Annotated in this window: 37 protein-coding genes (2 of these 37 cut by a window edge); 13 read left to right on the top strand and 24 right to left on the bottom strand. The window is 43.2% G+C overall.

Annotated features, from left to right (window positions below; genetic code table 11):
• On the top strand, positions 1–5,490 hold the 3' portion of the coding sequence (locus tag HF312_04705; protein ID MCU7519493.1) for a T9SS type A sorting domain-containing protein. Its footprint begins 597 nt before the window's first position; 5,490 of the gene's 6,087 nt are visible here — the last part of the coding sequence; its start codon lies beyond the left edge, outside the window; the stop codon is at positions 5,488–5,490.
• Between the two features lie 92 nt (positions 5,491–5,582).
• Here the strand turns inward: HF312_04705 and HF312_04710 are convergent, their stop codons facing one another.
• A complete protein-coding gene (locus tag HF312_04710; GenBank protein ID MCU7519494.1) occupies positions 5,583–7,073 on the bottom strand; it encodes an MFS transporter in 1,491 nt (496 codons plus the stop codon).
• A 427-nt stretch (positions 7,074–7,500) separates the two neighbouring features.
• Between HF312_04710 and HF312_04715 the strand changes: the two genes are divergently transcribed.
• Positions 7,501–8,595 (top strand): carbohydrate-binding family 9-like protein, encoded by a 1,095-nt coding sequence (locus HF312_04715; protein MCU7519495.1) that lies wholly within the window; start codon positions 7,501–7,503, stop codon positions 8,593–8,595.
• 248 nt (positions 8,596–8,843) lie between these two features.
• Entirely contained in the window at positions 8,844–9,728 is an 885-nt protein-coding gene (locus HF312_04720) for a hypothetical protein (GenBank protein MCU7519496.1), read from the top strand.
• A gap of 66 nt (positions 9,729–9,794) precedes the next feature.
• On the opposite strand, the gene HF312_04725 is transcribed toward HF312_04720, so the two are convergent.
• From HF312_04725 to HF312_04745, 5 genes are all read right to left on the bottom strand, one after another.
• Complete coding sequence (locus tag HF312_04725) at positions 9,795–10,547, bottom strand: DUF1573 domain-containing protein (GenBank protein MCU7519497.1); 753 nt, start codon at positions 10,545–10,547, stop codon at positions 9,795–9,797.
• A 1-nt stretch (position 10,548) separates the two neighbouring features.
• Positions 10,549–10,995, bottom strand: a complete 447-nt coding sequence (locus HF312_04730) for a DoxX family membrane protein (protein MCU7519498.1) — start codon at positions 10,993–10,995, stop codon at positions 10,549–10,551.
• Positions 10,996–11,493 carry a rhodanese-like domain-containing protein gene (locus tag HF312_04735; protein MCU7519499.1) on the bottom strand — a complete coding sequence of 166 codons (498 nt, stop codon included), beginning with the start codon at positions 11,491–11,493 and terminating at the stop codon, positions 10,996–10,998. It lies immediately after the preceding gene.
• 174 nt (positions 11,494–11,667) lie between these two features.
• On the bottom strand, positions 11,668–12,555 hold the full coding sequence (gene bla / locus HF312_04740; GenBank protein MCU7519500.1) for a class A beta-lactamase: 888 nt from the start codon (positions 12,553–12,555) through the stop codon (positions 11,668–11,670).
• A gap of 60 nt (positions 12,556–12,615) precedes the next feature.
• Positions 12,616–13,845, bottom strand: a complete 1,230-nt coding sequence (locus tag HF312_04745; protein MCU7519501.1) for a hypothetical protein — start codon at positions 13,843–13,845, stop codon at positions 12,616–12,618.
• A gap of 323 nt (positions 13,846–14,168) precedes the next feature.
• On the opposite strand from HF312_04745, the gene HF312_04750 reads away from it, so the two are divergent.
• The gene (locus HF312_04750) at positions 14,169–15,455 is read left to right on the top strand and encodes a hypothetical protein (GenBank protein MCU7519502.1); all 1,287 of its coding nucleotides are present in this window, start codon (positions 14,169–14,171) and stop codon (positions 15,453–15,455) included.
• A 57-nt stretch (positions 15,456–15,512) separates the two neighbouring features.
• Here HF312_04750 and HF312_04755 read toward each other — a convergent pair whose 3' ends face one another.
• The 11 genes from HF312_04755 to HF312_04805 form a co-directional block, all read right to left on the bottom strand.
• Entirely contained in the window at positions 15,513–16,664 is a 1,152-nt protein-coding gene (locus HF312_04755; protein MCU7519503.1) for an MFS transporter, read from the bottom strand.
• A 342-nt stretch (positions 16,665–17,006) separates the two neighbouring features.
• Entirely contained in the window at positions 17,007–20,147 is a 3,141-nt protein-coding gene (locus tag HF312_04760; protein ID MCU7519504.1) for an efflux RND transporter permease subunit, read from the bottom strand.
• A gap of 8 nt (positions 20,148–20,155) precedes the next feature.
• Positions 20,156–21,214, bottom strand: coding sequence for an efflux RND transporter periplasmic adaptor subunit (locus HF312_04765; GenBank protein ID MCU7519505.1), 1,059 nt, complete (start codon positions 21,212–21,214; stop codon positions 20,156–20,158).
• A 60-nt stretch (positions 21,215–21,274) separates the two neighbouring features.
• Positions 21,275–21,850 (bottom strand): TetR/AcrR family transcriptional regulator, encoded by a 576-nt coding sequence (locus tag HF312_04770; protein MCU7519506.1) that lies wholly within the window; start codon positions 21,848–21,850, stop codon positions 21,275–21,277.
• 195 nt (positions 21,851–22,045) lie between these two features.
• Positions 22,046–23,923 carry a hypothetical protein gene (locus HF312_04775; protein MCU7519507.1) on the bottom strand — a complete coding sequence of 626 codons (1,878 nt, stop codon included), beginning with the start codon at positions 23,921–23,923 and terminating at the stop codon, positions 22,046–22,048.
• Between the two features lie 195 nt (positions 23,924–24,118).
• Positions 24,119–27,220 (bottom strand): T9SS type A sorting domain-containing protein, encoded by a 3,102-nt coding sequence (locus tag HF312_04780; protein ID MCU7519508.1) that lies wholly within the window; start codon positions 27,218–27,220, stop codon positions 24,119–24,121.
• 331 nt (positions 27,221–27,551) lie between these two features.
• Positions 27,552–28,811, bottom strand: coding sequence for a T9SS type A sorting domain-containing protein (locus HF312_04785; GenBank protein ID MCU7519509.1), 1,260 nt, complete (start codon positions 28,809–28,811; stop codon positions 27,552–27,554).
• A gap of 23 nt (positions 28,812–28,834) precedes the next feature.
• Positions 28,835–30,967 (bottom strand): T9SS type A sorting domain-containing protein, encoded by a 2,133-nt coding sequence (locus HF312_04790; protein ID MCU7519510.1) that lies wholly within the window; start codon positions 30,965–30,967, stop codon positions 28,835–28,837.
• Positions 30,968–31,169: 202 nt separating this feature from the next.
• The gene (locus HF312_04795; GenBank protein MCU7519511.1) at positions 31,170–31,631 is read right to left on the bottom strand and encodes an SRPBCC family protein; all 462 of its coding nucleotides are present in this window, start codon (positions 31,629–31,631) and stop codon (positions 31,170–31,172) included.
• 57 nt (positions 31,632–31,688) lie between these two features.
• Positions 31,689–34,817 carry a T9SS type A sorting domain-containing protein gene (locus tag HF312_04800; protein MCU7519512.1) on the bottom strand — a complete coding sequence of 1,043 codons (3,129 nt, stop codon included), beginning with the start codon at positions 34,815–34,817 and terminating at the stop codon, positions 31,689–31,691.
• A 175-nt stretch (positions 34,818–34,992) separates the two neighbouring features.
• Positions 34,993–36,042 (bottom strand): hypothetical protein, encoded by a 1,050-nt coding sequence (locus tag HF312_04805; protein ID MCU7519513.1) that lies wholly within the window; start codon positions 36,040–36,042, stop codon positions 34,993–34,995.
• Between the two features lie 339 nt (positions 36,043–36,381).
• On the opposite strand from HF312_04805, the gene HF312_04810 reads away from it, so the two are divergent.
• Together HF312_04810 and HF312_04815 are read left to right on the top strand one after the other, a co-directional pair.
• On the top strand, positions 36,382–36,711 hold the full coding sequence (locus HF312_04810) for an ectoine synthase (protein MCU7519514.1): 330 nt from the start codon (positions 36,382–36,384) through the stop codon (positions 36,709–36,711).
• A 115-nt stretch (positions 36,712–36,826) separates the two neighbouring features.
• The gene (locus HF312_04815) at positions 36,827–37,591 is read left to right on the top strand and encodes a DUF169 domain-containing protein (GenBank protein ID MCU7519515.1); all 765 of its coding nucleotides are present in this window, start codon (positions 36,827–36,829) and stop codon (positions 37,589–37,591) included.
• Between the two features lie 101 nt (positions 37,592–37,692).
• Here the strand turns inward: HF312_04815 and HF312_04820 are convergent, their stop codons facing one another.
• From HF312_04820 to HF312_04830, 3 genes are all read right to left on the bottom strand, one after another.
• Positions 37,693–38,868 carry an acyltransferase gene (locus HF312_04820; GenBank protein MCU7519516.1) on the bottom strand — a complete coding sequence of 392 codons (1,176 nt, stop codon included), beginning with the start codon at positions 38,866–38,868 and terminating at the stop codon, positions 37,693–37,695.
• A gap of 262 nt (positions 38,869–39,130) precedes the next feature.
• The gene (locus HF312_04825) at positions 39,131–40,792 is read right to left on the bottom strand and encodes a putative transporter (protein ID MCU7519517.1); all 1,662 of its coding nucleotides are present in this window, start codon (positions 40,790–40,792) and stop codon (positions 39,131–39,133) included.
• Positions 40,793–41,168: 376 nt separating this feature from the next.
• Positions 41,169–41,669: an N-acetyltransferase gene (locus tag HF312_04830; GenBank protein ID MCU7519518.1), complete on the bottom strand. Its 501-nt coding sequence runs from the start codon at positions 41,667–41,669 to the stop codon at positions 41,169–41,171.
• 395 nt (positions 41,670–42,064) lie between these two features.
• On the opposite strand from HF312_04830, the gene HF312_04835 reads away from it, so the two are divergent.
• The 5 genes from HF312_04835 (at position 42,065) to HF312_04855 (ending at position 50,167) form a co-directional block, all read left to right on the top strand.
• On the top strand, positions 42,065–43,270 hold the full coding sequence (locus HF312_04835) for a ScyD/ScyE family protein (GenBank protein MCU7519519.1): 1,206 nt from the start codon (positions 42,065–42,067) through the stop codon (positions 43,268–43,270).
• A 403-nt stretch (positions 43,271–43,673) separates the two neighbouring features.
• Positions 43,674–46,427: a PAS domain S-box protein gene (locus tag HF312_04840; GenBank protein ID MCU7519520.1), complete on the top strand. Its 2,754-nt coding sequence runs from the start codon at positions 43,674–43,676 to the stop codon at positions 46,425–46,427.
• Positions 46,427–47,185: a response regulator transcription factor gene (locus HF312_04845; protein ID MCU7519521.1), complete on the top strand. Its 759-nt coding sequence runs from the start codon at positions 46,427–46,429 to the stop codon at positions 47,183–47,185. Before HF312_04840 ends, HF312_04845 begins: the two co-directional genes overlap by 1 nt.
• 115 nt (positions 47,186–47,300) lie before the next feature.
• Positions 47,301–48,386 (top strand): response regulator, encoded by a 1,086-nt coding sequence (locus HF312_04850; GenBank protein MCU7519522.1) that lies wholly within the window; start codon positions 47,301–47,303, stop codon positions 48,384–48,386.
• Positions 48,387–48,421: 35 nt separating this feature from the next.
• Positions 48,422–50,167, top strand: a complete 1,746-nt coding sequence (locus HF312_04855) for a HAMP domain-containing protein (protein MCU7519523.1) — start codon at positions 48,422–48,424, stop codon at positions 50,165–50,167.
• Positions 50,168–50,295: 128 nt separating this feature from the next.
• On the opposite strand, the gene HF312_04860 is transcribed toward HF312_04855, so the two are convergent.
• On the bottom strand, positions 50,296–52,365 hold the full coding sequence (locus HF312_04860) for a T9SS type A sorting domain-containing protein (protein ID MCU7519524.1): 2,070 nt from the start codon (positions 52,363–52,365) through the stop codon (positions 50,296–50,298).
• A gap of 284 nt (positions 52,366–52,649) precedes the next feature.
• Here HF312_04860 and HF312_04865 point away from each other — a divergent pair, with 284 nt between their 5' ends.
• On the top strand, positions 52,650–53,126 hold the full coding sequence (locus HF312_04865; protein ID MCU7519525.1) for a hypothetical protein: 477 nt from the start codon (positions 52,650–52,652) through the stop codon (positions 53,124–53,126).
• Between the two features lie 46 nt (positions 53,127–53,172).
• A complete protein-coding gene (locus HF312_04870) occupies positions 53,173–54,552 on the top strand; it encodes a hypothetical protein (protein ID MCU7519526.1) in 1,380 nt (459 codons plus the stop codon).
• A gap of 197 nt (positions 54,553–54,749) precedes the next feature.
• On the opposite strand, the gene HF312_04875 is transcribed toward HF312_04870, so the two are convergent.
• From HF312_04875 to HF312_04885, 3 genes are all read right to left on the bottom strand, one after another.
• Positions 54,750–55,280 (bottom strand): hypothetical protein, encoded by a 531-nt coding sequence (locus HF312_04875; GenBank protein MCU7519527.1) that lies wholly within the window; start codon positions 55,278–55,280, stop codon positions 54,750–54,752.
• A gap of 197 nt (positions 55,281–55,477) precedes the next feature.
• On the bottom strand, positions 55,478–56,638 hold the full coding sequence (locus tag HF312_04880) for a TIGR03118 family protein (GenBank protein MCU7519528.1): 1,161 nt from the start codon (positions 56,636–56,638) through the stop codon (positions 55,478–55,480).
• Between the two features lie 506 nt (positions 56,639–57,144).
• On the bottom strand, positions 57,145–57,671 hold the final stretch of the coding sequence (locus HF312_04885) for a glycoside hydrolase family 65 protein (protein MCU7519529.1). It continues 1,654 nt past the right edge of the window; the window shows 527 of its 2,181 coding nt (coding positions 1,655–2,181); its start codon lies beyond the right edge, outside the window; it ends in the stop codon at positions 57,145–57,147.

A 57,671-nucleotide genomic window follows, 5' to 3' on the forward strand; every position in this document is an offset into this window, starting at 1 on the left:
GAATCCGGAGTGCATGCAGGCTATATCGGGGCAGGCTTCCAGGAGAACTTTTTTTATAAATCTTCAATTCCTGCTCAGGCAGATCTGACTGTCAAACCCGTGCAGGCAATCTTAAGCCTCAACAGCCCGGTGGTTAACTATGGGGAGGGTATAGAACTGAAGGCTGTACTGACTTTTTCAGGCACTCCGCTTACAGGCAAAACGGTCTTCTTTTCAGTAAACTATAACCCGGCCGGATCTGCGGTGACACAAAATGATGGCAGCGCAAGTCTTACTTTAACTCAGCCCCTTGATGCCGGACAATATAATATCAAGGCAGTCTTTGCTGAACAGGGCTTCGACACCACTTCAGCTGCCGGAACACTTACAATTAACCAGGCTGCTACAAGCACCACAGTCGAAAAGGTGGAAACGTCCTCTGGAAGCATAATCAGTCTTACAGCCAGGCTTACAGCAAATGGTAATGTCGTAAAAAATGCGGCAATTATATTTACAATCGATGGAAGTATTTCGGCAGGTACTGCCATAACCAACGACGAGGGAACGGCGACTCTCAGCGGCGTTAACCTGGGCACTCTTGGTATTGGTCCGGGAACACACGCTGTCAGTGCCGGTTTTGCAGGAAACACAAACTACAAGCCGTCATCAGCTTCTAATGAGCTCATTGTAAGCCAGGAAACTACAGAAATCAGCATTTCGGGTTTTGAAGCTGACTATGGAAGCACAATTATGCTTTCGGCTAAACTTACCTCAAAAACAACCGGACTTGGAATTAAAGGCGCCATAATAAATTTTGCAATTGAAGGGGGGCCTCAGATAGAACCGGCTGCTACGAATGAAAGCGGGGAGGCATCTAAAAGCGTTAACCTCGGGAATACCAGTCCGGGCACACATAACTTTACCGCAAGCTTTGCAGGAAACAGCAGCTATGGCCCAAGCCTGGCCTCGGCGGTAATCACAGTAAAACAACAGACTCCAGCAGCGACTAATATTCTGGTTGAAAAATCGGCAGGATCCTTTGGAGGCAAAACTACACTTACAGCTAAGCTTACCAATTCCTCCGGTACAGGCCTAAGCGGCATGAAACTCCATTTTAAACTTAATGGAGCAGATATAGGCGATACAGTAACAAATGCCGGCGGAGTAGCCCATCTGCATGGAGTCAGTATAGCCGGAATTGAGGCAGGCATGCATGAAAATTATATCGAGGCCAGTTTTTCACCCGCAAGTGGTGAATATGCTCCAAGCTCGGGCAAAGGGCCGCTGGAGGTTGCCCCTGCTGCAACAGGCATTAGTATCAATAATGTCGAAGCTGAATTTGGAAACACAATTACTCTTACGGCTAAACTCACGTCATCTGTTACCGGCAACGGCATTGCCAACGAAACAGTTAGTTTTGTAATTGATGGCGGTCCCGCAGTGGAGCCTGCTAAGACCAATTCAGACGGAGTGGCAGTAAGGAGCGTTAATCTCGGCGCTACCAGTCCCGGAAAGCATAATATTACAGTGAGCTTTGGTGGGAGTGCAAACTATGCCCCAAGCCAGAACGTAGCTTTGCTTACTGTTACTCAAACACAAACAGCAACAACCCTCAGTGTTTCCAATGTGGAGGCTGACGGAGGAGGCACGGTTACCCTTACGGCTAAGCTTACCTCAAGTGCCTCAAGCCTTGGAATACCGGGGGCGGCAATCAGCTTTTCATTTAATGATGGTCCCTCTGCAGGCACTAAAATTACGGATGAAAACGGCATCGCCAGCCTCTCCGGCGTTGCTGTGCCCGGTAATCTCGGCCCGGGCCTTCATAAAGGGGCCATCAGGGCCAGTTTCTCCGGAAACAGCCAGTACATGGCGAGCTCTGGTTCGGGTGATCTGAAAATTAATAAGGCCACGAGCAGCCTGACCGTTTCAAGCGCATCCGGTACATATGGCGGCAGCACAAAACTGAGCGCTGCGCTTAAATCGGGAAATTCAAACCTCTCAGGACAGACAATCAGATTTTATTTGAAAGAAGCGCTGGTAGGAGAGAATACAACAGGCAGTGACGGCGTTGCAAGCTATACTGCTCCTTTGGGCTCTATAGACGCCGGAACGTATCCTTCAGGCGTAAAGGCTGTATATGCGGGATCGGATACTTATTCCGCAAGCTCTGCTTCAAACAGCCTTATAGTTGCCCAGGCTTCAACTAACCTGAGTGCTGCAGATGCTGAGGCTGATTATGGAGGTAAAGTTACACTTTCATCTGTACTTACCTCAACTGTAACGCAGTCGGGCATTGCAGATAAGTCCGTAAGTTTTATTATCCAGGGCGGTCCTCAGATAACTGCCGTTACAAATGGCAGCGGGATTGCAGCCGTGAGCGTTGATCTTGGCGCAACCAGCGCAGGCACGCATGATATTACAGCCTCTTTCTCCCCCTCAGGCGGGAACTATACAGGAAGTACGGCAAAAGGGAAGCTGACTGTAAAAGGTTCTGTAACAAGCCTTGCTGTAACGGATCTTACCGGCTCCTACGGAGGTACTGTTACGCTGGAAGCCGTCTTGTCCTCTGCAGGAGCGGGCCTTCAGGGAAAGACAATTAAGTTTACATTCAACAATAAAACATATTCGGCAGAAACTAATAATAGCGGCATTGCAAAAGTTGCTGAGGTAAGTATTTCAGGCTTTGACGTCGGTACGCATTCCGGTGTAATTCTGGCGGAATTTGCCGGAACAGGTGGTTACAGCTACAGCTCAGCTTCCGGAAGCCTTACGGTCGGGAAAGCTTCTACTGCAATAGCAGTTGCAAGTGTGACCGGCACACCGGGCGGGAAGGTTGATCTATCGGCTGCACTGACATCAGGAGGCTCCAAACTGCAAGGATTGACAGTAAGATTTGAATTAAATAATAATCCTGTCGGGGAGGCTAAAACTAATGACCTCGGTGTGGCAACTATCTACGGCATTACCTTGCCGGGCAATTTGAGTGCAGGCCCGCATCCAGGCGCAATTGCTGCAGTCTTTGACGGAACCAATAACTATATGCCGGTCCAGGGCTCCGGCACACTTACAATAACACAGACTCCAACAGCTATTCAGGTTACCAAGGCCAAAGGATCCTACGGAGGCAAAGTTAACCTCGCGGCAAAGCTGACCAGCTCATCAGGTATCCCGTTAAACAGCATGAAGCTTCACTTCAAGCTTAACGGCATGGATATAAACGATGCATATACTGATGAAGGAGGCCTGGCTGTACTGAGCGGGGTCAGTATAGCGGGAATTGATGCAGGATTGCATGATAACTATATCCAGGTAAGCTTTTCGCCTGTAGACAATAGTTACGCTCCCAGTACCGGTTATGGCCCTCTGGAAGTTACTCCGGCAGCAACAACCATCAGCATCAGTGATATGGATGCGGACTTTGGAAGTACAGTTACTTTAACTGCCAGGCTTACCTCTGCTGTTACCGGAAATGGTGTTGAGAACAAAACAATTGTCTTCAGGGTTGATGGCGCTGAGGTTGGAAACGGAACAACCGGTGCGGATGGCAAAGCGGTCAAAAACTACTATCTGGGCAATACCACTCCTGGTTCTCATACAGTTGAGGCATTCTTCTCTCCTTCGGGCGGGAACTATTCGGGCTCAAGCGGCAAGGCCGCCCTCAATGTAAAAGCAGCCTCAACTGCCCTCGTTGTTACAAATGTTGCAGGTACATATGGCGGCAAAGTTACTCTTACTGCAACACTTACTTCACAGGGCGCTCCTTTAAGCGGAAAAGTAGTTGAGTTTTCACTTAATAATAAAACAGTTGGTACCGCAGTAACAGATGCCAATGGTATTGCAGTTAAGACTGATGTCGGTTTAACGGGTATTCCTGCGGGCAGTTATCCAGGCTACATCGGTGCAAGCTTTGCGGAATCGAGTCCTTTCAAAGGAAGTAGCAGCAAGGGGGACCTTGAAGTAAAAAAGGCCGCAACTGCTGTTGCAGTTTTGCCCGTTGAAGTGCAGTACTCCGATCAGGTTAGCCTTACTGCTGTTGCTATTTCGGCGGCACAGGACGTACTTAATGCATCCGGCGGAAGGATTGAGTTCAAGTACCAGGCGGGCAGTCAAACAGCAGTTTCTTTGGGTGTTGTAACATCCTACAGCGTTGTCAGTGGCAGGCTGAACTTTAGTTTTACATTTATCTGTACGCTTGCTCCTGATACCTATAAGATACTGGCAGTATTTACCCCATCGGATCAGGCAAACTTCGAGGTCTCATGCAATATATCTCCATGGGGCCCGCTTGTAGTTAAGCCCGAAGATGCTCTGGCTGAATATTCAGGCCTGAGATACTTTTCGGCTGCAGCTTTATCGGCTTACACCTCGCAGCTTACTTTTTCCTCAACTGTTGCAGATTACCCGGATGCTTCCCGCGGAAATATTTCAAATGCCAAGGCTGAGTTTAGAGAGGTACCAGCAGGGGAATTATACGATCAGGGGATCGTCCGCGGAACTAACCTTCCCGTGTCTTTACTTAATTCTTCAGATGAAACCCTCGGAATTGTAACTGCGCAGCCTTTTAACCGGAAACTGGGCGAGTCGGAAATAAATAACTGCGGCACAACATTCAGCGTATATACCCGCATATACGGCTACTATCACGCATTAAGTGATCCGGCTCTTGTTTCTGTCTGCATCCCCTCTACAGAAAATATCTCAGGCGGCGGATTTATCATCCCAAATTCACCATCAGGCAAGTACCGCTGCAAGGCAGGAAGCAAAGCCAGTTTCGGATTTTCAATGAAGTACAGCAAAACCGGCAAGGATGTCCAGGGCCAGGTAAATATAATAGTCCACGCCGAAGACAATAAAATCTATCAGATTACGGCAAACGCCATTAGTACACTTTCTGCATACCTGATTCAGAATTTGCCGGGTAAAGCTGCAAGCTTCACCACCAGGGCAGAACTCAGGGATATTACCGACCCTTCAAAACCGGTCTTTTTAGGCGGGGGGCTTACGCTTAACCTCGAGATATATGATGATGAAAAAGATAATCAAAACGATGCCATTGCCATTACACTTCAGGAGCCTGGTTCGGTGCTCCTGTTTTCAAGCAACTGGGACGGGACAAAGACAGTCTCACAAGCGCTCAAAGCCCCCAAAGGCGGCGGAACTATAAGGGTACTGAGCATAGATAATCCTGTGAGTGTAGAGGAAGAGGAAATAGTTCCTAAAGAATATGCCCTCTACCAGAATTATCCCAACCCGTTTAACCCGAGCACAAATATACAGTTCGACCTGCCTGAGGAAAGCAGGGTTAGTATAGTGATTTATAATATTCTGGGAAGGGAAGTCCTAAGGCTTGTTGACAAGGACTTCCCCGCAGGCAGACACCAGGCCGTATGGAACTCGCAGGATGGGCGCGGCACGTTTGCCTCAGGCATGTATATCCTGCGCATATCAGCTAAATCCTTAAGCAGCCAAAAGAGCCTTGTTTCCACAAAGAAAATGATGCTGGTAAAGTAATCTCAGGCTTGAACTGCCTTAACTAAGAAAAACAAAAGCCCCAAAACGGCAATGCCGTTTTGGGGCTTCAAAAGGTTTCTTTATTTGGGAAATTAAACTTCCTCTTCTACCAGCTCTTCCTTAGCCTTGGCCTTGTTTTCAACTTCGGCAATATATCTCTTTGTGGCCTCCGGAAGTTCCTTCCAGCCTCTTATGGCCAGAAACATTCCGATTAAGGCAAATGGCATCAGGAATATCGGCCACCAGTGCCAGCTTTGTGTTGTTAAATAACCAAGTCCTATTGACTGAATGCCGGAGCCCAGATATACAAAGCCGTCAACAATGCCCGAGCATGTTGCTGTGGCCTTCCTGCCGCCAAAGTCAGCTGCAGCCGTTCCCGACATCAGTGAGTGGCACCCTGTAACCGCCGTTACTATCAGTACTGCTGAAATTCCTACAATTACGGGGGAGGAGGTTAAAAATATAGCCATTACACCTGCAAGTACAAACATGGCGCCCGATAAGAATACAACCGGGGGAGTTCTTCTTGACTGGAAGAAATTATCTGAAATGAGGCCGCCAAGGAAACCGCCAATGATACCGAAAATGCAGAGCAGAAGTCCCCAGTTATCCATGAAGAATTCGCCGCCGGGCTGATGAACTTCCTTTGCAAAGATTGTGTACCATTGCATAATGCCGTTTCTCAGAGCACCAGAGGTCAGCTCAATAAAGGCGAATGTCAGCATGAGCGAGCTTCCGAAAACCATTTTGAGCAGGTCTTTGGTGGAATATTCAACGTCCATCTTGCCTGATGAGGCGTCATGTGTATCAAATTCAGGAAAACCGGCTTCTTCGGGCGTGTCCTTAATTAAAAACCAGTCCATTACTGCCCAGAAGAGCATTATAATGGCAGGGACAAAAAATACGGCCCATACTGCATCAACCGAGCCGGTCTTAAGTGCAAAAATGCCCTGAAGCAGTGAGCTTAACCAGTTCGACGGGCCTCCCGGGGTTACTTTTACCATGTCAACAATTGCCTGCCCCCAGTCGAATGCGAAATAAACTCCTATGGAAATTAAAGAACCGAAAATTGCGCCGAATACCCCGCGCTCTCTTACGTGGAACCAGTAAGCTTTAACCTTTATAATGGAAACAGCCCCGTAGCTCTGGAAATACATGTTTAATGCATAGAGGACCGAAAAGACTACTACGAGATTGCCCGTGTAACGCCCGGTTAATACAAGGTAGGTTATAACACCGAGTAAAATATTTGCAATTGAAGCGCCTACCGAGGAAATGATTATTCCTTTCTTACCGCCTATCTTGTCTACCAGAGGGCCGTTAATGAGAAAAGAACAGGCATAGACGATTGTTCCGGCTCCGAAAATTATTCCGAAATCCTCTTTCGACATCAGACTTCCAAGTGCATTCTTTGAAACATTCAGGTTGTAACGCCCCATGTAAAGAAATGCATACGACATGCCGAGAGGAAACCAGTTAATAAACCTGCGGATTAAAAACCACTTGCCGTGCTTTAGAGGATTGTTATAAAAATATAAAAATATTATAAGTACAATACTCAACGTAACAATAATGACGCCCATATCGATATCCGTCCTGTTGAATTTTTAGAGGAAAACTTGATGTAATAATGTGGCTCTAAATTGGCCAAGTAAAAATATGGCATTAAATAATTATTAGCAAGGTTTTCGCCCGATTAATAAATTCTCATGTTCTTAAAGTATTAAATCCACCGGAATTTATAGTGACAGGAAATATGAGGAAATGACTGATTCCCGTGCAAAAAAGCAGCAAAACAGGATGCCTTGCAGTGTGCGGGCTACCTGAAAAATGAAGAAGCCCGGGACTTGCATTAAATAGCTGTTTTTTAGGGCATAAAATTTTACACAGGGCTAAAATGCTATTTGAAGCCTGTTTTCATTTTAAATAACCTTGGAGAAATCGCGTTTTATTTTATAAATTTCAACTCTCATAATTTATTCTTTTATAGCGGATTTTTTTTCAATGCTGATGACGAAAACATTCCTTAAATATATCTTCCTGTGCGCCATTTTTTATGCTTTTTCTTATAACGTTTTATATTCACAGAAAATAGCTGAGCCTGAAATACCTTTTTCACCCAGGCACTACGTCTGCTTCAGGACGGACGTTAAAATGAATATTGACGGAAATCTGGATGAACAAAGCTGGCAGAAAGCACCTTGGACTGAAGCCTTTGTTGACGTTGAAGGGGGCGAAAAGCCCGCTCCGAAATTTAGGACCAGGGCTAAAATGCTGTGGGATGACAACTTCCTATACGTAGCTGCCGAACTGGAAGAACCCGACCTCTGGGCTACACTCACCAAGAGGGATACCACAATTTATAACGATAATAATTTTGAAATATTTATAGATCCCGACGGAGATACACAGAACTATTATGAGTTCGAGATTAATGCCCTTAACACATTCTGGGACCTCCTTATGACAAAACCCTACCGCACAGGGGGCTTTCCCATAAGCACATGGGATATCAGGGGAATTAAAACAGCAGTTGGAATTCAGGGGACATTAAATAACCCTGCGGATAAGGACCAAAGCTGGACGGTTGAAATTGCTTTCCCGCTGAAAGTCCTCTTGCAGTCTTCAGGACACAAGGGGCTTCCCCAAAACGGTGAGCAGTGGAGAGTTGACTTTACAAGGGTTGAGTGGGGAGTAACATCTTCCGGCGGCAGGTACAAAAGAAATGATGATGAGACCAGCTACTGGGCGTGGTCGCCAATCGGGCTTATAGATTATCATTATCCGGAGATGTATGGCTATGTCCAGTTCTCAGACAAAATTGCAGGAAACAGTGAAAGTTTCGTGCAAAAGCCCGAAGAATATGCCAAATGGGTCCTAAGGAAAATATTCTACAAGGAAAAGGTTTTCTTCCTGGAGCATGGCAGATACACAAACAGTTTAGGGGATCTTAAGACCGGGGATATAGATATTCCGGGTTACAAGTGGCCTCCTGTAATTGAAACAACTTCAGATTTCTTTGAAATCTCTGCAGTCAGTTCAGACGGCAAAAACAAAGTATACATTTTCAGCGACGGAAAAACAGGCCGGATTTCGCTTAAATAGCTATCTCCAACAAGGATTGTGAACCTTTATGCTGCCAACTTTATTATGTCCCAAAATTCAGCCTAAAATTGCTTGTAAAAAGTTAAATCAGTAAGTTTTACACGTGAATTTCTTAATTGTTGAGTTTTGAGCTGGAATAATAAAGCTCGGCTTCACAGAATTCCGGTTTCTTTGAGAAATTCAGGTTATGGGGGATAAAAAAAGTTAAATCAATTGCATGATTAGATAAAATTTTTAGGAGAACTAAAATGATCGGTTACCTTTATGGATCTTTGCTTGCAATCATCCAGTTAGTAGTTGTTATTGTAGCGTTATATCTGTTCGGATCCAGACTCCAGAAAACAGAAGGAGAAACCTTTAAGGCCCGCTTTAAGGCTGCAAAAAAGGGGATTTTAGTTGTACCGGCTTTATTGCTCGTACTCTTTTTTGCATTTGACGGATATTTAGCCGTGAAACTAGTTGAGCAGAAAGATGCCTCACAGATAATGGACTTCCTGCTTCTCGATAAAATGCACAGGAATACAGACGACCTGCTCAGTGATCTGTCCAAAGAAGTGAAAAACTTCTCTGACCATCACCCCGAATTTAATGTGCAGTATGAAGTTCAAAAGCAGTCGAAACCCGCTTCATCCTACGAAGATGCGGTGGTTGACCAGGCTTTCCAGGTTGTCCTTTATGCTGAACGCAAGGGCATAGGGAATGATCCGGAACTTCAGAAAATTAAACTGATGAAGGACGACGTCCAGGAAATGCGTAAGGAAATGGCCAGAATTGAAAGTTCACTGTCAAACCCTATAAAAGTACAGAAAGGCGAAACACACCGCACAATAGTTCAGCGCTACCTGAAGGACGAAATGAAGCTTGACGACAAGCAGATTAAATCCATTGTCAGCAGGACGGCACTTTTTAACAGCCTCGTCCCAAATTTCTACGTCTATAATCTCTATAAGGACGGCGTCTTTTTAACAACCGTTACACAGGGTGAAGCTAAGGTCTCACCGATGACAGTTGCAAGACTCTCACAGAAAAGAATGATGAGCGGCGTTATTAAGGAAAATAATGAGCTGAAACTTTCTCTGGATTCGCTTAGATCAGCTTATAAGCCAGACACTGAAACTCCTGAACAACAATAAAATTACATTATATTTTTAATTTAAGCCCGGGGAAGATTATCCCCGGGCTTTTTTTTATGATAGGACTCATTTTAATATATCTGCCGTAAGAATCAGTGTCTGTGTGGGTTCAGTGGGATCATTGCTCGAAACTTTTATGTTCCTGGCTATTTTGCCCTTCAGGTTTGAAGTGTCAATGTCAACCTTTAAGTATCCCTTTTTCCCCGGTTCAATTTTTCTGCCGCTCAGGCGTGTTGCAATGCCCGGGCCGGTTGTTACAACAAATCCTATGTCAAGAGGTGAACCGCCTGTATTTGTAAAATTAAAAGTGTACTGTGCAACCTTGCCTTCCTTTAATTTTCCCAAATCGTGCACTTTTTCCGTAAATGAAAGCTTCGGCGTTTTTAAGACTGACTTGTTGCTCCCAATGCCGGCGTTCGAAATAACATTAGTATTCGCTATACCGCCAGTTAAAACATTTGCTGTAAATGTAACCTTGGCTGTAGCGTGCGAGGGATCATTTGTTTCGATATACACGGTTTTATTCTGCTTGCCCTCTCTTCCCTCTGAATTAAAGGTTACCTCCAGCCCCGTGAATTCTCCGGGCCCTAATTTATTTTTTCCCGGTTTTGCAGCTGTGCAGCCGCATGAGGCCCTGACTTCCTTTATATCCAGAATTTCGCCTCCCACATTCTTTATTGTATAGATTTTAGTCACCTTTTCCCCTGCTTTTATATCTCCCATGTCATAGCTCGATGGTGTAATTGAGATCTGGGGAAACTGCTGTGCAAACGTAAAGCCTGAAATAAAAAGAATCATAAAAAAGTATCTTTTTAACATTTTATCCCTCCAGCTTTAATGACCTGTTTTCTGAATACATTGTGTAAAAGCCAAGCAATAAAAGACCCGAATTCTCCAGAATTTTCTGCCACCCGACCCTGCTTCCAGAAGCTGTTCCGAAGCATCCGCATTCAATATTAAGACCGCGGGAAATGCTGATGACTACGAGCATGCTAAACATTACTAATAAGAAGCTTATAATTGCGGCATTTTCCCTTGCCAGTATCCCGAATACCAAAAGAAGTCCCGAGACTACCTCAATCCAGGGGATTACTACGGCAAGAAAATTAACGAGCACTTCGGGGAAAATTCTATAATCATAAATAGCCTTTGCAAAGGCATTAGGCCCGGAAATCTTCTCCATTCCCGCAATTACAAATACTACTCCAAGCGCCACTCTTGCAAAGAGCAGAAGATATTCATTCTTTAAAATATTTTTCAGTTCCATCTATTTTGAAATGGGATATTCGGCTTCAGCCCAGGAATTCCAGCCGCCGAAAAAAATAAAAACTTTATTGTAGCCCATTAGTGCCAGCTTGTTACCAAGCAGAATGCTCAGTTCGCAGTCCGTTCCCCCGCAGTATGAAACCAGCGGCTCATCTTTGGGAATACGGCTAAGCACCTTTTGATATTCAGCCAGTTTGTTATAAGGAACATTTATAGCGTTTTCAATGTGCCCGCTCAGGAAATCTTCAGCGTCACGGGCATCAATAAAAATAACATTTGCTTCGTGGAGCCTGAGGGCTTCTTTTAGCGAGATGTGTTTTGGTTCACTAGAGACTTGTAAGTTCACGCTTTCACTTTTTAGCAGTTCACCGGATATGTAATTCTTAATGCTGAAGCCGAATAACGGCACTCCTCCCTGTGAGAAATAATTGTACGTTATCCCAAGGCAAAGACTGCTCATGATAATAATTACAACCTTATTGAAGTTAATTTTTACCATTGGATTTATTCATTTTGTGGGAGCTGCATTAACTTTAAGATAAGCTGCTGAAAAATAAGAAGCAAACGCGGTGTGATCTAACAGGCACGTCCCGGCAGGCAGGCCTTAGGTTTTATGGAAGATGGATAATGAGGTATCCATCTTCCTAAGGATATTAACCCTGAAAAGTGAGCTTTATTTTACGTATTTGTCCCAGCCCGTCTTTGCGATCCTGGCTATTACTCCTTCCCGCACGGCCTCCGGAGCCTTTGAATCTGAGACAAAAACCGCCACGAGGAGGTGTCTTCCGTCAGGCAGAGTTACAATTCCAATGTCATTGGTAGCTGCGGCAATTCCTTTTTCTGTGCCTGAGGTTCCGGTCTTGTGTGCCACTTTTGTGTCTTTGGGAAGTAAGCCCTTGATCCTTCTGGAACTGGTTAAAAGGTTAGTCATGTCATCTGAAAGGAGTTTTTCAGTCTCTTTCTTAAATAATCCGCCTTTATAAATTAAATAAAGCAGCCGGACTGCCTCACGCGGTGTAGAGGTGTTTTTGTATTGGACGGAGTAATCCAGCCCCATCTGCTTTTCAGTATTTTTTACATAGATGTCTTTAATTCCCAGGCCTGCAAGATACTTCATTATCTCCCCGGGCCCGCCGCAGAGCCTCATGAGCACATCACTTGCAGTTCCGTCGCTTTCTGAAACGGCATAACGGATCAGGTCAAGGACTTTCATGTGGAAGTTTCCCTTTGGGTTCTTGTCCCTTATCGGGCTATACTGTTTTTTACTGATGAAGTCGCTTTTTTTTACGAGTATCATGCTGTCCAGGCCGAAAAAGCCTTTGTCAACTTTTGAAAGCGCTGCCATTGCAATAGGCAGTTTATAAACGCTCTGCATCGGGAAATTCCCTTCGGCATTCAGCCATGAGGCCTCTCCTGTTTCTGCTAGCATCAGGCCCGCGCCCACGCGCCCCTGAGCATCATTTGCAATCTTTTCTATTTCCTTTTCAATACTTTGCGCATTAAGTGTACTGCATGTGAAAAAGATGAGTGCTGCCGATAAAAAAATATTCAGATGTTTCATAATTTCTTATAACCGGATAATAATTATTTGTTATTTGTTGAATTAAAAGAATTCAAAAAGCTACATCAGTCCCGAGGGAGTCTGCGGGGTGGACAATATCTTTGTGAAGATCTTCCAGCGCTTATCCTGATTATCCTCAGTGCCGGTATTCTTTTCCACATAATCTCTGATCATATCCTGCCCCAGCGTGTAATTTATTACATAGCTTCTGTATTGCTCAATAAACCTGAGCGACCTTTCAGCGCGTTCGCGTGACTGCATGTTATACTTCATTAGCCAATTGATTGTTTCTTCCTTTGTAAATTTCCCGTCCAGGTAATTGCGTGCAGCTTCAGTCATGGCATACTGAAGATTATTGATTAAAGCCCTTAACTTGTAATACTGTTCTGCTTTCGAGGTGTCAAGCCCGGCAAGAGGGTAGAGGACATTCTTCTCAAACTCAAGCCTCTCGTTCCCGGGGAAAATCATATCGACGCCGAAATTCGCGCTTCCTTCGGCTATGAGCGACTGAGGGCTGTAAAGAGGGTAAACTGTAAACTCAACCCAGCCTTTGCCCTTTGAAAGATCCTGCTCTAAGAGGGCGTTATAAACATGATGCCCCGGGTAGCCCTCGTGAGAGGCCAGGCCAAGTGGCGCGTCAATATAAGTCGGGAGCTCTGTGTTTACCTGGATAAGGCTGAATGCATTTCCCTTATACCAGTTGTAGGCGCCCCAAGGCTTATCCGTTACATATTCGACCTTAAAGTTTTCCCCTTTGGGGAGCTTTATGTGTTCAAGCGTTCTTCTCCGGCACTCCTGTATCGCTGCTGAAAAAACGGCATCCAGTTTGTCTTTTGGTATTATTAAATCTTTCCTGAAATTTTCATACCTATCCGAAAGGCTGCCATCCCCGGGCAACAACCTGTTAATTTCCTTTAACTGGTTTTCAAAGTATTCCTTCCCATGCACGGGGGCCACGGCATCGTAAAGAGCCTTCGACTCCTCATCAAACGTCATCTTTTTACCGTTCAGTATTTCAATCCTGGCCCTGACGGCCGAGATCTGATCTTTCAAAAACTTCTGGCGCAATTTTTCAATTTCGCTTAAAGCTTTCGCCGGGATTTTATTCAGACCGCTTAAGAGCCCTTCAGCCTCAGCGCGGAGCTTTTCATACGGGAAATTCTTTTTCTCATCCCCGCTTAATTCAGCAGGCTTCCACTTTTCAGGGCCGTAATATGCATCCACATAGCCGTCATCATATTGTCCTACGTTTAATACCAGCTTAACATATTTTTCGGCAATAGTATCCATCGGTTTATCCTTTGCATAGTATGTTGAAAAAAGAGCGAACAAAATTAAAGTAATTGATGCCAAAGTTGATTTGAGAACTTTCATTACCTGCCTCAATTTTGTAAACAATAACTGTAATATAACAACTGGCAGCCGACTTTGAAAAGACTCCCGGAGTAATAAATGGATACTCCGGAAAGAACGAAGCAACTATTGCGTGACAGGAACTGATGCCAGGGATCCCTGAAGTGATAGAGATCAACAATGCTTTTGTTTCTTAATGCCCGATGTCTTAATTTTCGTTGTGACTTTTGAGATAACATTCAATTATATAGAGGTCCCAAATGAAATTTCGCATCTCTCTCATAACTTTTCTTTTTATTTCAGCAGTTTCAGGGCCCTTGCTCGCCCAGGGCGGGCAAACAACATTACCATTTCTTCTGATGCCGACAAGCGCCGAAATGTATGGAATGGGCTACGCTTCTGTTGCTCTTCCCTCCAGCGACCCGATGATTCCTTTTTATAATCCTGCACAGCTTGGAATGCAGAGTTTTAATAATAACCTCTCAGTTGGTTATAATTCCATCGACTGGCTCCCAAGCTATCGCATGGGGTTGAAATTGACGAGCTTTGCTATTAACGGGGGAATAGACCTGGAAAGATACCTCAAAGAGATTCCCCCTGTCAGCATTGGATTTGGCTATTCAAATATGAAAATGAATTTTGGCAACTTTTTGTATGGTGATGATGGTCTTGGAAGCAGTGGATCTTATGATAAGACCGACAACTTTACGCTTAGCGCTGCAATCAATTACTATATAAAAGCCTCCCTGGGATTTACCTACAAGCATGTTTTTTCTAAACTCGGGGGAAAAATTAAAATTAATGGGGAGCTGAAAGAGGCTTCTGCAACCGCTGATCTATACGACTGGGGTGTTTTCATTCAGGCTCCCGTCTTCCCGATACTTGAAAAAACCATGAACCGCCCGTTTAAAATATATCAAAATATATCTCCTGTTTTTGACCTCACCTTTGGCTTTTCAAACAGCAACCTGGGACAGAATTCTCTCTTCTATATCTCAAAGGATCAGGCCGACCCTCTGCCAAGAATGGCCCGTACTGGAATTGGCCTCCTGGCGGGATTTAAGTATGAGGCCGGAGACGTCTCAATTATGCCTTTAACGGCTAAATGGACCATTGAGGCAAATGACGTTCTCGTAAGCTCCAAAAAAGCGGGAGGATGGGATTATCAGTCCGGATTTGGTGACATCAATTTCTTTAAAGAAGTAATTGCAGGTAAGACAAATTTCCAGACTAAAAAACTTAAGGGTTGGGAACTGAACTTGCTGGAAACAATAAGCCTGTATGGCGGGCGCTTTGAAGAGGACGTTGATATGGGTGGCCGCAGGTTTAACTCAAATGGATGGAGCCTAAGAACTGCTGGATTGTTTAAGGTCCTGAGAATAATGAGTCCAAACCTCTTCGGAAATAACCTTATAAGCTACGCTCTTAACCACCTGGACTTCCGCTACAGCACAGGTAAGGCGACGACAGATTACCCATCTTCTGCAAGCAACGATCAGAAGTTCAGCACGTTTAACGTGATATTTTACGGTCTCTTGAGGAACTGATAGGCTGCTCTAAAATAAATTCAAGCCCGCCGGGGTCATCTCCCGTCGGGCAATTCCTCAGGCTTCCTGCTGGACGGGTTCTTTGATAAGTACCCGTCCAGCAGGCTTTTCAATCCACCTGCGGAAGAACAGGGATATGAACAGACTCACAATGCTCACTGCACAAAGCGTGAATATAAATGACGCCCAGCCGTAATGGTGCATTATTACCCCCGTACTTGTCCCAAACAGGCTTGACCCGGCATAGTAAAACAACAAAAATAAGGATATGGAAACCGGCTTTCCTACAGGAGAATATTGCGCTACAATTTTACTGGCTATTGTGTGAGCCCCGAAGAAGCTTGCCGTAAAAATCCCAAGTCCCAGAATAACCAGAATTAGGCTTGGCGTAAGCATCAAAAGAAGTCCTACGAGTAAAAATGAAACTATTGCCGGGAGCGTTTTCTGTGAACTGAACCTGTCCGACAACACTCCTGCCGACATGGATCCTGCCGTCCCGGCTATGTACATGAGATAAAGTGAAGCCAGTATCTCGTGAGGCAGAAAGAACGGGGATGCCTGCATGCGGAAGGCCAGGTAATTATATATGCTGACAAAGCTCCCGAGGTAGAGCGCCGCAAGAATGTACATGGAAAGCAATAAAGGGTTACGCAGATGCATTCCCATGGTCTTCAGGCCCTTTATAGTATCAGTCTTGTACGGCTTGAAATGCCTGGAGGCCGGAGCCTCAATTACGAAAAGCATCCCGAAAATAAAACATATTGTGCCAATCATGCCTGCTGCCCAGCGCCATGAAAGCCACCCCGTAATGAGCGTTGCAACAATGCGCCCGCTCATGCCGCCGATTGCGTTACCTGTAATATAAAGGCTTGTAGCTTTACCAAGAGCCGAAGGATGGATTTCTTCTGCAATATAAGTCATTGCAACCGAGGCCGAACCTGAAAGGAAAAACCCCTTCAGCATATTGATGGTTATAAGGACAGGGAAAACCGGCACAAAAGAAGAAATTACAGTCAGTACCGATGAGCATATAAGTGCAAGCCCTATCAGCTTCTTGCGCGAAATTCTGTCTGCAAAGAGAGCTCCTGCAAACAGTCCGGCAGCGATCCCGATGGTTGAAAACGAGACCGTAAGGCTGCTTTCAGCGGGGTTGATTGAAAATTCTTTGCCTATTGCGGGAAGTATGGGCTGAAATAAGTAGAGCTGCATGAAACAGGAAAGTCCTGCTAAGAACATTCCTCGTGCAATTTTATTAAATTCTTTACTTTTTTTTGTTACTCTGTTGTCTTCTGGAAGAACAAATTCCTTCATTATCAAAACCAATCATTTAACCGAAATCAGAACTCAAGCAGCATAAATAGCATACTCAAAAATAAAAAACAAACCTACGCATTTTTTAATAAAATGACAATGCATTACGCTGAGGCGTGAGTGGTATTATTGAGGTTCTTTGTCTTAAAAAAGGCCGGATGAGCAAAAAAAATCCGGGAGAAATCAGAGGCCCTCTTTCTCCCGGATTATAGACTGAATCAGCAGTATCTGAAAAAAACTCTAGACTTCTTCCAATACTTCCACTTGAACGTCTTTAGCCGCAGCCTTTTTCTTTGCAAACCTGTGCTGGAATTTTACCTTCAGGTTTTCCATGACCATGTAAACCGAAGGTACAAGAATAAGCGTCAGCATAAGCGAGCTCGTAAGACCGCCGATGATTACCCAGGCAAGTCCGTTCTTGCTTTCAGAGGAAGCTCCCGATGAAATTGCAAGAGGGATCATACCGATAACCATTGCAATAGTAGTCATAAGGATAGGCCTTAATCTTTCCTTTCCTGCTTCTACTAATGCTTCTACTACCGTCCGCCCATCCTCTTTCAGCTTGTTTGTAAAGTCAACGAGCAGAATTGCGTTCTTGGCCACCAGACCCATAAGCATAATTATACCGATGAGCACAAACATTGAAATATTTTGTCCCGCGAGTGCAAGTGCAAGGAGCGCTCCTATTGTTGCTACAGGAAGAGAGAAGAGTACAACAAAGGGATAAAGATAAGAATTGTACAGTGCAACCATTACAAAATAAACCAGCAGAATAGCTGCAACAAGAGCAAAAAGCAGGCTGCTGAAAGCCTCGCTCTGGCGCTGGAGCTGCCCGATATATTCAATGCTGACGTTGTTATTATGTATGTTGGCGGCAACAATTTTCTTTATATCGTCACCTACTGTACCAACAGGGCGGCCGAATACCTGGCTCTGTACTTTAATGGATGACATTCTTCCGTAACGCTCCAGCTTGTTCGGACCAAGCGACTGATAGATGTTTGCAAACTGCCTCAACTCAATTATCTCGCCTTTAGAATTTACAAATGTGATTGAACCCAGGTCATCTATCTTTGTCCTGTCAAACTTATCCATCATTACATTTATGTCGTAGTCAGTTCCGTTTTCGGAATACTGCAGGTTCGTACTGCCTGCAAATGCAAGCTGAAGAGTTGTTCCCACGTCTGCTACTGAGAGTCCCAGCATAGACATCTTGTCGCGGTCGAGTGACACGTGAACCTCAGGCTTGCTTTTCTCAACAGAAAGATTGATGTCGTTAACACCGGGAACGTTCTTAATGAGACCCATTACCTGGTCTGCTGTCTTATATATTTCATTCATGTCAGAGCCTCTTAAGAGGATCTGTATCGGGGCCTCAGCCGTGCCGAACATACCCGCTGCCGCAGCAGTTACTTTCAGGCCCGGTATCTTGGCCAGTATTTCCTGCTTCGTTTTCTCTGCATACTGCTGAACTGAGTAGTTCCTTTCTTTCTTGTCGATAATGGTTACAGTCAGTTCCGACTTCTGCTGATCATTGCTTCCGCCCATGCCTGAGCTCGAATAGCCGACGTTGGCAAACACTTTTGTGACTTCAGGCTTGGAGAACAGGAGCTTTTCCACCTTCTCTGTAAGTATATTTGTCTGATGCAGATTGTTCTGCGCTTCACCTTCAAGCTGGATCAAAAACTCACCGCGGTCACTCTCGGGCATAAACTCACTTCCGATAAAGCCAAAGCCAAGAAGAAGGAATGACGCAATAAATAAAACAAATACCGTGGCTGATACAACGAGCTTATGATTAAGTCCCCAGCGCAGTGTTTTCTCGTAAAGAATAACGAGCTTTTTATAGAGATCTTCAAACCCTAAGGCAATCTTTCCCATCAGTGTACCGCGTGTCAGCCTTTCAATCTTGCTGAACCTTGAGGCAAGAAGGGGAGTAATGGTAAAAGATACAAAAAGGCTCATGAGTGTAGAGAATACTACAACCAGTGAGAACTCCCTTATGATGTTTCCGATCATGCCGGAGATGAGCGCCATAGGAACGAATACCACAACGTCCACCATGGTAATTGCAACTGCTGTAAACCCTATTTCATTTCTTCCGTCTAAAGCGGCTTTCTTCTTGTCCTTGCCCATGGCAAGGTGCCTGTAGATATTTTCAAGCACAACTATCGAGTCGTCAACCAGGATACCGATAACAAGCGAAAGAGCCATCAGCGTCATGATATTCAGCGAGAAGTTGAAAATATACATGCCTGTAAATACCGATATGATTGAAGTCGGAATTGAAACAAGCACAATAAGTGAGTTTCTGAATGAATGCAGGAATAAAAACATTACTATTGCAACAAGCAGAATTGCAAGGCCAAGATCCTCCATAACGGCGTCTGCAGATGCCAGCGTATAGACCGAATTGTCAGACGCAATATCGAACCTTACGCCGCTTGATTGATACTGCTGCTCTATTACCTTAAGCTCATTTTTTACAAGCTGGCTTACTTCAACCGAATTGGCATCTGACTGTTTTTGTATCATGATACCGATTGAGTTTTCGCCGTTGATTCTGTTGAGTGCCGTGTATTCGGCAATACCGTCAACTATTTCGGCCACGTCTGAAAGCCTTATGTCACTTCCGCCCGGCGTGTGGTAAACAATGACGTTCTTCAGCTGCTCAAGTGAGGCAACTTTGCCCGAGAGGCGTACAGTGTACTGGCTCTTGCTGCCTTCAATCTTGCCGGTTGCAAACTGCATGTTTGAACTGCTTACTGCGGCATAGAGCTGCGCTATGGAAATTTTGTATGCGGCAAGCTTGTCCCTGTTCACATTTATTCTTATTTCGCGCTCATCACCGCCAAGAATAGTTACCATACCAACACCGCTCAGCTTTGCAAGCTGCGGCTTTATCTGGTCCTTAGTAAGCTGGTAGAGCTTTGTTGCAGGAATTTTACCGTATACGCCAAGTTTAAGTACAGGAATCTCATCTGTTGAAAACTTTAGCAGAGATGGAGTTTTTGCGTCTTCAGGCAGCTGGTATAAAACTCCGTTAACTTTCCTCTGCGCATCCTGAAGTGAAAGGTCGACATTTGTATTTGGAACGAGTTCCAAAACTATGGCCGAATATCCTTCCATCGAAGAGGAACTCATGCTCTTTACGTTTTCGAGCGCTGAAAGGGCATCCTCAAGTTTTTTGGTTACTGAGTTCTCAACCTCACCTGCAGATGCTCCAGGATATACTGTAGTTATTGCTACTATAGGTACATCCACCTTTGGTATCAGGTCATAATTAAGCTTTGAGTAGCAAAGCAGACCAAGCAAAGAAAGAGCAGTAAATACAATAACTACCAGTGTAGATCTTTTTATAGCTAATTCAGTTATAGTCATGTCTGTCTTTAATTATTATTATTAAGAATTTTAATTGATTTGTTGTCTGCCAGGTTTACCTGGCCGCTTACGATAACTTTGTCGCCTTCGTTAAGTCCTGAAACAACTTCCAGTGATTCATTGCTCTGGCGTCCGATTGTAATACTCTTTAAGAGGGCTTTGCCGTTGGATGCAACAAATACCTTTGCATCCTTGATGCTCCCCTGAAGGGCTTCACGCGGTATAAAGAGCCCCGTTCCTGACTGGGCAACGGAAATCTCAATGTTGACAAATGTACCGGCCTTTAAGGGATTCTTCTGGCTGTTTGCCACTTCAATTTCAACAGGGAAGTTGTGTGCATTGTCTCCCTGAGGGCTTACAAAACTAATCTTGCCCGTGAAAGTTGCGCCCGGATAAATGTCTGTTGTTATTTTAACATTGTCGCCTGTATGCAGGTAGTAAACATTTGTTTCAGATACGTTTACTTTTACTTTAAGTTTTGAAATATCCATTATGGTTGCAATTGGGGTTCCCAAATTAACAAACGCCCCTTCTTCAACCATTTTCTTTGTAATTATTCCGCTAATAGGGGCGGATATCTGTGTATAGGCCAGCTGCTTTTCAGCCTGTTCCATCTGGTTTTTGGCAGCTTCATAGCCGATTCGTGCGTTGTCGTAGACCTGTTCCGAGGAAACCCCTTTATTGTAAAGATTTTCTGTACGTGTGAGATCCTTCTTCAATCTCTCAGCTTCAATCTTTGCAGTTCCATATGCGAGTCTCTTTATTTTGTCGTCGATTATTGCAATTACAGTTCCCTTGTTGAAGTGCTGCCCCAGCTCGAACTTTCGTGCTATGATCTTGCCCGATGTCTCTGCGGCAATGTCAACTTCTTTATATGGATAAAGTGTGCCAGTAAGGTTCAAAGTAAAAGAAGAAGATTTTCTTTCCACGCTGGCTGTAGTTACGGAAACCTGCTCGGTGGTAAGGTTCTGCTTTTGTGATACTATTTTTTCTCTGTTTGCTTTTAATCTTGCAGCGGCAAGAATTACTATCAGAAGGACTATTATAATAGATATTGTTTTTTTCATGTTTTGTCACTTAAGATTATTGATTAAATTGGTACAGTTCCTGTTTTTTTTGTGAAATAACTAAATGCTGTTAATATATCTTTCTACCATTCTTACATAAAGGCCGTGAAAGTCTTTCATATGCGGGTGGTCCTTATCTGACCTCAGATTAAAGGATATGGCCCCGTGGCACAGGCACAAGAATGCGAAAATAAGCTCCCAGACCGTTTTTTCGTCTTTCCCGGAGATCTTTGTCATCGTGCTTTTCATCAGCTCCATTATTGATCTCATGGTTTCGTTTGGCGCAGTGCGTTCAAGGTGAAACATCAGCTGAAAGAGTTCTTTATGTTCAAGGGCAAAATCCAGGAAAATCAGTGAGATTTTTGTCATCAGGCGCTTGGGGTCCGATTCTGTCTGACTGGCTTCGGTAAACTGCTTCCTGATTATTTCAAAGCCCGAATATACCAGGCCTTTTAAGAGATCTTCCTTGTTATCAAAGTACTCGTAGACAATCGGGGGGGTATATTCCACTTTATCGGCAATCCTGCGTATGGTTACTGCCTGCCATCCCTCTTTTGCGGCAATTTCTCTTGCGGCATCAAGGATCTTTGAGCGGGTTTCTTCCTTTTCCCTCTGTCTCCTTTCGATATGGCTCATTTTAACTCTGTAATAATTTCTAACATTGTTAGATACAAACTTACTAAAAAGTTGCCACGCCAGTCAACACTCTGGAGCAAAAAAGGGAAAATTAATCTTCAGGAGGTGTGAAAGGCCCGGGGACCTGAATAAAAAAAACCCGGGATAACCTGTCCAGGGTTTTTAAGTTTATAAAAAAAGTTCACTAAAATCTTTTTACGCAACGGACGATTCAGGCTCTTTTTCAACACTTTCTTCTTCATTAAAGACTACCGTAAAGGTGCTTCCAACGCCTTTTGTGCTTTTAACCAGAATTTCAGCGTTGTTGAACTCGCAGTATTTTTTTACCAGTGCCAGGCCAAGGCCATTTCCCTCAAATTTCCGCCTGTAGCCCTGTTCTTCCTGAGAAAATGGCATAAATAGCTTTTTCTGATAATCCTCAGACATTCCGATACCAGTATCACTTACATCTATGCAGATTTTTTCTGTCTCAGGCCTGTAAACACTGAGACTTATCTCGCCCGAATTTGTATACTTGATGGCATTGTGTAAAAGATTCACCAGAATCTGATTTATGGTATAAAGGTCACCGTTTATGACCGCGTTTTCAGCTGCATTCCTGATATTAAGTTTAAGATTCTTAACGTCCGCCATGGAGGAAAATTCATTCTTTATGTTGCGGATGACATCTTTTTCCAGGTCAATTTCCTGATAATTGCATTCGAAACGCCCGGTCTGGATTTCCGACATATTGAGTATCATATCAATCGTCCTGATCATTCTTCGGGAACTGCTGTCAATTGCGCTGAAGCTGAACTGCATATCCTCGCTTAAAGGCTTTTCGACCTCTTCCTTAATCAGGGAAATGTAGTTAAGAATTGTATTGATGGGGGTTCTTATTTCATGCGACATCTGCGCCAGGAATTCAGTTTTCAGCCTGTCGGATTCCTCCGCCTTTTCTTTTGCAGCTCTTAGCTCCTCTTTAACCTTTTTAATCTTCACTATCTCGTCTTTCAGCCTTTCATTCGCATCAGCCAGTTCAAGCGTTCTGTCTGTTACCATATCCTCCAGGTTATTCTTAATTTTCCTCAGCTCTTCTTCAATTCTGCTCCTTTCAGCTATCTCATCTATAAGTTCTTCTTTCTGCCTGAAAAACTTTATTATTAAAGAAGAAAGCTTTCCGAATTCATCTTTCTTAGCCTGAAGCCTGGAAATAAAATCAGGATTTTCCAGCTGCAGGCTCCTCGCTATCTGCCTAAGGGGATTGCTGACTGTAACAAGGAGGAAAACTGATGAAAAGACCATCACCAGCGCTATAAAAATAATAATTGATATAAATTGAACGTTTGCCGAAGCCTCAACTTTGCTGATCATTGAAAAGGTCCTTTCAGACCTTATTGTGCCTGCAGGCTTCCTGTCCCATGTATAGAGTTCAATATGATTCATGATTGTTGAATTGTTACTGGTTTCGTAAAGCGGAGTGCCGGGCAGAAGGCTTGTCTTTGAAGAAGTCAGCAGGTCTAATTTATTCAGGTAAGACTTCGAGAGTAATCTTCCGGTAAAAAAATAACCCGACGGAGGGAGCTGCCTTAACGTATCTCTTGAAGGCTGAACCGGTGAGCCGAAGACTTCCATCAGTCCATTCGAAACCGGCAGAAAGAAATGACTGAATTTTTCCCTGGATATTAGTTCTGTAAATTTGGGATTCTTAACAGGAGGTCCGGCCTCGGAGGCGGGCATATTCCGTCTTTTCGAATATACCAGGGATAACTCACGGGAATATATCCAGATATAATTTGCATCAAAAGTGCTAAGCCCGGGATCAATATTTTCCTCGGCCCAATTTTTATCGGGAGTTTTTATAAATTGGACCATTTCATCCCACAGAGAATAATCCCTGGTAATAGCTTCCAGGCTTTTGCCGGTCATACTAAAGGATGCATTTAATAATTTTGCCTGCTCCTTTTTCTGATCGTTCAAAAGATCTTTTATCTTATCGTTTTCGGAAAGTCTGAACAGAACGATACCCGTTGAAAATATCACTCCTATGCCCAGCATTAACAGGAACATCTTAATCTGAATGCTTGCTTTCAAATTTCCCCCAAAAAGAATTTGAGTAAATACAGATTTCACTGAACTAAGATAGGTAACCGGGATTCAATATTATCAAATAAGAACTTATTTGTCTACCGGGATAAACAGAGCCCTTTAGCCAAAAATTAAAATTTCCATTCCGTTTAGACATCTGAGACCGGCAAAAAGTTCAGTTTCCAACGGTTTCTTTACATTTTATTTCATTATTATCATTTTTTTAGAGGCCGAATTTTGTCCCTGGCTTAATCTGTAAAGATAAATACCGCTTGGCAATGATAAGGCCTGCGAATTAAAGGACACCGTATAACGTCCGGGTCCTTTTACCTCATTGACCAGAGTTGTAACCTCTTTTCCTAGTATGTCAAATACCTTTAACTCTACAAAGCCCTCCTGCGGAACTTCATAACTTATTGAAGCCGATGGATTAAAGGGATTCGGGAAATTCTGCATGAGCATAAAGCCGGCCGGCAGAGTTTCCTTACTGGCTAAGGGGCTTATATCTCTTTTGCCGATCACGAACCAGGTGGGGTAAGTTGCATCTATAACATAGGGCTTGCCCGGGCCATCGGGCTCAAGAAAATTGCTCTTTAAGGCTATCTGATCGACTGTCTGATGTGTAATGCCTGAAATGGTTCCGGTATTATGAAATGCAATTGTCCTGTCATTAGCTGAGTAAGTAGGGTACCCTATAACCGGTAGAGGCCCGGCTACAGTTGCAACATTCCCGGTATTAAAGTCGGCTGCCCGCACATAGTCCTGCTTTTTGTTTTCATCGATGTAGTCGAATGTAAAACGTGTTGTGGAGGTCTTGGAGAAGGACGGGTTTGCAACGCTTATGCCTTCGCTCTGCGGAGGAAAGACTGCCTCCATGTATCCTGTTTCTATGTTCAGTAAGTTGATGTTCCAGAAACTGAGTGTGCCGCCGGTAGACTGTTTCAGTTCATTATATGCATCAAAGAGGAGGAATTTTCCCGAAGGCTCAAATGAAAGCTCATCTGCATAAAGCGCTGTCTTTGCATCGGCAGCATCATATGACTTTGTAGCGATCTTAAAGGCTTTGTAAGTCTGATTGATCAGATCAATGTAATAAATTGTCGTATCCTGGTACATTGATGTCAGGGCAAGTGAGGTCAATCCCGGACCGATTGCCACGCTGCCCCAGACTCCGCTGGAATCAAGAATAGTCTCCTGCGTATTATCTGGGTTTGCAAGAAGCGCCCTTAAATTATTATTCTGATCGACAAAAACAACAAGCCCTGTTGCATCCGAGACTGCCGGACGGTTGCTAACGGGCGTTTGTGATAAAGCAAAAAAGTCGGAATTTGAAGTTATCGTAGTTTTTGCCATGTAGATTGAATTCGGGTCTGAAGGTTCGGTATTCGTCATGAGTATCCACTCCGCCCCTTCCAGTGTGCTTGGAGGCGGGGGAGGTGTTCCGCCGTCTTCTTTAACTCCAACAGCTTCCCAGGCATTTTTTACCTGCTGAAGCTGAGGACTGTTTTCACCAAAAAGATCAGCGGCGGCTCTTTCTGTTGCAATGCGTGCATCAGTAAACTGCGAGGATTTGGTCAGATAAAGTGTCAGCGCCCTGTACCATATCATTCCGGCCTCAGATCTGCCGAGGCTCCGGGCCACCTTGCAGAAAGCATAGTTCGGGATGCCGCTGTTTGTATGAACCCCTCCGTTATCTCCATCTGTCTGAACGAACTCACTCATATTTTCAGGCTGCCAGGCGTGTTCACCCTCTGAAGCCCCGTTGTGCGGATTTGACATATCCCTTAAACATCCGGCTGGAAATTCCTGAAAGTCTTTTACTATCGTTTCTCCCATCTGCCAGTTTAAGGTATCTACCAGCGCGCCGAAAACATCGGAGAAAGACTCATTCAGGGCTCCCGACTGATATTGATATTCCAGTCCTGCTGAATACTGTGTAATGCCGTGAGTCATTTCGTGAGCCGCTACATCGAGTGCTCCGGCAAGAGGCTTGAAAGAGCTTCCGCCGTCGCCATAACACATAATCATGCCCGACCAGAAGGCATTGTCCATTGACTCGCCATTACTCGTTACGTGCACTGTAGAATATATGGTCATCCCGTTATCATCAATTGAATTCCTTTTGCAGAAATTGAGGAAATACTTGTAAGTTAATATTGCATTATAATGAGCAGAAACAGCGGCCGGATCATTCCATTCATTCCCCTCTGAGGTTACAAAATATAAAGGCGACGTGCCGTCAAAATCATTATTTCTTAAGTCCAGGGAAACAATTGCGCCAATCATTCCGTCTGGAATTACTGACATTGCGTCGTTATACATCGGCTCGGATGCATCTGCAAGGAAGTAACCAGTCCCGAATTGATAAACCGGGAAAGTCCTTTGTACTCCGTCCAGGTCTTTTCCGCTCCCGGTTTTAGGCCCGTCATAACTAATATTGTTGTATGAATGAAGTATATCTCCTGAACCGGCATCAATGAAGTAATACCAGTCCTGTGACAGGTCTGCCCTTATCTCAACAAACCATGCAAGGTGGGGTATGTGGTTCCTGTCGTGCCAAATAATTTTCTTCGTAACAGGCCCGTTATATTTTATTATCTTTGCCAGTGCGGGAGGAAATTCTGTTATTGCAGTCTTTCCCCTGAGGTCCGACATTGCTTCTTCAAGGGCACGGGAAGAGCTGACACTTCCTTTTACATCCGCAATCATCTCTGGCGTCGGCTCATATATGCCGTTCATGGAAATTATTCTGCCGGCGTTGTCAAGATGAACAATAATTTCCCTGGCCCATACCTCAAGGCCCCTATAAGTCTGAATATATTTCAGATGGGACATGCTAAACTGGTCCGTCTTTTGGCTTGTAAGACGGAATTCATTTGCGGGATCTTTAATCTTCAGAAGCGTTTTATTTTCCATCAGGAAATTAGCGGTACTTTCTGACAAATTTCCTTTTGGAACAGTTCTATTCATCCTGCTGTTTGAACTGCTGTTAAATTCAATGTAGCGTGGTGTACCCGATTCCTTGTTCCAGAAAATTTTTCGGGGATTATCCGATGCCCCGGGCCCGGGAAGAGGAAGATTCATGTTCATTTGCCCTGGAGCAAAAGAATAGGTCTTAATACCTGCACTTAATCCGTTTCTCTGCAGGAAAGAATTAAGATTTCTTCCTATGCTCATCAGGGAAACGGAACCCGGATGAGAATAATTTTTTTTGTGAGTCCTTTTACCTTCTAAATTATGCCCTGAAATATCAGTTAAAAGTAAAAATAAAAGAAATAACAAAAAGCCAAGCTTCTTTTCCATAATTCCCCCGAATATTGTTTGTGATCTGAAATCCTCCGCTTGTGCCGGCGAAAAAGTCCTTGCTGCCGAGAGTCACTCCTGGATTTTTTTGGCCGCTATGATTTGGGGAGATATTACCTGAAGGGCATCCGCTTTGGATGACGAGATGTGAAATTGCCGCTCTCTGAGATAATCTGACATTTTCCCAGCCCTTTATTTAACGAGATATAAGAAAATTGAAACAGAATATTAAGGTGAATTTTTCGACCCTGGGGGTTAAAAAATTATGAGGCAGAAAGAAAAAAGCCCGGAGACAGGAGCCCGGGCTTTTTGGGTAAAGTAAGAGCAAAGTTTATTTTAATACGGTCAGCTTTTTGCTTTCTCTGTATCCTCCTGCCTGAATTGTATATATGTACATCCCGCTTGGAAGAGATGATGCGTTAAACCCAGCTGAATGAGTCCCCGCCTGTTTTAGCCCGTTTACAATTGATGTTACTTCACATCCCAGGAGATTATAAACCTTCAGACTTACAAATTCCTGCCGGGGAATGGTATAGCTTATTGTAGTTGAAGGGTTAAACGGATTAGGATAATTCTGTGAAAGTGAGTATGAATAAATAACTCCGTTATCAATGCCATCATCAAAACCTGACTGAATTTCAGTGTAAACTGAAAGCCCGCTGTTAAATGTTCCGATCCATTTAGAATTGTTCTTGTCAGAGACGATTGAAGTAATATAACTGCCTGTAATAGATGGATTGAGTGTATCTATGCACGTCCAGGCCGAAGTATTAAATTTTTCCAGGCAGGTTTCTGTCCCAATCCATTTCTGGTTCTGTCCGTCTATATGAATTGCATGAATATAGTTGTTCTTCAGCTCAGAGTTTGAAGTATTATAAATATCGCAGTTTAATCCGTCATGGCGTACAAGCCCCTGGCCCTTGGTTCCAACCCACATGATCCCATTCTTATCGAAAGTGACCGACTGAACGTTGTTGCCGGGAAGGGGGGAGTTGTCTTTATTGTAGACAATCCAGTTTTTCCCGTCAAAAACTGCAAGGCCGTTATCCGTGCCGAAGAATTTATAATCCTGGCTGTTTACCGCAATGCAGTTTATATGATTGCTGGGAAGGGGAGAATTTCCTGTGTTGTAAAATGTCCAGTTAGTGTCGTCAAACTTTGCCACACCGCCATATATCATCCCCGCCCATTTGCTGCCCTCGTTATCGATTGCAACCGAGGTGACAGTTCTGTAAGGCAGGGGGGACTTTATGCTGTCATATATAGCCCAGTTTTTCCCGTCAAACCTTACGAGGCCAAGGCAGTACGTTGCGATCCATACGGTATTCTGCCCTTCAATTGTAACTGCAAGCGGATGCGGGCACGTAAGGGCAGAGTTCGTTTTATCGTAGATGCTCCAGTCATTCCCGTCAATTTTAACGAGCCCTTTTTCAGCTGCAATCCATTTTACTCCGAAAGAATCTATGGCTATACTGTTTATCTGGTTGCTCGGAAGCTTCGAATTTGTGCTGTTGAATGTAACCCACTCCTTGTTCTGACTAAAAGCATGAGACGTCACAAGTAATAATAAACAGAAACATATTCTCTTCATATTATACTCTCCTGTTATAATTGTTATTTAAGCATTATCATTTTTATAATCCTTTCTGTTACTTTTCCATTTATTGTTATGGCTTCCATTTTACAAATATAAGTCCCGCTTGCAGCCTGACTATTATTGAAGTCTTTTCCGTCCCAGACTACATTCTGGTATCCCGCCGTCTGAGAACTAAAAGTAAAGCTCTTTATTGCCACACCTAACATATTAAAGATCGTAAGCCTTACGCTGGCAGCTTCAGGCAGCGCGTATCTTATTGTGGTTGCTGGATTGAACGGATTCGGAAAATTCTGAACAAGTTCAAAATCCTTAATTACAGATCCCTTTTCACTTACAGAGGTAACTGTAACCGATGCCGTATTGCTGTAATCTGATTCGCCGCCACCGGCAACTGCCTTTATCCTGTACTCATAGCTGCCCGGAATTGCGAGGCCGGTATCAATAAATTCAACGCTGTTTTCCTGTGTGGTGGCTACTTGTATGAAACCGGATCCGGATTTCCTTTCAATTACATACCCGGTCTCGCTTTCTGAGTTGTCATTCCAGGTAAGCTTTGTCTGATTTTTGTCTTCAGGTGATGCCTTCAGGTTGTCAGGCGCATTGAAAACTGTTGTGAACTTCCAGACCGGCGACCATTGCGTCTTTACGCTTCCATTCATGCCCTGAACCCGCCAGTAATACTGCCTGAAGTCTGTAAGGCCTTTTACTTCTTTTACTGTATCGGTTATTGCTGAATCCTGTATTACAGGGTGCAGGAATGTGCTGTCTGAAGCAATTACAAGTTTGTAGCTGTCGCAGAATGCTCCTTTATTCCAGCTGAGCCTGATATCGAGGGGTTGTTTCATGGAATTGTTTACCGGCTTTAACTGATTTGGAACCGACAAGGCCGCAATCTGAAATTTCCCGCTTGTTATTCCCTGTATCTGTGAATTTGAGATGGATTCAATTCTGATGACACACGAGGAAGAGGATACTTCAGGCACAGTAATGTCTTCAGATCCGTCGTTTGCAGTATTTAAGACAAGGTCAACCGGGAATGTTGCGCCTCCGTCTGTGGAAAGCCTGATGTTTACATTTCCCGAAACGTTGCTTGTAGCCCAGGTTATTTTTTCTTTGCTCCCGGTTATCCATCTGGTTTGGTTTCCGGGTTCAGAGACAATAATGACGGGAGGAATATTAACTCCGTTCTCATTAAAAACTGCAATACCACCGCGTCCTGTCCCGATCCATTTATTGCCGTATTTGTCAACTGCAATTGTTCTTACATATTTATCCGGAAGTCCGGAGTTGGCAGTGTCATAGAATGTCCACTTGTCGCCTTCAAACCTTGCCACCCCGGTTGAGTCCATCCCGAGCCATTTTATATTCCTGTTCTCAAGCGTAACACAGGCAACCCAGTTGTCATGGATAGGACTCCTTGCCTTGTCAAACTTTGTAAATGTTGTGTCATGCAGCCTGAAGAGCCCGCAGCTGAATGAGGCTATCCATTTATCGTTATTTTTATCGATGGCAATGGAAAGCGAGGCATTGCAGGAGAGGTTGGAATTGTATTTATTTTTTATCTCCCAGTTTACTCCGTCAAATCTTGCAAGCCCCCCGCCGTTTGTGCCGATCCAGGTATTTCCAAGGCTGTCGGCGGCAAGCGAATAGACAAAATTTACAGGAAGCGGGGAATTTTCCTTAGTATATACAACCCAGATGTCATTTTCAACCCGTACAAGGCCCTTGTCACCGGTCCCTATCCACATTACTCCTTTAGGGTCAATTACAAAAGAAGCCACCCAGTTGCTGGGCAGAAATGAATTTGATGTGTTCCAGTTTGTCCAGGTCTTACCGTCAAACTTGTAGAGCCCTCCGGATTTAGTGCCGATCCATTTATTGTTATCTTTATCAACATAAACGACGCGAACAAAATCATTGCTCAGGCCTGAGTTCTTAGAGTTGTATATTGTCCAGTTTGTGCCATCAAATCTTGCAAGTCCGTAGCCATCAGTCCCTATCCATTTTACCTCCTGATGATCGATAGCTATTGAAGATACGTTGTTATTGGGCAGGCGTGAATTTGCGCCGTTGAAATAAATCCAATGTGAGCTCTGTGAAAAGAGCATATTGCTGAATAAAAGAAAAAGAGACAGTAACATCTTTTTCATGGCGACTCCTTAGTTTATATAATTAATCTTAGTCATTGGAAATTAAAGGGGGAAAAAAGGGTACTTACAATTAATCATATAATTTGTCCGAATATCCGCAAGGTACAAAGAAGGTTCTACTTACGTTTTGATGAAAAGCAGCATTAGACGTGACGGCTGTCACAAGATTATCGGTGGAATTCGGGGGGGAAAGGTGTGTTTGTCAGGATTTATTTAAGCTGGATTTAAGAAACTCCTTCCTGAAACTAAATATTCTATTAAGCTTCTTTTTAATTACAATTGCATTCATTATTCTTCCGATCAGTCCTAATGGAATTGCGTAATGCACTATGTCTGTCATCTCAACCCCTTCATTAACCTCACGGAAAATGTGCTCGTGGTGCCAGAGCTTGTAAGGGCCGAATCTTTGCTCATCAACAAAATATTCATAGTCTCTTACGTGGGTTATTTCAGTTACCCAGGTGACATATATCAGGGGGAATATTTTAATGCGGTATATAATAATCTGCCCGGGGTACATTTCTCCGGGCAGAATAGACTTGATCTTGAAGTCCAGTTCGGGAGGAGTCATTATCTGAAGGTTCTTCGGATCAGAGAAAAATTCCCAGCATTTGGTTTTGCTGACTGGTAAAACCTTCTTTGTTTCGAACCTGTAGACCTTCATATTATTCCCTTGATAATAACCTTAATAAATAAATATTCCTGCCCATTTTCATGGATCTTATTTCAAAAGGAGGAGCTTCCTGCTCTCTGAGAAATTACCCGCCTGCATTCTGTAGAGATAAATTCCGCTTGCGGCACTTTGTCCTGAATTATCCCGCCCGTTCCACCTTACGCTGTATATGCCCGGCGTATGCTCTGAATTTATGAGCGTTGAAACAACCTGTCCCAAAAGGTTGATTATATCAATCCTTACAGTTGAGCGCTCTGCTATCTCGTATGTTATTGTGGTTGTCGGGTTGAAAGGATTGGGATAGTTATCCATAAGCCTGTAGCTGAAATGTTTCTGAAGCCCTGTTTCATCTTTGACGTCCGTAACAGCCTGCCCGAAGACCTGGAGCTCAAGAAGTGAATAGCCCCACTCTGTTGCACGCTGAATGCCGTACATCCTTACATAACGAGCATTCATGGAACAGGCAACTGCATCCAGGCCGCCGTCACTGTTGGTCTCGTATTTTACTGTAGTCCAGTTTTGCCCGTCTTCAGAGAGGTTGATTTTATACTGCTTCCCGTAGGCGGCTTCCCATTGAAGCACAACCTGCTCAATCTTATATACGTCCTGAAGGTCAACGGTAATTGACTGCGGATCGCTGAAGGCAGAGGACCACCTTGTGGACAAGCTTCCGTCAACGGCATATCTGCCGCCCAGCTCGGGCTTTTCAACAGATGTTACTGTAACAGGCTTCCCAAAGGCCAGGTTCTTGGGCGGCTCGGGACTGACAGTTAACTGCGTCTTGAATGAGTTATTACTCTCCACGCATTCGTCAACCGAATTGTCGTAATCTGCTGTGGCCTCAAGCGTAAATGTGCCGGTATTTCCGGCTGTCCAGCTGTATGAGCCTTCAGGCCCGCCGTCGGCCCCAATAAGAGCCATGCCGCCAGCCGGAACAGGGGCAGAATAGTTCGTGCTCCAGCTTACTTCTTTTCCATCAATCTTAAAAAGAACCTTTATCTTCGTGTCTTTACTTGTTGCGCCGGTGCCCTGATTCATAACAGTTGCAAGGAACTGGACCTTTTCTCCCTTGAGCGGATATCTGGGAAGAGTTCTTATCCCGGTAATAACAAAATCAGGCTTTTTTACTCCGCTCTGCATCTGGAAGCTTCCTTTTAGTGGGAGGTTATCCGACGAGCCGCCTGCCATGACGTTAAACGTGCCCGGTTCCACGGTAAAAGAACTGTCGGCTTCATTGTAATAATAAAGCTCATCATTTGTAATTGTAAAGGTGACCGTCTTTTTTTCTCCGGGTTCAAGCGTAATTCTCTTAAATCCTCTCAGCTGTTTTACAGGCATTTCCACAGCCGACTGAGTGCGGCTTAAATACAGCTGGGGCACTTCGTCGCCCGCTCTTTGCCCGGTGTTTGTAACGTCAAGGCTTACTGTTACCGGTTCTCCGTATGAAGGATTCGCCGGGCTGATGACCAGGTTGCTGTAACCAAATGTTGTATAGCTCAGGCCATATCCGAAGGGGAACAGGGGAATGAAACCTTTTTTATCGAACCAGCGGTAGCCGCCGCCATAGTCATTCGTGAAGTCATCATCCCAGGCCGGAAGCTGTGAATCTGTCTTTGGATAAGTAACAGGCAACTTGCCTCCCGGATTGTAATCTCCAAAGAGCACCTCTGCCAGTGCGGTGCCTCCTTCCTGTCCGGGATAGAAGGCATAGATTAAACCTTTTATTTTGTCAATTGACTGGTTAAGCCCGCAGATTCCTCCGCTGAAGAGTACAACAATAACATTTTTATTTACTGCAGCCAGCTCATTTATAAGATCCTGCTGCTTTCCCGGAAGCTCTATTGAACCCGTAGCCCTGTCCATGCCTTCGCTTTCCTGGCTGGGATCCAGTCCGCCGCAGAAAATAACGACGTCGGACTGCATTGCATAAAGCTTTGCCTTTGCAAAGCCGTCGGTATTGCTGCTGTTGATGTCGCAGCCCCTGGTAAAAAGTATATTTGATGCGCCGAATTTATTCTCCAGGCCGGCTTTGGGGCTGACTGTATAGAAAGGAGAAACATACGCGCTTCCGCCTCCGTCAATCTGCATAACATCGGCGCTTGGCCCGATTAAAGCAATTGTTTTTATTTGAGATTTGTTCAAGGGCAGTATATTGTCCTGGTTTTTCAGGAGCACCATTACTTTCTTTGCCGCCTCAACTGTGAGATCTTTATGAGCCTTGCTGTTTACATCATCCGGATTTCCCACCGGATAGTAATTCATCATGCCCGACAGGAATTTTGTCCTGAGAACCCTCCGTACGGCTTCATTAATTGCCGATTCGGGTACGGTCCCTTTCTTTACAAGATCTGCCAGGCCGGTATATAGCGTCGATCCCATTTCAATGTCGCAACCTGCCTTAATAGCCTTTCCGGGATCCCAAATGGAGCCCCAGTCGGATACAACATAATAAGGGAAGCCCCATTTTTCTTTTAATATGGTTGTAAGAAGGTTATGGTTTTCAGCGCTTTTTTCACCATTTATTAAATTGTATGCGTTCATGACCGAAAAAGCTCCGCCCTGCTGGACGGCTGTTCTGAAATAAAGCCCGTAATATTCCATAAGCATTCTCTGGCTTACGCTAATATTGTTGGTAAGTCTTCCGTTTTCCCTGTGGTTGGCGTTGTAATGTTTAATTGTTGCAAGGCATGGCGTCATCTGAATTCCCTTAACGGCAGCAGTGGTTATCTGTGCATCCAGGTACGGATCCTCGCCGCCGCTTTCAGCGCTTCTGCCATTTCTGGGATCACGGTTGAGATCCATTGCAGGTCCAAGAGCCTGATGCTTTCCCTTGCCCCGGAATTCTTCTCCCATTGCAGTTCCAAGCCTCTGAACAAGATCCAGGTCCCAGCTTGCGGCCATTGCAATTCCAACAGGAAAGCATGTGGCATTGCTGCCGTCACGCACTCCATGAGGGCCGTCTGCCATAATAAATCCCGGGACGTTAAGCCTCGCATTATCCGCGGTATTAAAGCCTCCTTCCTGATGGAGCTGAAGTATTTTTTCGTCCAGTGTCATTTTATTAAGAAGAGAATCTATCCTTTCTTCAAGAGTCTGTGCTGAAGAAAATGAACTGAAAACACTAATAAAACAAAGAAAGAAAAGAAAAGTAAAGCCGGGGCGGGAAAAGTTTTTCATTATCCTGATTCCTTAAAATTATACGGCCAAATTTTAGCTATATAACCTGCCATATGCAAATAAAAAATGAGAGATAAAGATGGATGTAATCGGATCTTTATCTCTCACCAGATTATTTCGCTGCCAGTCAGAATATATTCAAAAATCTGATTGTCCGGCATTTCCCAAGATTTAATTACTGAAAAGTAAACGGACAGGGGGAAGACTGGACAAATGTTTTGTTATTGTTTGCATTATCAAGAGCATTCTTCAAAGCTTCCTGATAAGTGCGGATTGCGCCGCTATTAACAGTGTAGCCATTTGATCCTAAGGAACTATTGGCCTCATTCATAAGCGCATTTATAGTTATAAATCCCAAACTGTTTGCACCATTGACTCCCGGAGCATACACCAGTGCATTGCCGCTGACCTTACCATTAAAGACGTTTAATTCCATGGCTGCAAGCTGGGCAGAGAGCATATAAGCCATATTTGTGGCAGTGGCGCTTAGTAACCAGGTACGGAACTCAGCATAAGTAGAAGGGTTAAAATCCGAACCGTTGGCATTGCGTAAGTTTAAGCCGCTCAACATGGAAAGATCGCTCCCGTCAATTAGGCCCATGCCGTTTTTATTTGACCAGAAGCCGAGCGTGAGCCCGCCGCCTGCTCCCAGGCAAACGTTACCGAATTCTGCCAGTCCGGTGCCGCCATCAGCTATTGTCAGTGTAACAGAGGTGGATGTAGTATGCATCCAGCTGGTTTCAATTGGTGTAAATTCAGTTACAGTATAGCTCCCGGGTTCCACTGTAAGGCTTACGGGTGTATAGCGTATATAGTCGAAGCCATCAGTTATCTCAACCTTCCAGCCCGTCAGATTCTGGTTGTCATCATTAATGCCGTTAACATTTGCGTCATAGAATTTAATAACCTGCAATTCCGCTCTGGGCGGCAGGCTGCCGCTTATTACTTTGAAATTATCGGTTTTACTCAGGTCCGGATCAAAATTGCGTACTGAACTAACCCATACCTTATATTCTCCGCCAGAGTTAGGAGTGTTATCATATCCTGTGGTATAAGGTGGGGTGTTGTTGCTTCCTGTTCTTAAAATAGCCTCAAGCTGATAGCACTGGTCAAACTCACCGTTTGTTACATGTATCGGCAGTGAGTCCTGCAAGCCAAGACTGGTTCCAAGCAGAACAGCTCCGCTGGGGTCAGTTACCTGGCAGTAATAATATCCGTCTGGCAAACCTGCGGCCCCCGGATGGGCTGGTCCGCCATTTAGATATACATCTCCCTACGAGAATTTTCAGTACAGGAAGTGAGAGTATTCTAGGCAAAATTAATTCTTCCTAAAGCATAAAAATATTTGCATGAATTCCAGTACGGATTTTCAGATTGTTTTATGCGGGTGCGGAACTTTTGGAACAATGGCATATTTATTTGCGTCAATTGTATTCAGATTCTGTTGTCTTTCTTTATGTAAAATTATTTATCTTTGAAAAGCCTGAATAATCTTTCCTGCAGAAAAGCCGCGGGATAAAATAATTTTACAAATTTTGAGACAAATATTGAGGAGCAGAACTATATGAAAATGTCAGATATCCCTTTTGGCATTACAGACTGGTCAAAAATCGATAAGACAGAGCACAAAGGGGCCACAGGATCTGCTTACTGGCACACGCAGCAGTTCGGAGACCTTCGCGTACGCATGGTCGAATATACACCGGGCTACCTTGCCGATCACTGGTGCTCAAAAGGCCACATCCTCTTTTGCCTTGAGGGGGAACTTATAACCGAGCTCGCAGACGGAAGAAAATTTACACTTACTCCCGGAATGAGCTATCAGGTTGCAGATAATGAGGAGGCTCACAGGTCCTTTACACAGACCGGAGCCAGGCTGTTTATTGTGGATTGATGATGAATGTTATACAGGCACATGCAGACAAATTCTGATCTCCTTTTTTGTTAGGATTTTTCATACCTTTGAAACGTCTAAAGAATGATGGATTGATAAAAGGACTATAAAAAACATGATTCTAACCAGCAATATCGGCCGGGAATTCAGGGAGAAACTGGCATTGAAATACAGTGCCGTCGGACTATATCACGATAAGAATGTGCCGCAGGATGCACTCGGGCTGAAGAAGCCCGGTCAGGGATGCATCATGCCTTTCATATTCCAGAGTGCAAAGGGAAAAACGTTTGCCTTTAGCGAAAATACGATGGGATTTGCCTGCTCGGCATTTTACTTCGGATACAAGGACTGGATTTTCCCGGGCATTGAGAACTTCCTTTCATCCGGACCGTTTCCAGGAAGGGAATGCGAGAGGTTCGTAAAGACTCCGGAGCTTACAAAAAAGTATCTTGAAGATATCAGGATGGAAAAGAAAACCGAAGGATACACAATACTAAAGCCGCTTGAAGATTTTACTGAAAATGAAACTCCTGAGACTGTCGTCTTCTTTGCAAATGCTGACCAGATCAGTGCACTTGTATTTCTTGCCTATTATGACGCCCCTGAAAAAACGGACCGCGTTATTACAAGATTCGCCTCAGCCTGTGCCTCTGCCGTCATGATGCCGCTTCAGTACCACCTGAAGAACGAGGATAAAGCTGTATGGGGAATGCATGATATCTCGGCGCGTGCTAAACTGCCCAAAGATCTGATGACATTTTCTTTGCCGTTTAACTTTCTCACTAAGATTTATAAAAACCTGAATGAAAGTTTTATCACAACTCACCAGTGGGATAATATCCGTCAGAGAATTATTAAAGGAGACACACAGGAAGATTAATCCCTGTTATAATTTGAAATATATGGACAAAAGCCCGGAATCAGATGATCCGGGCTTTTTGTTAAATACTGAATGGCTGTGAATGTATGTGTTTTATGTTATTACTTATTTACGGTTTCCATCTCTGCTGCACATTGCTTCTGTGCTTTACTGCGCGCAGTCAACCATTTTCTTACAGGCACATCATAAAGTTTGAAACTTGCGTAAGCAATAGCAATTGAAGACCCCAGTAATAGAAGAGCCACAGGCCATGCTTTTAGCATAGGAATTTTATTATCAATTGCCCATGCCGTAAAGATATAGATTAAAGGATAATGAATAATGTATATGGGGTATGATATGTCGCCTAAAAACCTGCACGCTTTCTCCATATATTTCCCCTTTACTTCTCCGCTTGCACCCATGTAAACGATAATTGGGAAAAGGAAAATAATTGAGAGTGAATCATAAAGCCCGTTCATCCAGAGGTTCTCGCTTCCTCCTACCCTCGGGAATGAAAGAATGGCTATTACCATTAGACTGCACCATAAAAACGCATTTTTGACACTCCCGGGCTTAATTATTCTGGATAAGAGTAGTCCTGCGAAGAATGGGTATAGCAGACGCGTCATTCCGATCCTGAACTGAATTGGATCTAAAGACCACCCTCCTATTACGTCCCCGTTTGGACCCGTTACAGCCAGATGTATGGTCAGGCATGCGGCCAGAAATACCAGAATGGAAAGCACCCTGTTTGAGAATTTCCTTATAAAAAGGGCGTACAATATATTTGCCACATATTCAAAGAAAAGCGACCATGCAGGACCGTTTAACGGATGCATCTCAGCCCAGCCTCTTATATCCATTGATGCCGGTAACGGCAGAAGTGTAAAACCAACGAGCATGACCAGGAGCAGTTTCCAGAGCGGGACACTGCTGATCTGGGGGAAGAGAATTGGAGAGGCGCTGAAATAAAACCCTATTGCCCCAATCACCATTCCGACAATTATCATCGGGTGAAGCCTTATAAGCCTGCGCTTAAAGAAGTCTTTTAATGTCATTTTTCCCCAGCGGTCATCATATGCATAGCCTATTACGAAGCCCGATAATACAAAGAAAAAGTCAACGGCAAGATATCCGTGGTTAATTATCTGTTTTAAGTGATTGCCTTCTGAGAAGGCTTCAAACAGATGGAATATTACTACCATTACTGCTGCTACGCCGCGCAGCCCGTCAAGGATCTGATAATGGCTTTTGGAATCTGAAAAAGAAGTATCCTGGGTGGTTAAAGAATTCATGAGTCTCTGAGAATTTTTTATATAAACCGGTAATTAAAGAAGAATTTGGAAATTCTATCCACAAAAATAGCAGAAAGTTGCGAAATAACATAGCACGTTTGCAGCCTGATGCCTGTTTGAATAGGTCAGACGGGAAATAAGTAATTTTACTTTTGGATGAAAGAAAAATCTATATGGCAGCAGCGGGTTTGTTTATTGAAGTATTATGGAAGGATTTTTGAAAAGAAAAAAGGCCGCATATTGTGTATGCGGCCTGTAAATATTAAAGAGTCAGTAGTATGAACATCTGCGCTACGAGCACTCTTAGGAACATTGCCAGCGGGTAAACAGTGGCGTAAGCCGTTGACTGTGCCTGCACAGGAGCCATTGAATTGGCAAATTCAAGTGCCGGCGGATCTGTCATTGTACCGCTTATCAGCCCGCATATCTTCAGATAATTAAATTTCATCAAACGTGCTATGATTGAAATTATCATTATGGGGAAGAATGTGATAGCAGCTCCGTAAAGCATCCACCAGTAGCCGCCGTTCCAGATCGTGCTGAAGAAGTTTGCGCCGGAGAGCAAACCCACGCTTGCAAGGAAAAGAACAATGCCTACTTCTCTCAGCATCATGTTTGCCCCTGGAGTCATGTAGAAATCCATCTTGCCTACTCTGCCCTTGTAGCCAAGCAGAATAGCAACAATCAGCGGACCTCCGGCCAGACCAAGCTTTGCCGGAGCAGGCAGACCGGGAATGAAAACCGGTATGCTGCCAAGGATGATGCCTAAAAATATTCCGATAAAGACCGGTACAGTATTAGGTACCGATAATTCTTTTACTGAATTTCCAAGCTCGTTCCTGATATCAGTCAGAAGATCTGTTTTTCCTACTATTCTTACCGTATCGCCGAATTCCACTGTCGTATCCAGTGAGGGAAGTATTTCCATTCCCGCTCTGAAAATGCGTGTTATATTGGCTTCATAACGGCGGTAAATACCAATCTGCTGTATCGTTTTACCTGCATATTTCCTGTTGGTTACAAGAACGTTGGTCATCGATAAGTCTCCCCTTATCTCACGCTTTTCCTGTATTGCAACTTCACCGATCTTCAGGCTGAGATTTTCAAAGTGGTTTTCTGTTGATACTCCGTAAAGTACATCCCCTTCTTTGATTATTTCGCTGTTTATACCGATTAGAAACTGATCGCCGCGCTTTATACGCGAAATAACAAGCTCCTTGTCGATTATGGTTTGTATGTATTCGATCTTCTTTCCGAAAAGCTGGGGATTAGTGACGCAAATGCTTACACTTTCAAGCTTTGTAGTCATACCTTCAAGATTCTTTGTATAACTTTCAGCTTCATCCTTTACTTTTATCCTGAAAAATATCCTTACAAGTATCATTGTAAGAATGATTCCCATAACACCGAAGGGATAAGCTACTGCATAACCCATGCCTGAGAGACTAGCAGCCTGAGCCCCGGTCTTTGAGAATTCATGGAGAACCTGCTGTGTTGAGCCGAGACTTGGAGTATTTGTTACGGCTCCGCACATAATGCCGGTTGCAAGAGAAGGAGGAAGACCGTAAATCTTATAAATGCCGAAGGTTATTGCAAGGTTCAGTAAAACAATTGAAGCCGCAAATAAGTTAAGCTTTAACCCTTCGTTTTTGAATGTTGAAAAAAAGCGCGGACCTATATCGAGTCCGATTGAATAAACAAATAAAATCAAGCCGAAATCACGTGCGAAACCAACTACGGCTTCATTGGCACGTGCTCCCAGGTGCGCAATCAGCAGCCCCGAGAAAAGAACCCCTGCAATGCCAAGCTTTATATTTTTTATTTCAACTTTCCCAATAATTACACCTGAAAAAGCAGCAAGACAAAGATAAAGAATCGTCGATGCAGTGTTTTGTGTCGTTAGTAATGTGTAAAGAAAACTCATAATTGTTAATGGTATCTGGTTATTGAATAAATGTAAATTGACTTTTTTAGCAGCAATCACTCATTTCTGTAAATGAATGATTATAAAATAATACAGAAGAAAACTTATTAGATCCGTCTAATAAGCATTCAGAGCCTGTTATTATTTGATAATCATAAACTATTATGTGTGCGCTTTCAGGAATGCTATGTGAGTTAAAGCAGATAATAACCAGGAACACATACATTGCCAAATATCAAACCACTATTCATGAAATCTGATTTCAAAAATAGAGAAAAATTTCCTTATTGACAATCCGGCATGCAATTAATAACTGGCGCAGGACCATAAAAATCAACAAAAAGCCCTTTAAAGTTGAATAAGGCAGAGTTTGAATTCAGGCAGTAGCATTAAATCCCTCATGGAATTCCACCGCTCCATGAGCAGAATATTTCCCGAGAGGAAGGGCCATGAAGTACTCCTGCGGGACCCCCTCAAAAGTTAATTCCGGAATGTTTCTGAATCCGAAGCGCTGATAGTAGTTCGGGTCACCCACTAAAACCACTCCTTGGGCTCCCATTTCTTTCAAAATGGATAAGCCCTCATGCATAAGTGCTTTCCCGATCCCTTTCCTGTGCATCTCCGGAAGAACGGATATTGGGCCAAGACCATACCAGCCATCGCTTCCATCGGAGATTGTAACGGGGGAGAAAGCTATATGGCCAATAATCTTATCTTCAGATTCAGCTACAAGTGAAATGGTGAGTACGCCGGCATCGCGCAAAGCCTTAATAATGAACTGTTCAGTGTGCGGGCTTAATGCAAGGGTTGCAAAAGCCAGCTTGGTAACATTCGTTATTGCTTCAAAGTCGGATTCTCTTTCTTTGCGGATGATCATTTTAACCCCGGTTAATTTTACTTGTAGTATTATTGAAAAGTTGAATTAAAAATACTAAACACATTATATCATTATCAAGCTGGTCTCAGGCTTTTTTTATTTTTTGAAAGCAGAATGCATCCGCATTAACAGATCTCACGGCATAAATACGCGGTGGGAAAATGCGTGTATGTAAATTAATGTACATTGAAACTCGGATTGTGAATATATATATAATTTGTTGTCATCTTATAGACGGAAAGAACTGGTGGAATTTACTTTCCGAAAGTGAAATGACTCTCAGGAGGAAGAATGCGAATTAGTCTAAATGCGGCGGGTTTTTCACTGTAAGATGCATACCTGCTCTAATGCAGAGGATTAAATTCATTGTTCTTTAATTTTTTGAAGGAGGATTTATGAGACGTATTATTTCAGGTTATCTGTCTTTAGCCGTTCTTTGTTCTTTTATTTTCATCGCATGCAGTAAGGATGCCGAAATGCCGACTGCAGTAAGCCAATCCGGAACAAGCAGCGGTACCGTTACATTAAATAAAATTGCATATGGCGCTCAAACCATAGTAGCAACGGACTTAAATCAGCCCCGAGGACTCATTTTTGGTCCGGATCAAATGCTCTACGTTTCTGAATCGGGTACAAAAGGGTGTATATCAACCGTAGGACAATGCGAACAGGTGCCTCCGCCAATAGGACCTTATCTGGGCGGACACAATGGAAGCATAACAAAAATAAATCTATCCCAGGGCCAGTCAAAACTAAATACAAATTTTCCTTCAACCCAGACCGCTCCTGCTTCAGGAGGTGAAATGACTTCAATCAGCAGCGTAGCCTTCTATCAGGGCAGTCTTTATGCACTTCTCTCCGGAGCAGGCTGCTCCCATGGCCACCCGGAAGTACCCAATGGAATACTTCAGGTCAACAGTGACGGCTCATGGAAAGAGATTGCCGATATAAGCAGCTTCCTGAAGTCCCATCCTGTAGCAAATCCTGAAGCCGATGATTTTGAACCCGACGGCGACCTTTACAGCATGATAATGCTCGACAATTACCTCTATTATATTGAATCAAATCACGGTGAACTTGACAGGTATAACTTTAACACGGGCAGTATTGAGCGCGTTGTGGATATATCTGAAAGCCAGGGACATATAGTTCCGACAGCAATTGCATATAAAGACGGGTTTTTCTATGTCGGGAACTTAACTACCGTTCCTTATCCCGTCGGGGCGGCTAAAATCCTTAAGATAAGCCTGGACGGACAGAGTCTAAGTACTTATGCCACGGGATTTACAACCATACTGGGCCTTACATTTGACTCCTCCGGAAACCTGTTTGTCCTTGAAACATCAATAGGCAATGGGCAGCCCCCGTTCTTCGCTGCAAACACGGGAAAGATAATGCGTATTGCAAACGGGGACGTGAATAATGTTTCTGAAGTAACAAGCGGGCTGAATTTCCCGACAGCAATGACATTAGGGCCCGACGGCAACCTGTATGTTTCAAATAACGGCTTTGCCAGTGCCCCGGGAACAGGCCAGGTTGTAATGGTAAATATCAGCACCGGCGGCACCTGCAATGGCGGCCAGAAGATAGCAGGCAAATAAAGTTTTTACAAAATGATATACAGACTGGAAATGAATGAAGAAATAGTGCACAGTTGTTCTTAGAGAAGATAATTGTGCACTGATAATTTCCTCCCTCCAATTCCAAATCATTGCTGTTGTGCGCGTAATTTCATATTTTTATACCGGAAAATTGATTTATATATCTGGTGAAATTAGGTCCATATATTCTGATATTGTTGATTCCTGTAGAGCCCTGAATTTTTGGAGGTTGAAGATTAGCCAGCCGGCTTAAGCATAAATGCTATTTTTACTCTGAGTGCTTTTTTGATCATTTCCCCAATCACGTCCGGACATATCTTCCCAGCTTATCTGGCCAGAAAGTGAACCATTTCTCCAGCTAGACCCATTTTTTAATGCCTTTAGGCAATAAAATGTATCTCAAATGTTGGAATTTAACATAAAAAGTACAATTCATAAAAAAGTAATAATTTTACTTCTTTCCCTTGCAGCACTTTTCATTATTGCCCTTAATATTCTGAAGGATTCTGAAACTGAAAAGGTCAAAATGCTCATAAGGGATGAAGAAAATGAGCATGCCGCCCTGCTGGAAAATTCAGTCAGGAAACTTGGCGAAGGGCTTTACACCTTTACTGACGACTATTCCAGGTGGGATGAGATGATGGTGTTTATGAAAAAACATCAGGATAAGTGGGCCGAAATTAATATTGACGCAGCTTTCCCCACGTTTAACATACAGGCCTTCTGGTTATATGACACTAATTTTCAGCTGAAATATTCTAAAAACACCCTTAAAGGTACCCTGAGTGAAATCCTGCCTGTTCATGACAGAAAATTCAGGGAATTTATTAAGGCTAATCCTTTCTGTCACTTTTATACAAAAACTCCATACGGAATACTGGAGATCTGCGGTAATCCGGTTCAGCCTACAGAGGATTTATCAAGGAAGTCTCAGCCCCAGGGCTACCTTTTTGCCGGGCGGCTTTGGTCGCAAAAACAGCTGCAGGAGATATCGGCCTTGATTTCCGATTCTTTGACCATCGGGGATGCCGCCAGCACCCAAAAAGAAAAGGGAAGAAAAGATTACTTATCCATTGAAAATTCGAAAAAACTGCCCGGCTGGGATAAAAAAACCGTCGCAGTTATTAAAGCAAGGAAAGAATATCCAATTTTCAAAAAAGTGTTTATCTGGGCCTATATTCAGTATATCAGTATGATCATCTTTACTTTTGTAATGCTTTTGTGCATTTCAGTATTTCTGTATTATACTGTTAATCAGCCGTTGAGTGCTATTTCAGGGGGCTTGAGAACAGGGGCGATGGGGTTTCTGGATAAGCTTAAGAAAAGAAAGGATGAATTTGGTGAACTTGCTTTATTGATGGAGGAGTTTTACAAACAGAAACAGATTCTGGAAAATGAAATTAAAAGCAGGGAAAATGCCGAATCTGAGCTGAGGAAAATAAAAGATGGTCTGGAAGTCAGCGTTGAAAAGAGGACAATGGAATTAGCCGGCGTAAATGAGAAGCTGGAACAGGAAATAACAGAACGGAAGAAGGTGGAAAAGAGTCTTCAGGATTTCCATAAAAGGCTGACAGGCGCTTTTTTTGGAAATCCTGATTCAATAAATATCTCCAGGTTAAGTGACGGGATGATAATTGATACCAACGAAAGTTTTTGCCGCCTTACGGGTTACAGCAAGGAAGAACTCCTTGGTAAGACCACACTTCAGTTAAAATTATGGGTGAGACCCCGCGAAAGGGAAAAGATGGTTGAGCGGCTCTTATCCAATGAAACTATCAGCAATTTAGAAACCGAATTTAAGACAAAAGACGGAAGCCTTAAAGCAGTATCTATATCTATCACATTAATGGAATATGCGGATGAAAAAGCGCTTCTCTTCATGATCCGTGATGTAACTGAAAGAAAGCGTGTGGAAAGTGAACTGGTGGAATATAAACAGCTGCTTGAAGGACAGATAGAGCAAAGAAATAACAAACTGAGTGAATTAAATAAAAGCCTGTCAGAGCAGATCGGGAAAGTTGAAAAAGCTGACAATGAAATAACTGATCTGATAATATTCTTCAAAACACTGCTGGATACTATTCCAATCCCGATTCTCATACAGGATGTTAATAACAGATATACCAACTGCAACTATATAGCGGAAGAATTTTTTGGAATACAAAAGAAGGAACTGATAGAATCGTTGTCCGGCGGCAGTTCCTTAATTTCCGGGAATGACAATGACTTCCATCCGGCTGACGCAAAATTGCTGAATGAGAGGACATTTCAGAAACTTGAATCGAATGTCATACTGGCAAATGGCGAGACCAGAAATGTTATAATCTACAGATCTTTATATAAAAGGAAGAATGACCAGCCTGGCGGAATTATCACCGCAATATTTGATATAACTGACAGGAAGAAAAATGAAGTTGAACTGCTCAAAACATTGGAGAAAGAAAAAGAGCTTAATGATTTAAAGTCCAGGTTCATTTCTACGGCTTCCCATCAATTCCGGACCCCGCTGGCAACCATTCAGAGTTCAACCGACCTGCTGGACATGTTCGGGAGAAAATGGCCTAAAGAAAAATATAATGAACAGCTTGCAATTATTCAGGATCAGATCCGGCAGATGATAGAATTACTGAATGATGTCCTGACTGTCAGCCGGGCTGAAGCCGGAAAAGTAGAATTTCAGCCCTCATTATGCAACCTTCACCAGTTATGTTTAACTGCCTTTAATGAAGCAAAATCTCTAGCTAATGAATATCACAGTTTTGCGCTCGATTATAAGATGAGCGAAGAGGACTTCTATATAGATAGAAAACTATTGAAGTATATCCTGAGTAATCTGCTTGGCAATGCGGTAAAATATACATTGAAGAAAGGGGAAATAAGGCTGACAGTGGAAAGGGAAGAAGGCTTTCTGGCAATTGAGGTAAGTGATCAGGGCATCGGCATTCCTGCAAAGGATATGATTAATCTGTTTGAGCCGTTTTACAGAGCTGAAAATGCCGGCAATCTGCCGGGAACAGGATTAGGGCTTTCAATTGTAAAGAAGTCGGTTGCACTGCATGGGGGTGAAATATTCTGCAGGAGCAATGTGGACGAAGGAACAACATTCAGGGTGATATTACCTGTAATTGATTATCAGGGGAAAACTGAAAATAAATAATGGAAAAAATATTATTAATAGAAGATGAACAGGCTCTCAGCAATAATCTTAAAATACTGCTGACAGAGAATGGGTATAAAGTTTACCAAGCTGCTAACGGCCTCGAGGGAATAAAGATGGTGCATGAAAAAAGTCCCGATCTCATAATTTCCGATATAATGATGCCCGGAATTGACGGCTACCAGGTGCTCGAAATAATAAACAGTGAAAAAAACCTTAGTATCCCGTTTATTTTTCTTTCAGCAAAAGCAGAGATGGAAAATCTTAGGACCGGAATGCAGCTGGGTGCAGATGACTATCTTACCAAGCCTGTCAAGGCCTCAGACCTGCTGGAAGCAGTAAAAGTCAGGCTGCAAAAGCACAAAAACTACATTAAACAGCAGCTGAAGGCCGCAATCAAACATTCTGCCCCGGGCAAAGAGTCAAATGACACAGTAATGCTCAGACTTAACGGCAAAATTGAGCTTATAAATAAAAAAGAGATTATCTGTGTAGAGGCTTTCGGCGAATGTTCCACGGTTCATTTAACAAAAGGCAGAAAGATAGTTGCCAGTAAATTATTAAAGCAGTGGCAGGCAGTACTGCCTGAAGAGGTGTTCATAAGGATCCATCGCTCCACCGTCATCAACGTGAAGTATTTAGATAAAATTGAACCCTGGTTTCAGCGCTCCTTAAAAGTATATCTTAAGGAAACCGAAAAGACATTTATTGTAAGTAAAAGGTTCGCAGCAAAGCTGAAAGGGCATCTGTCAATTTAATGGCCCGCTTATTATAATATTTGTCCCGCTTATTAATAAACTGTTCCCCCTAATGAATTGATCTGTGTTGACTCATATAAAACCCCGATTATTGAAGTAATAGTTGGGGAATTATATGGTCCGGGTACTTATTGCAGAAGGCGATCATTCCTTAAGAAAAAATATAAGGGCTTTACTTGAAAGCAGCGGCTACTTTGTGCTTGAAGCAGAAAACGGCTTAGAAGCACTGCATCTGATTGAAAGTGAACTGCCTGATCTGGTTTTATCCGAGGCCCAGATTCCTCTGGTGAATGGCTTTGAACTGCTTGAAAAGCTCAAAGAGAAAGCCCTTTACCCTATGATCCCTCTTATCTTTATTTCTACAAGAGCTGACCTGACTGACATACGTGAAGGTATGAATAAAGGCGCGGATGATTATATCGTTAAACCCTTCAAAGCAAAGGATCTTCTGGAAGCCGTAAGGATAAACCTGGAGAAGAATGCTTTACTTATCAGTGGGCTTAATAAATTCAGAGATCAGATCGCAATGAATTTCAGCCATGAGCTCAGAACACCCTTAACCCCTATCCTGGGATATTCGCAATATCTGAAAGAATATCATTCCGGACTCTCAAAAGAAGAAATTGAAGAGGCATGCGCAAAAATACAGGTTTCCGGCAACAGAATGCTGAGGCTGGTAAATAAACTACTGCTGCTTATTGAAACATTGTGCATTGCTAACGACAAAAAGAAGATCCAGGGCCTCCGGGAAAGCGGCAGAGCCGACGCCGGGGCGATAATACCTGAAACTGTCTATGAAATTGCAGCCAGGTTTTCAAGAACCCGGGATATACTGGTCAATATTGAGGATTCCTGCTTAAGGATTACTGATTCATACCTGGAGGTAATGATCAGTGAATTGGTCGAGAATGCGCTTAAATATTCACCCGAAGGCTCAACAGTGGCAATTTCCACAGAAGTTACAGATGATATATACAAGTTCAATATTGCAAACCAGGGCTGCGGGTTTACAAAACAGGACATAAAGAAGCATTGTGCATTTGATCAGTTTGAAAGGGAGAATTTTACAACCGCCGGACTAGGCGTCGGATTTTCACTGGTCAAAAATATCCTGGAAATATTTGACGGCAAGCTTGAGATTGACAACGAGTACAAAAAGTATACAGATATAAAAGTATCGTTACCGCTGGTAAGTAATTAACCGTTTTCTCAATAATTCTGCTCAAGAGGTCTAAAATGTTTAAGCATTTACACTCAAAACTCGGATTGATAATTCTTGGTACTGCCATTCTGTTTAATATAATTAGCAGGATAATATTTAAGGATCTGGCAATGTCTGCAATGGACATTACAGTAGTTGCAACAACAAATATATTGCTCGCAGTGATTTCAGGAATATTCATCAACATTTTCCTTATCAAACCGATAGAAAAGCTAAGCCGTTCTGCAATGGAGGCCTCTGTTGGAAATTACGACATTAAGATAAATACTCACACGAATGATGAACTGGGAGTACTGGGCCGTTCGATAGAGAAGCTGCTGGTGCATATTAAAGACGAAATAGCTATTTCGCAAAGTTTTCAGTTCGGAATTAATTCAGCATTCTTTATTTCCGATAAAGATACAAACATACTGTCAATAAACGAAGCTGCCTGCAGATTAATGAAGTTTAATAAAACACCGGAAGAAATTATTAAAAAAATGAAAGTGAAAGATGTTTTTCTACAGGATGGGCTGTCAAGAAAAGCTTTCAAAGGAGATTATCTGAAAGGGGACCGTGTAACTTTGAAAGATCACAAAGGAGAAGAATTCCCCGTTTTAATACAAACCGGTCCTGTGCATAACAGTAAAAATGAGGTTGTTGCAGTTTATGGATTCTTTGAGGATTTGCGTGAACTATTAGACAGACAAAAGCAATATCTGAATGAACAGATTGGACCGATTGCCGAAGTAATTAACTCAGTAGCACAAAGCGACCTTACAAGTTCAATTAAATTAGATGAAAAGAGCGATTTGTATTTACTAGGGGCAAATGTAAATAAAATGATCGACGGCCTTAACACTACATTGAATGAAGTGAATCTTGCTGTTCAGGCAACGGCAAGCGCCGCAACTGAAATATCCTCATCGTCCGAAGAAATGGCCGCAGGTGCGCAGGAACAAAGCCAGCAGACAAATGAGATTGTAAGTGCTGTTGAGCAAATGACAAAAACTATCTTTGAGAGCAGTCAGTATGCAGCAAAGGCCGCGGAGAACTCCAGGCTGGCAAGTGAAAGTGCTTCGGCAGGACAGAAAAAGGTTGAAGATACAAAGAAAGGAATGTTAAAGATTGTCGAATCCACAAAGTCTACCGGTGAAAAAATTACCTCGCTTACAAAAAAGACTAATCAGATAGGTGAAATTACACAGGTGATTGATGACATAGCAGATCAGACAAACCTGCTTGCACTTAATGCCGCAATTGAGGCCGCCCGTGCAGGCGAGCAGGGACGCGGCTTTGCTGTTGTGGCAGACGAGGTAAGAAAACTTGCCGAGCGCACCACAAAAGCAACCAAAGAAATTGCAGAGACAATCAGCCAGATTCAATCTGAGGCGAACGAAGCCGATAATTCTATGAATGAAGCAGGAAAGGCTGTTCAGGAAGGGATGATGCTGACAGAGGCTGTTTCACAGTCATTGAATCATATACTTGAAGTAATTCAGAAAGTTTCAGATATAGTTTCCCAGGTGGCTTCTGCAAGCGAAGAGCAGGCAAGTACGGCAGAGCAGATATCGAAGAATATTGAAGGAATTTCCAGTGTCACCCAGCAGTCTGCCGCAGGAACAGAGCAGATAGCACGTGCCGCAGAGGACTTAAACCGTCTGACAGTAAATCTGCAGGACCTTGTATCGGAATTTAAATTGATAGAAAATGATAATAGAAGTAATTCGCACAAACTGGCCTTTAGAGGAAGCGGAAGGCTTGTAAGGCAATCAGCATAAAGAATATGCCTCTTAAGGTTTTGAACAGATGCTGGTATTAATATGAAGAAAGCCCGATATTTTTTGGTATCGGGCTTTCTTTTTAATACGATCATATCTGTCAGGTTCCTGTGAAAAGACAAATGGCACTATTTCAAAAGGATCATTTTCTTTGCCGCCCTGAAATTCTGCTTCCCGTCTAATGAACGGGCTTCAACAGAATAGAAGTAAATTCCAGATGAAATGCGTCCGTTGGTCTCCCACAAGACACTGTATTTGCCTGCTTTTTCAGCCTTGTCCACCAGGACAGATATAATCTGGCCAATAGTGTTGTAAATAGTTACTTTTACATTGCTTTCCTTTGCAAGTGAATACTTGATATTAGTTGTGGGATTGAAGGGATTGGGATAATTTTGCTCAAGATCGTATTTGTATACTATTGTGTTCGCCGGCTCAACGGCTGATGTAGCTGTATCGGGGTAGACTTTTACATCCCAGCTTATAGAAGAAGAATCTTTTGAGTTATACGCATATGCCGTAATTATTTTCTTTCCTGTATCAGCTTTAGCCGGGGTAAACTTAAAAACAGAATCTGTACTCATTAACTTTTTGTCTACGTACCATAAATATTTTACTTTTTCGCCGTATGGATCTTCGGCCTTGAGGCTGAATTGCATTTCTTTACCCACCCAGGCAGTATCAACTTCTCTTTTATTAATCTGGATTACCTCAAAGTTTGCAGTATCGGTTACAAGCTTGTAAGGGCTCCATCCTGTAATATCCGGTGGAAAACTGTTGCTCCAGAACCTCTGCAGAATGTTCATTGTAATTCTTTGGACAATACTGTCTTTGGGCAGGCCATATACCCAATAAATTGATGAGGAATTGAAAACAGCGCCACCTTTTTTATTTGTATATAAGCCCATAGTAGTATGCCTGCCCTCAATTGTATCTCCCTGGCCAACGCAGGGAGAAATGCCAAGTATTCTGAAATTCTTAGGGGTGCCGTCTGAGCCCAGGGGTTTCGGAAGCCCGTTGTCCCAACGGAACAGAGCCCCGTCAGTCTCATAGCCGACAACACTGGCCAAAGAGTCTTTCGGATCACGCCCGAATGTCTGACCGTCTTTCAGTCCTGTATTCTTAAAAAGCCAGTGCTGTGTATTGTGAGCCGAAAATCCGCCGTAGCCCTGAGCATGAGTGAAGTCCTTGTGATTAATATCATCCACATAACCGGCCTGTCGGAAGCTGGCTCCTAAGAACAGGTTTTCAGGAAGGTTCAGCGGCTTATCGAACCAGTTGACGGTCATCAGAGAATCCACCTTCCCATATAGAGGGTCTGTCTGTGGGTATTTATAGCAGACCAGTGTGCTGTCGTTGTCCTCAATTCTTATCTGCCACCAGCATGTATTGCCGGAGAGGCTTAAGTACTTTCCTCCATTATTAATATAATTTTCCACATTACGTCTCTGATCGCGTGACCAGTATTCAGCATGTCCCGGCTGGATAACAATATTATAGTGGCCCAAAAGATCCGGATACTTATGAACGTCCATCTCGGTCGCTACTTCGTACCTGATTGAATTTGCTTCAAGCCATTTAATCATTTTATAAGGATATGCCCTGAACTCAGCATACCCTCCGCTGAATAGGGGACGGTTAAAGGAGACGCGGGCACCCATTTGCCCGTTCGTAGAATTTTCAGGATAAACGTTCTTCCCGCCGTAAGTATTATAGGCTACCCAGTTAAAGAAAGGTATTACAACCAGTACGTCGCTATGCGTGCCGGGATTTTTCTCCTTTACAAAAAACAGTAATGTTGATTGGCCCGGACCTGTTTCCAGAGGGAATCTTGCCGCATATGCTCCTGATTCCCATCCTTCCGTATTTATGCTCAGGCTTACGGGCCACCTGCAGCCTGTTTCCCATGGCCTTTCGGGCAGTCCTCTGTGTCCGCCTTCAATATTATTGTAAGTTGCAACCAGCTTTTCAGATACTCCAAGTTTATAAACTTTAACAGTGTAGGGAGTATAGGTTGTGGAAATGTGAAGATTGACCGTCTCACCCTGTGTAACTGAGCAGGGGGTAGGATACCCATTCTCATTATAAGCAGGTTTCCAGCTCGAGGGCTGGGAAAACAACTTCTGGCTGAAGAAAACTGAAAATAAAATTATTAGCAAGAGATAAGATATTTTTGAGACATTAGTATCTGATTTTTTCATGGGGGCCCCGGAGAATTTATTCATACAATCTGTTTTTAGTCATGGCTTGCGTTTTGTGCTTCTCATACCTATCCACATATAATAATATTATAATCTAATGACTAAAAATTCAAACATTTTTTTACAAGTCATGACGTTTCGCACAAGTTATCATGGAATTCATATATGCTATGTACATTTACTTTCCAACTTTTATTTTTATTATATCAGGCTTACTGCAGAAAAAGGTTTGATCCGGATAACACAAATTTTACAGAACATTGACCTTTTATATGGGAATTTTTATGAAATATTTGCTTACCTGCTGTGTGTTGCTTTTACTTGCTTTCGATTCATTCCCGGAGAGCCCTGACACTGCAAAAACAATTTGCATTATTACGAAAGATGATGATGTGGCGGCTTTCAGAACTATGGGGCGAATACTTAACGTATCGGGATACGACCTGGAAGACTCGGAAGAAGCACTCATGGTTATTACTACTGAAATAATGAATAAAGACTATGGGACCTTTAAGCTGGATAAAATAGCCTTAAGGCTCCGTGCCGAAATAAATATGACAGACAGTTTAACAATAATTAAACTTTCCGGAGATTACCTGGAGAAGGGAATGATCAACCGTGAGCTGGCGGAAACCTACTTCGATCAGCACTCAAATGCCATTGCACACCGCCCCGCTTCTTCTCCGGCAGAGGAGACGGCATGGAGCTACATGATGGAAGTGGCAAAAAAATATAAAAACGGCAAGATACTCCTCCAGTGACAAATAATTATACCAAAGACACGATAAAAGTTTATCCTAAGAAATTATGTTTACAGAAATTGATAAGCTGCAATATAAAGTAGCAGAGAAAGGTAAAATCAGCAGCAAAGAAAAGAACTTCAATCTTCTGGACGTACCTTTTATTAAGAAGCTGCTCTTCTGGAAAGCATTCCCATGCTCAATTCAGACATTTATTTTGCTGGTTCTGTTCGGGTTTATCATTATGGGCTGGGGTGTTTATACACCGGAAGGCCTGGATCAGGAGCTTTTTGCAAAATCGAATATAGTATGCCTGGTTATCTGGGGCATCTGGTGGCCCATGATGATATGGATAGTTGTTATACTAGGACGCCTCTGGTGCATGATCTGTCCCCTTGAGATGATGAGCAGGATAGGAGCAAAGATAGGACAGCTCCTGAAAATAAAAAAACTATCAATAAACAGGCCTGTTAAATCCGGCTATATTATCGTAAGCTTATATGCTGCAATCCAACTGCTTGCAGCGGGTACAGGACTGCATTATGTTCCTGCTTACACGGCTTTATTCCTCTTTTCTCTGATCGCCTTTTCCATGGTTATAGGTTTAATTTTTAAGAGCGGCTCATTCTGCAAGGGGTTCTGCCCGATTGCAATGACATTAAATGCTTATAGCAGGGGAAGCATGCTGGCTGTAAGGGCCAGTTCCGGCGAGAAATGCGAAGAGTGCAGAACTAAAAACTGTATGAGGCCCACCGGGAACCGAAGTATATTTAAGTCAGACGGCGGCTGCCCGGTAAACATCTATCCGCCCCAATTAAAAAGCAATAAAGACTGCCTGCTGTGCGGACGGTGTTTGAAATCCTGTACATCCGGCAACATGCAACTGCTACTAAGGCTGCCCTTTAGTAAAAAAGACCAGCGGCAGAAAAGTGTGTCCTGGGCATTAACATTCTTTATAATGATGGACAGCGGCTTTGTCCTTAGTGAAATTTGTGAGGAGTGGGATCTAACCGATAAGATCTTTATGGCAGTTCCGCAGTATTTTCTGAACTATTTTAATTTAAAGGGGTATTCCGGATGGATTGAAGGCCTGTGGGCACTTTTCATTTTCCCTTTATTTCTGTGGACGCTTACGGGGCTATTCCTTAAGAGCATAGGGGTGCTAAAGAGCATCATTCATTCGTGGAGGTCTTTTGCCCTCCGGGCAGTAATTATTACTTCCTCGCTGCATTTAATGAAGAGCCTCATAAGATTTTCTGAATGGTCGGCTTTCTTTCCCTATGCCCTCAAAGGACCATGGGAAATCAATAATCCGGAGCCCCTCAGCAGCAGTGTATCATTTTATCCGGAGCCTTTATTTAACTGGTTTGTAGTTTTATCCATCAGTATAACAATCCTTTGCTTTGCGTTGTATTTCTTCATACTTGAAAAGCATATTGGGGAATAATTACTAATTCACCAAACATAAATGAGGCGCAAATGGTATAAATGAATGTTTAGACGCCATCAATTGCAACACCATCCTGTGAGAGAAATAAGCTCTGCCTGACCAGCTGTCATTAAATGGCGTCATCTTCCATATTGAATGATTCATATTCCAAAGTGAACTTACATCGGTTTTATTGACTGGTCACAAAATAACCATTATTTCCTTTTAAGTATAACTGTTGAATATGCTTCAAAATCTTTATTTGGAGGGGCTAATTCAAAGGTTTCCGTGAATTCATTATCACTATTTATTTTGTATGTTTCTTTTGCTCGCCACCCCGGTTGGATGTTTTCAATTGCTTCGGAGATGAAAATAATTATTTTTCCATCCGGCGACATACTCTCAAGTACATATTGGTTTACAAATCCTTCAATATGGAACTGCCTTAGTACAAATGTCTTTCTAAGCTTATCATAGCTGATATAACCGATATCTTCATGAATCTCTCCCTTTGGATTTTCAGCCGAAGGGGGAAAGGCCGATTTATTTCTGACTTCGATAAATTTATTGTTGAGTATAAAATTATAACTGCGCTCATAAATCCCCTGCCCCGGTTCGCCGCCGCCTTTGCCTTCCCAGTTCCCAGATAGGAATTTTAATTTCTGCCAAATGCTGTCCTGGTCCGCTTTCTGAGCAAAACAGGAAAAAGATAAAGAGAGTAGTGCAACTGCGATTATTTTTATCATTTGATATCTCCGGACAGGGTTAAATTAAAAATGTAATCTAAACTGCAATAAAATAACAAAACTCCGCTTCAATGGGAAACACAAATTCCCAGAATTTCTGGATGCCCGGGTTCATTATATTGCACTTTCTATGCAGACGTTTACCAGGGCAAACGCCTGCATAAAATTATATGGGTCATCAGGAAAATACTTCTGTTTTATTTTTTGCACGTATTTTGCAGGTAGCCAAACAGTCCGTGACTTTCATCGTCAGGACCTGCGGTAAAATAAATTCTATCCAGGTCTCCGGTCATATTATGCTGGCCGTCAAATACACCGTCATCTATAGTTTTTATTGCCCATAGTCCGTCAATTGCAATTGGTTTACCTTGCGTATCCATAAGCGGGCCGAGGAATTTTCCGCTGATATCGAACATGTTAACGCTTCCGTCGCCGAAGTTTCCGATGAGTATTGTGGCCGCTTTCCCATGGAAATTATCAGGGGCAAGGGTTATGCCCCATGGCGAATTAAGGGGGCCGTTGGAAGCAAAACGCTTAATTAATTTGCCTCCTGTGGTGAAGACGTCTATAAACCCGTTACCCGGCCCTTTCTGATCATCCTCATTATCCGGGCCTTTTTGTTTGGCATATGTTACAAAAATGCGGCCATATAAGCGTTTGATATTAAATGGAGCAAATCCTGCCGGAATGTCGTTATCGGCAAATGACATATTGGAAACCAGCTTAAAATCAGAATCGAAGACATCTATTCGTGCCTGCTTAAAGTTGGCGGCATATAAAAAGGGGCGCCCATTATGTATGGCAATATCTATCCCCTTATAAACTGCCGACTGGCCGGATTGGTCAGCTGCAACTACGGCATTAGTTCCCAGGCTGGGTTCCCATACAGATATAATGCCGTCTTCACCGGCAAATATCAGTCTTGCCCGCGTATTTGTCTTTGGAATCATGAAGTAATTTGTGAAGTTAAATACGGCACCTGAAGGTTTTCCGCCCGGCGCATTATTTACCGTGGGTATTGTAACGGGACTAATGGCCTGATTGCCCATAGCGTCATAAGCCAGACCTAATCCTGTTCCATTTGCAGATATCCAGAATCTGCCCGATGGGCTTAGAGCTAATCCCCAAGCGTTCTGCAGATTTGGATCACGCCTGGAAGTTGAAAATCCGGCTGTATCTGAAACCAGATTAATCTGTTGATAAAGATTTTTCTCACTGCCTGACTTGTTCAACTGAGTGCTGCCGGACTGATCCGGGCCAACAGGTAAAACCGAAGGAGCCTTGTCAGAGCATCCGGAAATAATCACCAGCAGAAATCCCGCTATTGCAAGGATACTTAAATATATTTTACTAAGCATAATACCTCCTTTATTAGGATAAATATTACTGCTCCTGATTATCCGGACCATTGACCAGCAGACTAACTTTTAGAATTTTGGAATCGTTTAATGGCTTTAGTATGAATAGTTCTAAAGAACAAACAATAAATATGATGCTGTTTAATTTAATCTCTGCCTGATCCTTATAATAGATGAAAATGCATCGGATCAAACCAGACAATTTTAGAAAGTTGATCCCATTTTAGAATTTCCCGGATAAGCAATTCCAAGTTATACCCGGGCCACTCTACTACAGGAGCATTGAATTTACCTTATGCAACGAAGTTTCTTGAATCAACCCACTAAAACATACATGGATAAATAAATGATACACGGTATCTTACTGCAGGAGTGTGTCCGAAGAGAAAAAGTGAAGAGTTCATAGGGATTATCATGCCTGATTTGCTTTCGGATGGAAACAAGAAGCTAAGGAACAGGAAACGGGAACATTAGTATTAATGGATCCCGTTTCCTGTTTTAAGTGCTTACTTTACCGGTGTCATATCCAGTTTATTATTCCTGATGCTGATATCAAAGAGTTTGTTGTTTAAGGTGAAGTTCTTTAGTGTAAGTGAAGTGATATTTCTTGGGAGCATGGGCTTGAATTCCTGAATGAATCCTTTATCAGTCAGCCTTAAGCCCGTGTAGCCAAATATTACCTGCTGAAGAAATGCTCCCGCACCGGTCAGGAAATTAATAGACTGGTTGGTATGTGTCTCGGCAAGCACATTAAAAGGCGGCCTCAGGTAACCTTTATACGTTTTTTCAATTGTGTAGTTGAAAAGACTGTCGTCGCCAAGCTCGGCTGCAATAATCGGTAGAAAATTACTTCCCATATTGGCTCCCGGACCTATCTGATCCAATCCTTTCACAGCATTAAGGAGATCATTCCTTTTTACATTTTGCGGCATGTTTATCTGCAGGGGATAGCTCAGAAGGGGGGCCACGCTTGTCCAGAATCCGGCGTCTTCTTTTGTGCCTTCGGGGGCATTTTCGTAGATCGGATGGGACT

The organism is Ignavibacteria bacterium (assembly GCA_025612375.1).
Classification (GTDB): domain Bacteria; phylum Bacteroidota; class Ignavibacteria; order Ignavibacteriales; family SURF-24; genus JAAXKN01.

Bases quoted from the DNA above. Each gene is read 5' to 3' on its own strand.
- HF312_04810 (MCU7519514.1), top strand. From the start codon at position 36,382: ATGAAAATGTCAGATATCCCTTTTGGCATTACAGACTGGTCAAAAATC.
- HF312_04840 (MCU7519520.1), top strand. From the start codon at position 43,674: ATGTTGGAATTTAACATAAAAAGTACAATTCATAAAAAAGTAATAATT.
- HF312_04830 (MCU7519518.1), bottom strand. From the start codon at position 41,669: ATGATCATCCGCAAAGAAAGAGAATCCGACTTTGAAGCAATAACGAAT.
- HF312_04795 (MCU7519511.1), bottom strand. From the start codon at position 31,631: ATGAAGGTCTACAGGTTCGAAACAAAGAAGGTTTTACCAGTCAGCAAA.
- HF312_04780 (MCU7519508.1), bottom strand. From the start codon at position 27,220: ATGGAAAAGAAGCTTGGCTTTTTGTTATTTCTTTTATTTTTACTTTTA.
- HF312_04720 (MCU7519496.1), top strand. From the start codon at position 8,844: ATGATCGGTTACCTTTATGGATCTTTGCTTGCAATCATCCAGTTAGTA.
- HF312_04785 (MCU7519509.1), bottom strand. From the start codon at position 28,811: ATGAAGAGAATATGTTTCTGTTTATTATTACTTGTGACGTCTCATGCT.
- HF312_04715 (MCU7519495.1), top strand. From the start codon at position 7,501: ATGACGAAAACATTCCTTAAATATATCTTCCTGTGCGCCATTTTTTAT.
- HF312_04755 (MCU7519503.1), bottom strand. From the start codon at position 16,664: ATGCAGCTCTACTTATTTCAGCCCATACTTCCCGCAATAGGCAAAGAA.
- HF312_04790 (MCU7519510.1), bottom strand. From the start codon at position 30,967: ATGAAAAAGATGTTACTGTCTCTTTTTCTTTTATTCAGCAATATGCTC.
- HF312_04835 (MCU7519519.1), top strand. From the start codon at position 42,065: ATGAGACGTATTATTTCAGGTTATCTGTCTTTAGCCGTTCTTTGTTCT.
- HF312_04735 (MCU7519499.1), bottom strand. From the start codon at position 11,493: ATGGTAAAAATTAACTTCAATAAGGTTGTAATTATTATCATGAGCAGT.
- HF312_04850 (MCU7519522.1), top strand. From the start codon at position 47,301: ATGGTCCGGGTACTTATTGCAGAAGGCGATCATTCCTTAAGAAAAAAT.
- HF312_04745 (MCU7519501.1), bottom strand. From the start codon at position 13,845: ATGGATACTATTGCCGAAAAATATGTTAAGCTGGTATTAAACGTAGGA.
- HF312_04880 (MCU7519528.1), bottom strand. From the start codon at position 56,638: ATGCTTAGTAAAATATATTTAAGTATCCTTGCAATAGCGGGATTTCTG.
- HF312_04760 (MCU7519504.1), bottom strand. From the start codon at position 20,147: ATGACTATAACTGAATTAGCTATAAAAAGATCTACACTGGTAGTTATT.
- HF312_04770 (MCU7519506.1), bottom strand. From the start codon at position 21,850: ATGAGCCATATCGAAAGGAGACAGAGGGAAAAGGAAGAAACCCGCTCA.
- HF312_04815 (MCU7519515.1), top strand. From the start codon at position 36,827: ATGATTCTAACCAGCAATATCGGCCGGGAATTCAGGGAGAAACTGGCA.
- HF312_04825 (MCU7519517.1), bottom strand. From the start codon at position 40,792: ATGAGTTTTCTTTACACATTACTAACGACACAAAACACTGCATCGACG.
- HF312_04855 (MCU7519523.1), top strand. From the start codon at position 48,422: ATGTTTAAGCATTTACACTCAAAACTCGGATTGATAATTCTTGGTACT.
- HF312_04765 (MCU7519505.1), bottom strand. From the start codon at position 21,214: ATGAAAAAAACAATATCTATTATAATAGTCCTTCTGATAGTAATTCTT.
- HF312_04875 (MCU7519527.1), bottom strand. From the start codon at position 55,280: ATGATAAAAATAATCGCAGTTGCACTACTCTCTTTATCTTTTTCCTGT.
- HF312_04820 (MCU7519516.1), bottom strand. From the start codon at position 38,868: ATGAATTCTTTAACCACCCAGGATACTTCTTTTTCAGATTCCAAAAGC.
- HF312_04860 (MCU7519524.1), bottom strand. From the start codon at position 52,365: ATGAAAAAATCAGATACTAATGTCTCAAAAATATCTTATCTCTTGCTA.
- HF312_04800 (MCU7519512.1), bottom strand. From the start codon at position 34,817: ATGAAAAACTTTTCCCGCCCCGGCTTTACTTTTCTTTTCTTTCTTTGT.
- HF312_04710 (MCU7519494.1), bottom strand. From the start codon at position 7,073: ATGGGCGTCATTATTGTTACGTTGAGTATTGTACTTATAATATTTTTA.
- bla (MCU7519500.1), bottom strand. From the start codon at position 12,555: ATGAAACATCTGAATATTTTTTTATCGGCAGCACTCATCTTTTTCACA.
- HF312_04845 (MCU7519521.1), top strand. From the start codon at position 46,427: ATGGAAAAAATATTATTAATAGAAGATGAACAGGCTCTCAGCAATAAT.
- HF312_04865 (MCU7519525.1), top strand. From the start codon at position 52,650: ATGAAATATTTGCTTACCTGCTGTGTGTTGCTTTTACTTGCTTTCGAT.
- HF312_04730 (MCU7519498.1), bottom strand. From the start codon at position 10,995: ATGGAACTGAAAAATATTTTAAAGAATGAATATCTTCTGCTCTTTGCA.
- HF312_04750 (MCU7519502.1), top strand. From the start codon at position 14,169: ATGAAATTTCGCATCTCTCTCATAACTTTTCTTTTTATTTCAGCAGTT.
- HF312_04725 (MCU7519497.1), bottom strand. From the start codon at position 10,547: ATGTTAAAAAGATACTTTTTTATGATTCTTTTTATTTCAGGCTTTACG.
- HF312_04870 (MCU7519526.1), top strand. From the start codon at position 53,173: ATGTTTACAGAAATTGATAAGCTGCAATATAAAGTAGCAGAGAAAGGT.